This window comes from Streptosporangium sp. NPDC050284 (assembly GCF_044459525.1).
Classification (GTDB): domain Bacteria; phylum Actinomycetota; class Actinomycetes; order Streptosporangiales; family Streptosporangiaceae; genus Streptosporangium.
On record NZ_JBITIZ010000032.1, the window covers coordinates 1 to 43,237 of the forward strand.

Below are 43,237 nucleotides of genomic sequence, written 5' to 3' on the forward strand. Positions count from 1 at the left end.
GGGATCTCGTCGTTCCCGACGACGCGGGGCTGGGATCTGGCGGCGTTCTACAGCCCGGATCGCGAGAGGCCCGGCACCAGTTATGTGCGTGAGGGCGGGTTCCTGCACGAGGCCGGGGAGTTCGATCCCGGGTTCTTCGGCATCTCGCCGCGTGAGGCTCTCGCGATGGACCCGCAGCAGCGACTGCTGCTGGAGACGACCTGGGAGGCGATCGAGCGGGCCGGCATGGACCCGATCTCGCTGAAGGGCAGCCGCACCGGCGTGTTCGCAGGAGTGTCGTATCACGACTACGCGTCCAGCGTGGAGTTCCCGCCGGATGTGATGAGTTTCTTCGGTACCGGTAACGCCGGGAGCGTGTTGTCGGGGCGGATCTCGTACACGCTGGGGCTGGAAGGTCCCGCGATGACGGTGGACACGGCGTGCTCGTCGTCGCTGGTGGCGATGCATCTGGCGGCGCAGGCGCTGCGTTCGGGTGAGTGCTCGCTCGCACTGGCCGGTGGGGTGACGGTGATGGCGTCGCCGGGCGCGTTCATCGACTTCAGTGCGCAGGGCGGGCTGGCCGGCGACGCGCGGTGCAAGGCGTTCGCCGACGCGGCGGATGGCACGAGCTGGTCCGAGGGCATCGGGGTGCTGGTGCTGGAGCGGCTGTCGGACGCCCGGCGCAACGGTCACGAGGTGCTCGCGGTGATGCGCGGTTCCGCGGTGAACCAGGACGGCGCGTCCAACGGTCTGACCGCGCCGAACGGTCCGTCTCAGCAGCGGGTGATCCGCCAGGCGCTCGCAGGCGCCGGGCTGTCGTCGGCCGACGTGGACGTGGTGGAGGCGCACGGGACCGGCACGACGCTGGGTGACCCGATCGAGGCGCAGGCGCTGCTGGCGACCTACGGCCAGGACCGGCCGGAGGACCGGCCGCTGCTGCTGGGGTCGATCAAGTCGAACATCGGTCACACGCAGGCGGCTGCGGGTGTGGCCGGTGTGATGAAGATGGTGCTCGCGATGCGGCACGGGGTGCTGCCTCGGACGTTGCACGTGGATGCGCCGTCGTCGCATGTGGACTGGTCGGTCGGTGCGGTGAGGCTGCTGACCGAGCCGACGCAGTGGCCGCGGGTGGAGCGGCCGTGGCGGGCGGGGGTGTCGTCGTTCGGGATCAGCGGAACCAACGCGCACGTGATCCTCGAACAGGGGCCGGAGTCGCCGGAATCCGAAGAGGTTTCGCAGAGCGAGGCACCTGCGGGCGTGGTGCCGGTGCTGGTGTCGGGCAGGTCTGTGGGGGCATTGCAGGCGCAGGCCGGGCGGTTGGCGTCGTTCCTGGAGGGTGAGCCCGGTCTGGGGCTGGTCGATGCCGCGTTCTCGCTGGCGACGACGCGGTCGGCGTTCGAGCATCGGGCGGTGGTGGTCGGTGACCGTGAGGGTGTGCTGGCCGGGTTGGGTGCGGTGGCCGAGGGTCTGCCGGGTGCGGGTGTGGTGCGCGGGGTGGCAGCGGGCGAGCTGAAGCTGGCGGTGTTGTTCACCGGTCAGGGCAGTCAGCGGGCTGGGATGGGCCGGGAGTTGTATGCGCGGTTCCCGGTGTTCGCGGCGGCGTTGGACGAGGTGATCGCGGAGCTGGATCCGCTGCTGGAGAGGTTCGAGGGGGAGCCGGACGGCGAGGCGGCCGAGCGGGCGGGGTGTTATCGGGGTCGTTCGTTGCGTGAGGTGTTGTTCGCCGAGCCGGGGTCGGTGGAGGCGGGGTTGCTGGATCGGACGGGGTGGGCGCAGCCGGCGTTGTTCGCGGTGGAGACGGCGTTGTTCCGGTTGGTGTCGTCGTGGGGGGTGCGGCCGGATGTGCTGGCGGGTCATTCGGTTGGGGAGATCGCGGCGGCTCATGTGGCGGGGGTGTTGTCGCTGGCGGATGCGTGTGTGCTGGTGGCGGGTCGGGCGCGGTTGATGCAGGCGCTTCCTGTGGGTGGGGCGATGGTGGCGGTGGCGGCTTCTGAGGAGGAGGTCGTCGAGCTGCTGGCCGGGCGCGAGGGTGAGGTGTCGGTCGCGGCGGTGAACGGCCCGTCCTCGGTGGTGGTCTCCGGGGTGGAGGAGGCGGTGCTGGAGGTGGCCGCCGCTCTGGAGGGGCGGGGGGTGCGGGCGAAGCGGTTGCGGGTGTCGCATGCGTTCCATTCGCCGTTGATGGATCCGATGCTGGAGGACTTCCGGGCGGTGGCCGGGAGGCTGGCCTACGGTGCGCCGAGGATTCCGATCGTGTCGACGCTGACCGGGGAGCAGGCGACGGCCGAGCGGTTGTGCTCGCCGGAGTACTGGGTGGAGCAGGTGCGTGGCGCGGTTCGCTTCGCCGACGGCGTGCGCACCCTGCACGCCCAGGGGGTGCGGGCCTACCTGGAACTCGGCCCCGACGGTGTGCTCACCGCGATGGCCGACGACACCCTCACCGTGGAGGCCGAGACCGGTGCCGACGTGCCCGAGGATCCGGCGCGCGACGCCGAGGCGAGGTCGGCGGCCGCTCCGGATGTGCTGGTAGCGGCCCTGCGCAGGGGCCAGGACGAGCAAAAAACAATCATGGCGGCGCTCGCCGCCCTGCACGTACACGGGGTGCCGGTGGACTGGCGGGCGGCGTTCCCCGGCGCCCGTCGGGTGGAGCTGCCCACCTACGCCTTCCAGCGTCGGCGTTTCTGGCCGGGGCCCTCGCGCGTCCGCGTCGGCGATGTGACCGACGCCGGGCTCGGAGCGCCGGATCACCCCCTGCTGGGAGCCGCCGTCGAGCTGGCGGGTGGCGACGAGGTGCTCCTCACCGGCCGGTTGTCGGTGCGCTCCCAGCCGTGGCTGGCCGATCACGTGGTGTCGGGCCGGGTGGTGGTGCCGGCGACGGCGTTCCTGGAACTGGCGATCCGGGCGGGTGACGAGGTCGGCTGCGCTCGTGTGGACGAGCTGACCCTGGCCGCGCCGTTGACGCTGCCAGAACAGGGCGGCGTCCGGGTACAGGTACGGCTGGGCGGGCCCGACGAGAGGGGACAGCGGCCGTTGAGCGTGTACGCGCGGCCGGAAGGTGAGGAGGAGCGTCCCTGGACGCGGCACGCGAGCGGGCTCCTCGCGGTCGACGAGCCTCTCATCGCCCCCGACACCACACCGGCGTTCGACACGACCGTGTGGCCGCCGGCCGGTACGACGCCGGTCTCGTTGGAAGGCTTCTACGAGGGGCGGGCCGCGGACGGCTTCGACTACGGACCGGCGTTCCGCGGCCTCACCGCGGCCTGGCGAGGCGACTCGGAGATGTACGCCGAAGTCAGCCTGCCCGAGCAGGACGCGGCCGAGGCGGGGGCGTTCGGAGCGCATCCGGCGCTGCTGGACGCGGTACTGCACCTGTGCCTGCTCCTCGACCGGAGCGAGGAGGCCCGGCGTAAGGTGCCCTTCGCGTGGGAGGGTGTGTCGTTGCACGCGGCGGGGGCGTCGGCGGTCCGGGTGCGGATGTCCTGGGCCGGACCCGACGCGATGTCGATCGCGATCGCCGGCGTGGACGGCCCGGTGGCCTCGATCGGATCGCTGTCCCTGCGTCTCCTTTCCGAAGGGCAGGCCGCCGGTCCGCGAGCGATCGGAAGGGACTCCCTGTTCAGGCTGGACTGGGTTCCGCAGGTAGCCCCGGCGTCGCCGGTTTCCACGGTCTCGCCGGGCACTCTGGCGGTGGTGGGCACGGACGGCTGGGGGCTCACCGAGGCACTCGCCGCCACGGTGGGTGGTCCCGTCGGGGTCGGTGCCGATCTGCGGTCGCTGGGAGAGGCGTACGACGGTGACGCTTCCGTGCCGCGTACGGTGCTGGTCCCGGTGGAGGCGGGCCCGGGTGACGAGGTGCCGATGGCCGCTCACGGCCTGGCGTCGTCCGTGCTGGACCTGGTGCGTTCCTGGCTCGCGGACGAGCGGTTCGCCGATTCGCGGCTGGTGTTCCTCACCCGGGGCGCGGTGGACGGCGACGACGTGGCGGCGGCGGCGGTGTGGGGGCTCGTGCGTGCCGCCGAGGCCGAGCATCCGGGCCGGTTCGCGCTGATCGACCTCGACCTCCGGGACGGTGACGCCCACGACCCGAGGGGGGTGCCGGCGACGTCGATCGCGGCGCTGCCGTCGGCCCTGGCCGCCGCCGAGCCGCAACTGGTGATCAGGGACGGTGCCGTGCTGGCAGGTCGGCTGGCCCGCGTCTTCCCGCCCGCCGAGGCGGTCGGTCCGACCTGGGATCCGGAGGGCACGGTGCTGATCACCGGTGGCACCGGCGGCCTGGGTGGCATGCTGGCCCGCCACCTGGTGGCCGAGCACGGCGTCGGTCACCTGACGCTGGCGAGCCGTCGCGGTGACAGGGCGGAGGGCGTCGAGGAGCTGGTGGCGGAGCTCGCCGGACTCGGCGCCCGGACGAACGTCGTGGCATGCGACCTGGCGGACCGTGACGCCGTCGCCGCCCTGCTGGCCGGGATATCCGCCGAACATCCGCTGACCGCGGTGGTGCATGCCGCGGGCGTGCTGGACGACGGTGTGATCGGCACGTTGACGTCGCGGAGCCTGGAGAAGGTGTTCCGCCCCAAGGTGGACGCGGCCTGGCATCTCCACGAGCTGACCAGGGACGAGAATCTGGCGGGCTTCGTGCTGTTCTCGTCGGTGGCGGGAACGTTCGGAACGGCGGGGCAGGCCAACTACGCGGCGGCGAACGCCTTCCTGGACGCGCTCGCCCGGCACCGCCGGGCCGAGGGGCTACCGGCGGTCTCGCTGGGCTGGGGTCCGTGGGACCAGGTGAGCGGCATGACCGGCGCCCTGAGCGAGGCCGAGATGGGCAGGCTCGCCAGACGCGGGACGCTCCCGCTCTCCCCGGAGCAGGGGCTGGCGCTGTTCGACGCGACGGTCATGGGCGAAGAGTCGGCCCTGCTGCCCGTACGTCTGGATCTGTCGGCGTTCCGCACCGGCGGGGACGTCCCGTTCCCGCTGCGAGGGCTGGTCAGGGCACAGGTCCGCAGGAAGGCCACGACCGAGGCGGCGGCCACGCTCGTCGAACGCCTCGCGCCGCTCGGGGAGGGCGAGCGGATGGCCGTCCTGCTGGAGCTGGTGCGGGGCCAGGTGGCGCTGGCGCTGGGCCACGCGGACGGCGACTCGATCGAGCCGCTGGGCAGTTTCCAGAGCATGGGCTTCGACTCGCTGACGGCCGTCGAGGTGCGCAACCGGCTGGCCGCCGACACCGGGCTGAGGCTGCCCGCGACGCTCGTGTTCGACTACCCGAACGTCACGGCGCTGACGGAGTACCTCCTGGCGGAGCTGCCGGGTGACCTCGGCGCCCCGGTGAGCGGACGCGTGGTCGCGCGGCCGGTCACACCGGTCGGCGACGACCCCGTGGTGATCGTGTCGATGGCGTGCCGCTACCCGGGCGGGGTGACCTCTCCCGAGGAGCTGTGGCGGCTGGTCGAGGAGGGTACGGACGCGATCTCGGCGTTCCCGACCTCTCGTGGCTGGGATCTGGAGTCGCTGTACGACCCCGACCGCGAGCGCCGGGGCACCAGCTATGTCCGCGAGGGCGGTTTCCTGCACGACGCTGGGGAGTTCGACCCCGGTTTCTTCGGGATCTCGCCCCGTGAGGCGCTCGCGATGGACCCGCAGCAGCGGCTCCTTCTTGAGGTGGCGTGGGAGGCGGTCGAGCGGGCCGGGATCGACCCGCTCTCGCTGCGCGGCAGTCACACGGGTGTGTTCGCCGGGGTGATGTACCACGACTACGCGACGAGCGCGGAGTTCCCGCCGGACGTGGTGAGCTTCATGGGCACCGGTACGGCCGGCAGCGTGCTGTCCGGGCGGCTGTCCTACATCCTCGGCCTGGAGGGGCCGGCGATGACGGTGGACACCGCGTGCTCCTCCTCGCTGGTGGCGTTGCACCTCGCGGCGCAGGCGCTGCGCGGCGGTGAGTGCTCGCTCGCACTGGTCGGTGGGGTGACGGTGATGGCGACCCCGGGGGCGTTCATCGACTTCAGCGCTCAGGACGGGCTCGCCGCCGACGGCCGGTGCAAGTCCTTCTCCGAGGCCGCCGACGGTGTCGGCTGGTCCGAGGGCGTCGGGACGCTGGTGCTGGAGCGCCTGTCCGACGCGCGGCGCAACGGTCACCAGGTGCTGGCCGTCGTACGCGGTTCCGCGGTGAACCAGGACGGCGCCTCCAACGGGTTGACCGCGCCGAACGGCCCGTCTCAGCAGCGGGTGATCCGCCAGGCACTCGCCGGCGCCGGCCTGGCCACGGTGGACGTGGACGTGGTGGAAGGCCACGGGACGGGGACGAGCCTGGGCGACCCGATCGAGGCGCAGGCGCTGCTGGCCACCTACGGCCAGGACCGGCCGCAGGACCGGCCGCTGCTGCTGGGCTCGATCAAGTCGAACATCGGTCACACCCAGGCGGCGGCGGGCGTCGCCGGTGTGATCAAGATGGTGATGGCGATGCGCCACGGGGTACTGCCGGGCACGCTGCACGTGGACGCGCCCTCGTCGCACGTGGATTGGGAGCAGGGCGCGGTGGAGCTGCTGACCGAGCACCGCCCGTGGCCGGGGGGCGGATGGCCGCGCCGGGCCGGGGTGTCGTCGTTCGGCATCAGCGGGACCAACGCGCACGTGATCCTGGAGGAGGCGCCGCCGTCCGCGGACGCGACGGCCGGGCGCCGGTCGCCGAACGGCTCACCGGGCAGATCGCTGAACGGACCGCAGAACGGGCCGTCGGACGGGGCGCAGGACGGATCACTGAACGGATCGTCGTCAGGTGTCACGACCGGCTCGGCGCCGGACGTCGTGCCGGTGCCGGTGCCGGTGCCGGTGTCGGGGAAGACGGATGACGCGCTGCGGGCGCAGGCGGCACGCCTGCTGTCGCGGGTCCAGGACGATCCGGACGTCTCCTGTGCGGACATCGGCTTCTCACTGGCGACGGGCCGTTCCACGTTCGAGCACCGGGCGGTGGTGCTGGCCGGCGACCGGGACGGGTTGCTCGCGGGCCTGGCCGCGGTGGCCGACGGGCGCCCGGCGCCGGGAACGGTGAGGGGACGTGGCGCGCGGCCGGGCAGGCTCGCGCTGCTGTTCACCGGACAGGGCGCTCAGCGGGCCGGAATGGGCAGGGAGCTGTACGAGCGGTTCCCGGTGTTCGCCGATGCCCTCGACGCCGTGCTCGCACACCTGGACCCTGAGCTGGACCGCCCGCTGCGCGAGGTGATGTTCGGCGGCGACACCGAGTCGCTGAACCAGACCGGATACACCCAGCCCGCGCTGTTCGCCCTGGAGGTGGCGCTGTTCCGGCTGGTGGAGTCCTGGGGTGTCAAGCCGGACTTCCTGGTGGGGCACTCGATCGGGGAGATCGCGGCCGCGCACGTGGCGGGCGTGCTGTCGTCGGCGGACGCGTGCCGGCTGGTGGCGGCACGCGCCCGGCTGATGCAGGCGCTGCCGGAGGGCGGCGCGATGATCGCCGTACAGGCCCCTGAGCATGAGGTGCTGCCGCTCCTCGCCGGGTGCGAGGACGAGGTCTCCGTCGCCGCGGTGAACGGTCCCGCCTCGGTGGTGATCGCCGGTGCCGAGGACGCGGTCGTCCGAATCTCCGGCCTGCTGGAGGCGAGGGGACGCAGGACGAGGCGGCTGAGGGTGAGCCACGCGTTCCACTCGCCGCTGATGGAGCCGATGCTGGCGGAGTTCCGCAGGGTGGCCGAGGGCCTGGACTTCGCGGCGCCGCGGATCCCGGTGGTCTCGACCGTGACGGGCGAGCTCGCGTCGGCGGAGGAGCTGTGCTCACCGGACCACTGGGTGGAGCAGGTGCGGCGCGAGGTCAGGTTCGCCGACGGCGTGGGGACGCTGCGGCGGCGCGGGGTCAGCGCGTACCTCGAACTGGGACCCGACGGGGTGCTGACCGCGATGACCGAGGACACCGTCCAGGACGAGGCCGCGGTGCTGGTCCCGGCGCTGCGCGGTGACCGCGGCGAGCAGGACGCGATCATGACGGCGGTGGCGACGTTGTACACGCACGGTCTCACGGTGGACTGGCCGGCCGTGTTCGGGGCCGCGTTCGGCGACGCCCGCCGGGTCGACCTGCCGACGTACGCCTTCAGGCATCAGTGGTTCTGGCCGAGTGGGCGGCGGGTCGGGGACGTCGGGGATCTCGGGCTCGCGGCGGCGGCGCACCCGCTGCTGGGGGCCGCGGTGCGGCTCGCCGGGTCGGACGGGGTCGTGCTCACCGGCCGCCTCTCACCGCGATCGCACCCGTGGCTCGCCGACCACGCCGTCGGCGGGATGGTGATCCTGCCCGGCGCGGGACTGCTGGAACTCGCCATCCGGGCAGGGGACCAGGTCGGCTGCGACCGGGTGGAGGAACTCACCATGGCCGCCCCGCTCGTGTTCGGCGAGGGGGAGGCGATGGACCTGCAGGTGTCGGTGGGCGCGCCCGACGCGTCGGACCACCGCGAGCTCGGCGTCTACGCGCGGCCCGCGGGCGCCGCCGACGACGAGCCGTGGACACGGTACGCGACCGGTGTGCTCTCCGGCGGCGGACGCGAGGCCGCTGACCCGGCCGAGGTCTTCGACACCGAGGTGTGGCCACCGAGGGGAGCGTCCGCCGTCGAACTGGACGGCCTCTACGAGCGGTTCGCCGAGGGCGGGTTCGTCTACGGCCCCCTCTTCCAGGGATTGCGCGCGGCCTGGCGGCGTGACGACGAGGTGTTCGCGGAGATCGCCCTGCCCGAGCAGGCCGGCGACGCCGGCTCGTACGGCGTGCACCCGGCGCTGCTGGACGCTGCCCTGCACGCGGTGCCGTTCCTGGAGTCCGCCGAGCCCGAGGCGGGACGCCTGCCGTTCGCGTGGGGCGGCGTGCACCTGCACGCCGGTGGCGCGACGACGCTGCGCGTGCGCGTGACCAGAACCGGCGAGGACACGGTGTCGGTGAGCGCGGTGGACACGGCGGGAGCGCCCGTGCTCACCGCCGAGTCGCTGGTGTCGCGTCCGGCGTCGCCCGGCGGCCTGGTCGTCGGCGGGCGCCGGACATCGGGGGACGGACTGTTCCGGCTGGAGTGGACGCCCCTGCCCCAGACGCCCGCCGACGTCGAGGAAGAGGAAGCGGAGGCGGAGGTGGTGTCGCTGGACGTGGCGGCGGATCCCGGGGATCTCGTCACGCCGGGTGCCCCGCCGCGTGCCGCGGCCGCGTTCCTCGCCGCCGACCCCGCCGACCCCGCCGACCCCGCCGACGTCATCGCCGCGACCCGCGAGTCCACCGTCCGCGTGCTCGGCCTTCTGCAGCGCTGGCTCGCGGAGGAGCGGCTCGGTGACGCCACCCTCATCGTGATGACGCGTGGCGCGGTCGCCGTCCACGAGGACGACCGCGTGACCGACCTGCCGGGTGCCGCCGTGTGGGGACTGGTCCGCGCCGCGCAGGCGGAGAACCCGGGCCGGTTCGTGCTCGTCGATCTCGACGAGCCGCTGGAGCCTTCGGCGGCGCTTCTGCGGGCCGTCCTGGCCTGCGGCGAGCCGCAGGTGGCGGTGCGTGACGGAGTGCTGAGAGCGGCGCGCCTGGTGCCGGTCGCCATAGGCGGGGACGGTGTGCGGCGGTGGGATCCCGAGGGCACGGTTTTGATCACCGGCGGCACGGGCGGCCTCGGTGCCGAGGTGGCGCGGCACCTGGTGGGCGAGCACGGTGTGCGGCGGCTGCTGCTGGCCGGCCGCCGAGGGCTGGAGGCGCCCGGCGCCCCCGAGCTGCGGGCCGAGCTGGCCGCCCGCGGTGCCGAGGTCGTCGTCGCCGCGTGTGACGTCTCCGACCGGGGCGCGCTCGCGGGCCTGCTGGCAGGCGTACCCGCCGAGCATCCGCTGACGGCGGTCGTTCACGCGGCGGGGGTGCTGGACGACGCGACGATTCCCTCCCTGCGCCCCGAGCGGATGGACACCGCGCTGTGGCCCAAGGCGGGTGCCGCCTGGCATCTGCACGAGCTCACCCAGGGGGTGGATCTCGCCGCGTTCGTGCTCTTCTCGTCGGTGGCCGGCGTGGCCGGCGGTGCGGGGCAGGGCAACTACGCCGCGGCCAACGCCTTCCTCGACGGACTGGCCCACCACCGCCGGGCCGCCGGGCTCGCCGCGTTGTCGCTGGCCTGGGGTCCCTGGGTACGGGACGCCGGGGCGACCGGCGGAATGACCGGCGCCCTCGCCGACACCGACCGGCGGCGGATGGCGCGGGTGGGCATCCGTCCGCTGTCGGTGAAGCAGGGACTGGAACTGTTCGACGCCGCCGGGGGTGTGGACCGCCCGGTGCTGGTGCCGGTCAGGTTCGACCTGCCGGCGTTGCGGGCGCGTGAGGATGTTCCGCCGCTGCTGAGAGGGCTGGTGCCCGCCGGAAGGCGCCGGACGGCCGCGAGCGGGCGCCAGGAGCCGGACACCCTGGTGCACAGGCTGACCGCCCTCGGCGCCGCCGAGCGCGCCGAAGTGCTCCTGGATCTCGTACGAGGCCAGGTGGCGGCCGTACTCGGGCACAGCGGAACCGGCTCCGTCGAGCCGGACCGGGCGTTCAAGGAGCTGGGCTTCGACTCGCTCACCGCCGTCGAGCTGCGCAACCGGTTGACCGACGCCACCGGGCTGCGCCTGCCGGTCACCCTGGTGTTCGACCACCCCACCTCGCTCGCCCTCGTCGACCACCTGCTCGACCGGCTCGGCCTGACCGAGCAGACGGGGTCCGCGGCGCTCCTCGGCGAGCTCGCGAAGCTGGAGAGGGCGTTCACCGGGATGGCCGTCGACCCCGAGGCGCACAGGCAGGTCGCGGCGCGCCTGGACGTCCTGAAGACGAAATGGGCGGCGCTCTCGCGCGATTCCGGTGATCCCGGCGACACGGAGCTCGACCTCGACTCGGTCACGGACAGTGAGATGTTCGACATGCTCGACAACGAGCTCGGCCTGTCGTGACCCTGTCGCTGTCGTCGCTGTCGTCGCCGTTTCGGTTCGTGCGTGAGTCGGCCACCTCATGAGGACACGAGGTCCGCTCGCGGTGGGCACCCCGCACGCCGTCCACGCGAGGGGTGGAAACCTCGCCGAGGAGGTCCGGCCGAGTGCCGGGAGCTCTGGCCGGACCGGGCAGGTCCCGCCGATCTCCGAACGCGCCTCATGATCGAGGATCTACTGCCGGGAGAGGTCAGGTCGTCGGAGGTGTTCGACGACTCGCGGCCCTGCGCCCTGTTCCTCGAGGAGGAGGCCGTGATCAGCAGGGCGGTGGAGAAGCGCCGCCGCGAGTTCACCACGGGACGCTGGTGCGCTCGCGACGCCCTGGGCCGTCTGGGCTACCCTCCGGTGCCCGTGCCGCCCGGGGTGAAGGGCGCGCCGGTCTGGCCCCCGGGTGTCGTCGGCAGCATCACCCACTGCGCCGGATACCGTGCCGCCGCCGTCGCGCGGTCCGGTGACATCACGACCCTGGGGATCGACGCCGAGCCGAACAAGCCGCTGCCCTCCGGGGTGCTGGAGGTGATCACGGTCGGCGAGGAGCTGCGCCGTGTGACGTATCTCCTGCGGCGCGACCCGTCGGTGAGGTGGGACCGGCTGCTGTTCAGCGCGAAGGAGTCCGTCTACAAGGCGTGGTTCCCCTTGGCACCGATGCGGGAACCGCGTCTCGACTTCACGGAGGCGTCGATCACCTTCGATCCGGCCTGGGGCGGCTTCCACGCCCGGCTGCTGGCCGAGGGGCCGAGGCTGAGCGACGGTGTCGAGCTGAAGGAGTTCTTCGGCCGATGGCTGGTGGGCCGAGGGCTCATGATCACGGCCGTCGCGGTCGTGACGGCACTTTCGGCCACCCCGCACGTCGATGAGCACCGGCGGAGGCGGGGGAGTCCGCGGCCGGGCGGTGACGCCGATCGGCCGGATCCTGTCCGCCGCTCGGGCGAAGGGAGCGAAGGGGACGTTCACGATTCTCCGGGTCCGTGAGTCCGGAGTAGGGGGAGGGGGAGCCCCGTCGAACGCCGGTGTTTTCCTGTAGCCGGACCCGGCGACGGGTCCTTTGACCTCATCCGACAGGGTGCCACCCCTGTCGATCTCCGTGAAGGAACCGGGCACCACCCCTGTCGGCCTCGGCGAACGAACCGGGTGCCACCCCTGTCGGCCTCTGTGAATGAGGGGTTCCCAGGGTGAAGGGGCTCCTGAAGACTCCGCGGGAAGGGGCTCCCGCAGCCCGGGTCTTCCACGCTCAAGGAGATCTGATGAGCATGCGTCCGCTCGGTGTCGACGGTGCGTGGGTCTTCGAACCGAAGGTGTTCCCCGACAGCAGGGGCAGCTTCCACGAGTGGTTCCACGACGCGCCCTTCCGTGAGGCCACCGGCCAGAGCCTGGCCCTGGTCCAGGCGAACTACTCGGTCTCGCGCCGGGGGACGTTGCGCGGCGTGCACTTCGCCGACGTCCCGCCCAGCCAGGCCAAGTACGTCAAGTGCGTCCGAGGAGCGGTCTTCGACGTACTCGTCGACATCCGCGTCGGATCGCCCACTTTCGGGAGGTGGGAGGCGGTGGTCCTCGACGACCGGGATCACCGCGCCGTCTACGTCTCCGAGGGCCTCGGCCACGCCTTCATGGCGCTGACCGACGACGCGACGGTGGTCTACCTCTGTTCCGAGGGGTACGCGCCCGGCCGTGAGCACGGTATCAACCCGCTCGACGCGGAGTTGGGGATCGAGTGGCCCGCCGGACTTGAGCCCCTGCTGTCGGAGAAGGACGAGGCGGCCCCGACCCTCGCCGAGGCCCGGCGAAGGGGCATGCTCCCCACGTACGAGGAGTGCCGTGGCCTGTACGCCAAGCTTCGCACGTGAGTGGCGCCGCCCCCGTATCCGGGTGTCGGCGCTCGGCGTCGCCTCCGCCCCCGGGCCGGTCTCCGGGGGCCCGGGGGGCGGTGCGGGGCCCCGGTACGACCGTTGTGCGGGGACCCGCCCCGTACGGAGGCGAGAAGAGCGGGTCAGCCGGTCCGCAGCCCCGATTTGAGCGGCTCCCACCAGGCGCGGTTGTCGCGGTACCAAGCCACGGTCTCGGCCAGGCCCGTCGCGAAGTCCTTGCGCGGGCGGTAGCCCAGCTCTCGCTCGATCTTGGTCCAGTCGACGGAGTAGCGGCGGTCGTGGCCCTTACGGTCTTCCACGTAGGCGATGCTGCTCTCGTCCGCGCCCAGGGCCTCCAGGAGGAGGCCGGTGAGTTCCCTGTTGCTCAGCTCGGTGCCGCCGCCGATGTTGTAGACCTCACCGGGGCGGCCCGCCGTGCGGACCAGCTCGATGCCCCTGACGTGGTCGTCGACGTGCAGCCAGTCGCGGACGTTGAGGCCGTCGCCGTACAGCGGGACCTTCAGTCCGTCGAGCAGGTTGGTGATGAACAGCGGGATGACCTTCTCGGGGAAGTGGTGGTGCCCGTAGTTGTTGGAGCAGCGGGTCACCCGCACGTCCAGGCCGTGGGTGCGGTGGTAGGAGAGTGACAGCAGGTCGCCGGCCGCCTTGGAGGCCGCGTAGGGGGAGTTGGGGCTCAGCGGGTCGGTCTCCGGCCAGGCCCCCTCCTCGATCGAGCCGTAGACCTCGTCGGTGGAGACGTACACGAAGGTCGTCGGCCCGCCTCGGAGTGCCGCATCCAGGAGGGTCTGGGTGCCCACCACGTTGGTCCGCACGAACTCGCCGGCGCCGAGGATCGACCGGTCGACGTGGGACTCGGCGGCGAAGTGCACCACCTGGTCGTGCCGGGAGACGAGTTCGCCGACGAGTTCGGTGTCGCAGATGTCGCCCTGGACGAACGCGAAGCGGTCGCTGTCGCGGACCGGGTCGAGGTTGGCCGGGTTGCCCGCGTAGGTGAGCTTGTCCAGCACGGTGACAGTCGCCGGGCCGTCCGTGCCGAGAAGGGTGCGTACGTAGTGGGAACCGATGAATCCGGCACCCCCGGTGACGAGAATTCTCAACGGAGATCCACCTCGCTGTGATCGCTGGACGGGAGACCCGCCCTCATGGCTGTGGGCGTCGCGGGGGCGGTGCCCTTCCGTGAATGCGCGGATGTTCGGAATTTCGGCACGCATGGTTTTTTGGAGATGATTCGTCGGCGCGGAATTCCGGGGCCGCGGCTCCGACTGTAGGCGGTGAGATCCGGTGTGAGAAGCCCTGCCCGCGGGCGATGAATTCGACTGGAGGAAATAGGGGGATTAAGGGAGACGGTAGGGGGTTGATGCCCCCTATATCCCATGTGAGTCTTTTTGGTACCGGTCGGCTTCCTATCCGATTGACCACCGTTGGCCGACTTCGTCATGAAGGGCTTTTCCATGAAAGGCATCATTCTCGCGGGCGGCCATGGCACGAGGTTGTATCCGCTCACGCTTGCGGTCTCCAAGCAGCTTCTCCCCGTGAACGACAAGCCGATGATCTACTATCCGCTGTCGACGCTCATGCTCGCGGGCATCAGGGAGATCATGATCATCTCCACCCCCGCCGACCTGCCGCAGCTGACCCGCCTGTTGCGGGACGGGTCACATCTGGGGCTCGACATCAGCTACGCGCGGCAGGACGAGCCGAAGGGCCTGGCCGACGCCTTCGTCATCGGCGCCGACCACATCGGCGGTGACTCGGTCGCCCTCGTGCTCGGCGACAACATCTTCCACGGCAACTCCTTCTACGACATCCTCCAGGAGAACGTCGCGGACGTGGACGGCTGCGTGCTGTTCGGCTACCCGGTCAGCGACCCCGAGCGTTACGGCATCGGGGAGACCGACGCCGAAGGCCGGCTCGTCTCGATCGAGGAGAAACCGGCGAATCCCCGATCCAACAGGGCGATCGTCGGCCTCTACCTCTACGACAACGACGTGATCGACATCGCCAAGAACCTGCGGCCCTCCCCCCGGGGGGAGTTGGAGATCACCGATGTCAACCGCACCTATCTGCGAAGGGGCAAGGCGCGTCTGCGTGACCTGGGCAGGGGGTTCGCCTGGATCGACGCCGGCACGCCGGAGTCGATCCTGCAGGCCACCCAGTATGTGCAGGCGCTGGAGAGCCGGCAGGGCGTACGCATCGCCTGCATCGAGGAGGTCGCGCTGCGCATGGGCTTCATCGACGCCGCGGCCTGCGACCGGCTGGGAGCCGAACTCTCCGCCTCCAGCTACGGCCGGTACGTACGCGGCGTCGCGGCCGAATTCCGCTGAGCGCTCCAGGGCTCGGAGGCGTGGAAACGATCCGCGGCCACGGCGGCGGACCACATCGACCGAACACACAGACCGGAGGTATTCCAGATGAGCGTCTCCATCGACCGGGGCGGGCAGGAGCGCGGGGCGGAAGGGCAGGGCCATTCCGGATTCGCCGCGCCGCAGCTCGACCGGACATATGTCGACGTCGTACTCGAAGGGGGTCCCGCTGATATCTCACGGACCTTCCGTGTCGACGACGCGACGGCGGCCTACGGAAAGATAAAGATTCCCCGGCACAATGGCTACGAGCACTTCGAGCGGCAGGCGGAATCGATTTCCGATGATTCCGGAGCGGCTGTCTTTCGTTGGACGACCCGGACCAGAATCGCCGAGTAGCGCAGTCCTCCGATGTTTTTCATTTATACACGAACGACTTGCCGAAAAAAGGCTCTCCGGTGACAGGGAGTGATTCGCGTCCCGCGGGGGCCGTGGGGCGAATCCGGGTTCGCGCCCTACGCACCCTTGCTCCGGCCCTCCACCAGGACGGCGATACCGTCGAGAAGGTGCCGCAGGCTGAACTCGAACCACTCGTCGATGTCGATCGGCTCGTCCTGTTCCGCATACAGCCTGGACAGCATCGGGAACTGTCCGGACTCCAGGATCTCCAGGAGCATCGGCGTCTTCGACGCGCGCCACTGTCTCGTCGTGACGCCGGTGCGGCGTTCGGCCTCCAGTTCGTTCACCAGCAGCAGGGCCGCGCCCTGCACCTGGGCGCTCACCATCATGGCCACCCAGTGTGTCGTCATCGGGTCGAGGCCGAGGCCGTCCATGGCGCGCATCGCCCACTCGACATCGGCGAGCACGTTCGGCCCGAGCGGCGGCTGTGGAGTGGCGATAACCCGCAGCGCCCAGGGGTGCCTGGAGTACATCCCCCACTCCCTTCGTGCCGCGATCTCCAGCCTGGTGCGCCAGCCTCCCGGTATGGAGACCGGATAGGAGGTCTCACCGAAGACGACCTCGACCATCAACTCGACGAGCGCGTCCTTGCCCGACACGTAGCGGTACAGCGACATCGTGCCGGCGCCCAGCTCGGTCGCGACGCGGCGCATCGACAACGCGTCCAGGCCTTCTGTGTCGGCGATCCGGACCGCGGTGCGTACGATCCGCTCCGTGCTCAGGCCGCTCGGGGGTTCGTGGTGCATGGCCAAATCGTCGGCGCTCTGCCGGAGCGGGGCATGGTCCGCGGCGGGGGCGCATCCCGGCGCCACGGCAAGGGGAACGCCGGGGGGAGCGACTCGCAGCGCGGAGGCCGGGGTCCGTCCGGAGGACTGCGCGGACCGCTCGGCGGTTCGGGCACGGTAGGCCCGCGCCTGACAGGCGCGGGAGCAGTACCGGGGGCGTCGTCCCCGAGGTGCGGCGTTCAAAGGCTTTCCACATTGTGTGCACGTCAACATGTGGTCCCCGTCCGATTCCAGATGCACAGCCGTGTGACGAAACTCTAGCACATGCTTTTTGTGACGTAATTAGTGATCCGGATGTGATGAAATGGCTAGTGGGGGCGAGGTGTCGTTGGGCGCGAACTCGCTGCACTCTAGGGTTTATCTGGAACTTTTCAGAAGTCAAGGTCGATCTGAAGACGAGTCGTTGTACTCCCGGAAGAGTTGTGCGTACGATGTATGCGTCTATTTGATGTACGAAGTACCCAAGGAGTTGTAGTCATGACACAGGGCGTAGCCACAGCCGGGCGGAGGGAATGGCTCGGCCTCGCGGTGCTGGTCCTGCCTGTCCTGCTCATCTCCGTGACCGTGACGGTGCTGTACTTCGCGCTCCCCTTCCTGAGCGCGGACCTCGCGCCGACCGGTTCCCAGCTGCTGTGGATCGTCGACATCTACGCCTTCCTGCTGGCCGGTCTGCTGATTCCGATGGGCACCCTGGGTGACAGGATCGGCCGCAGGAAACTGTTGCTGATCGGTGCCACCGCGTTCTGTGTCACGTCGGCCGTCGCCGCCTACGCCCCCAGCGCCGAGCTGCTCGTCGTGGCCCGCGCCCTGCAGGGCGCGGCGGCGGCGAGCCTGATGCCTCCGACCCTCGCGCTGATCCGCAACATGTTCCACGACCCTGGGCAGCGCCGGATGGCCATCGCCGTGTGGGCCGCGGGCTTCGCCGGAGGCAGCGTGCTGGGACCGATCGTCGGAGGCTGGCTGCTGGAGCGTTTCTGGTGGGGATCGGTGTTCCTGATCAATGTGCCGGTCATGGTCCTGCTCCTGCTGCTGGGGCCGATCGTGCTGCCGGAGTACCGCGACCCCCGTCCCGGGAGGTTCGACCTGCTCAGCGCCTTGCTGTCACTGGCGGCCCTGCTGCCGATGGTCTACGGGATCAAGCAGTTCGCCGCCGACGGCTTCGAGCTCCAGGCCCTGACCGGCGTGGTCGTCGGGCTGGCGTTCGGTGTCGTGTTCCTGCGCAGGCAGCGGTTGCTGCCCGACCCGATGCTCGACCTGAGACTGTTCTCCAGCCGGGCCTTCAGCATGTCGCTGATCACGAGCACACTCGCGATCTTCGCTCTGGTGGGGCTGTTCTACTTCATCGCCCAGTATTTGCAGATGGTGCTCGGATTGCGGCCGTTCACCGCGGGGTTGCTCACCCTGCCCGCGGCCGGTGCGGCCCTCGCCGGTTCCGTACTGACCGCCGTGATCGCGAAGTGGACGCGTCCGGGATACATCATGGGCGGCGGCATGACGCTCGCCGCCGGAGGCTTCGTCGTGATGAGCCTGATCGATGTGGACTCCGAGCGGTGGTTTCTCATCAGCGGTCTGCTCCTGCTGGGATCCGGCATCGGAGCCGTGCAGGCGGTGGCATCCGACATGATCGTCGCTGCCGCCCCGCCGGAACGCGCCGGCTCGGCGTCCGCGGTCATGGAGGCCGCCACCGAACTCGGGGGCGCGCTCGGTATCGCGATCCTGGGCAGCGTCGGCCTTTCCATCTACAGCGAGAGGTTCGTCGCCTCGGCGCCCGCCCTGCCCCCCGAAGACGCCGAGGCGGCGCGCGAGACCCTCGGCGGTGCGCTCGGGGTGGCCGCGAGGATGCCGGAACAGACCGGGACGGCCCTGCTCGACGCCGCCCGCTCGGCCTTCACCGGCGGCATGCAGGTGGCCGCCGTCCTCGGAGCCGTCATCATGGCGTTGACGGCGGTTCTCGCCACGATCCTTCTCCGATCGGTACGAGTGGACACCCCGCAGGTGGACGGTCGCACCGAGTGACCCTCGCCGCCCGTGCCCCCGGAAGCCCCGGCCGGACGGGCACGGGCGGCGAGCCGGTCATTCACATTCACATCTGCGAGAACTGTGCCGGCAGATCCCTGCGGCCTTTCACGTTGAGCTTGCGGTAGATGCGGGTCAGATGCTGCTCCACGGTGCTGACGGTGATGTAGATCTTTCTGGAGATCTCGCGGTTGGTGTAGCCGAGCGCGGCGAGCGAGGCGACGCGCTGCTCGGCGTCGCTGAGCACGTTCATGCTCTCCGCGCCGTCGCCGCCGTCGCCGCTGTCGTAACCGTCGCTGTTGTGCCGTACGGCCTGCCGCAGCGGCTCGGCCCGGCACTCGCCGGCCACACTGTCGGCACGGTAACCGATCATCCGTGCCTTGTTGGGCTCGCCGAGCTCGTTGAGGGTGTGGGTGAGGTCGACCAGCGCGTAGGCCATTTCCAGGCGGTCGCCCGCGCTCTGGAGCGTGTCGATCGCCTCCCGGAGCATGGATGGACGCTGCCTGAGGTCGCTGGTGGCGGCGAGGAGACGCTGTGAGATCCCCCGTGTCCTGAGCGAGTCGCCGCCGGGTAGGTCGTAGGGCTGCTCCAGCAGGGTCCGTGCCTGTTCCCGCTGTTCCAGCTGGAGCAGGGCGGCCGCGGCGCCGTGACGCCACGGCACCAGCGCCGGGGTGTCCAGATTCCAGGCACGCATCAACCGCCCGCAGGTGGAGAAGTCGTTGAACGCGGCATGCGAGTGGTTCGTCGCCAGATAGTAATGGGCACGGGCCTGCAGATAGTGGAGCCCGAAGTGGGTCTGGAAGATCGCGTTGGGCACCGGCCATCTGAGATGGCGCTCGGCGACGTCGTACTTGCCCATCTCGGTGGTGGCGCGGATCAGTACGGCGAGTGGCAACCCGACGAGGACGCCCAGGCTCCGGGGCGGCAGGATGTCCAGTGCGGCACGCGCGTACTCCTCGGCGGTCAACAGGTCCCCCTGGCGGATGGCGATGCTCGCCCGCAGGGAGGCGAGTAGCGCCCGCCAGGTGGGTGAGCGGCGCCGCACGGCCTCCGAGTAAAGGAGGTCGCACCAGAGCGCGGCCTTGTCGGGGCGGTCGGAGTAGACCAGGGCGAGGAGCGCCACCCCCACGGTCTCCAGGTTCACGTCGTCCAGCGAGGTGGAGTGCAGCACGCGCTCGGCGGTCCTGAGCGTGCTCTCGTCCGGGCCGTCCCGCAGAACGCCCGCCAGCAGAGCCGCCGCCTGCGAGTGCGGACCGCCCTCGACCGTCGTCCACGTCGTCCACGTCGTTCTGGTCACGGAGTCGGCGCTCGCGACGACGCGGGCACGGGCGAGGACCGTGGGGTGGATGCACGACAGCCGGTGGCGGAGGACGTCGAGCCAGGCCGCCTCCTCGTCGGCGCCGGGTTCGCCTGCCAGCTCGGTCAGCCGTTCGAGCACCTCGACAGCCTCGTCGTGCTGCCCGTGCCAGAGCAGGAACCCCAGCAGGGTGTCCAGCTCGTCGAAGCCCAGCCTGTTCTCGCGGGCGTCCGTGATGAGCCGGTCGACGTACCGGTTGGCGGCGGCGGGGTTGAGGCGCCACTCCGCCCGGGCGAGCATCGCCGTGGTCGTCGTGCGCTGCCGGTCGTCGTCGCACAACTGCAGGGCGAGCTTCAGGCACTGGACCGCGAACTCGTGCCGGTCGTTCGTGAGCGCCTGCTCGGCGGCCTCGCGGAGCTCGGCCAGTGCCCAGGACTCCCGGAAGTGGGGAGAGCCGATGAGATGTTCGGCGACCACGGCGGCCGCGGCTCCCTCAGCGTGGAGAAGCCGCGCGGCGAGCCGATGCATTTCCTGACGTCGATGTGGGTCCAGGTCGTCGAGCACGGCGGACCTGGCGGCGGGGTGCCGAAAACGTAGCGAGTCAACAATGCCGATGACACCGAGACGGTTCAGCGCCTGATTCACCATTGTCGTCGTGATGCCGAGTAACTCCGAGAGAAGAGTCGGCAGGGCGAGGTCCCCAAGTATCGCGAGCCCGTGGGCGACCAGCAACATGGTGGGATCGCTGCGGTGCAGGAGGGCCCGGACCGATCGGGAGAATGCGTCGGAGACGATGAGGTTATCCGGTTCGCCGGCACTCCTGTAGTCTTCCGTTAATGCCTTGACCAGCAGTGGGTTGCCTCCACTGGCGCTGTGGGCCGCTGGGCCGAACTTAACCGCCGCAGTGGTGCCGACAAAAGCGGACAATGTCTTGATGACGCCTCGCAGGGAAAGCGGTGCCAGTGTTATGCGCTCGTAGTGAGGATGGCGCATAAGGTTTATCTCAAGGTGCGGATCCATTCCCTGAAGGCCCTCTGTCGCCGTCAGGAGAATGAGCACGTTGGCACTCTTCTGCCGATGGAGGAAGTTGAGCAGAAGCTGCCAGGAAAGGGAGTCCGCATATTCGATGTCGTCCACGGTGATGAGCACGGTATTCGACTTGGAGAGTTCGAGGACAATGGCCCACAGGCCCTGGGTGATACGGAGCCAGTCGGACTCCTCGGGGCGCTCACCGGACGACTTCGCCCCGAGCACGGCGTCCTCGATGAGCTGTGCCGCCCGAAAGGCGTGGTCGATGGGGAGTGCCGCGTTGTGGAAGATCTGGCTCACCACGCCGAGGGGCACCTTCTGGTCCGCCCGTGAGCAGGTGGCGCTCAGCCAGGTGACCTTCGACTCGACGGCGCTGCGACCGAAGGCGTACACCAGCTCGGTCTTGCCGGTCGCGGTAGGGCTCGTGATCGTCGCCACCCGGCCACGGCCGCGCGCACAATCCGAAAGCAGGTTTGTGAGAAAAGTGGTTTCGCTATCCCGCTCGATAAGTATCATAGGGCTCCCCGCCCACCCTAGATGAAAGCAGATGATGGAACGATAACACCCGGCTCACAAGAGAAGGAAACCTGTATCTGCCGGTAGGTGACGTCAAGCTTTCCTCTTTTCCGATGGAACTGCCGACGACGATAAGGTACCGTTCTGGAATTTCATCACGGTGCTGTCCATGATTTCGTCATTCTCTTGCACCTAATTTCATCACGGCATCCAGAACGCTTAACTCGGCGGTAACCCCGTATCCGCCCCAGCGGGATCATCTATGGCTCTCGGCGAAAATGCAAACCCCCTATTAACCCTTATCGGGGGGTTTGATTTAGGGGGGCGCGAAGGGCTGCCTCCCTGGATCGTCGCAGGCTACTTTGGATATCCTTCCGCATGCCGACGGCTAGATGTTGCCGTAATGTGATTGGCGTATGACGGTGGGTGACGAATGCTTCCGGGAGTGCAGGGCGAGATGGATTATATTCCTTCCGAGGTATTGATGTGAAAGAGGTCGATGATTTTGGATCTATCGGAGACCTGATTCCGGATGTCGGAAAGGCCGCCGATGACCGGTCGTCCTGGATGGCGGGATCGAGACGCGCCGGCCGGAACGCGATGGTCGAGACGGGGCGGGAGTCATGAGCGCGGTCAAGGACGGCGACGACATGTGGGTCCGGCGCCTTCTTTTCGGGCAGGCGGGGGAAAGGGCCGTGCGGGCACCGGCCACGCTGGTCTGCTTCCCGCACGCCGGAGGCTCCGCGAGTTTCTACCTTCCGGTCGCGCGCCTCGCCCCGCCCACGGTCGAGGTGCTCGCGGTGCAGTATCCGGGAAGGCAGGATCGGCGCGCCGAGAGGTGTGTCGAGGACATCGACGAGCTGGCCGACCTGATCGTCTCGGCGCTACCGGCCAGGGCCGTCACACGCCCCCTGGCGCTCTTCGGGCACAGCATGGGGGCTCTCGTCGCCTTCGAGGTGGCCCGCAGGCTGGAGAGGCGCGGTACGGCGCCGCTGGAACTGTTCGTCTCGGGGCGGCGCGCCCCGTCGATCCACCGGGACGACCGGACGCACCTGCGGCCGGACGACGGGCTCCTGGCCGAACTGCGCGCACTGGGCGGAACCGCCACGACGGTGCTCGGCGACGACGACTTCATGCGGGCGATGCTGCCCGTGGTGAGGAGCGACTACCGGGCCGTCGAGACCTACCGCCACCGGCCGGGGCCGGGGTTGTCGTGCCCGGTCACCGCCCTGTCCGGCATCGACGACCCGAAGGCCCGCCCGGACGACGTGCGGGCGTGGCGCGACCATACGCGGGCGCGGTTCGAGGCGCGGTTCTTTCCCGGCGGTCATTTCTACCTCACCGAACACGCCGAGGAGATCGTCGCCCTCGTCGCCGGCCGCGTCTCGTCGGCCCTGCTCGCCGCGGACTCGCGCCGCTGAGGCCCTGCCCCGGGGGCCGTCACGCGCCCTCTCCGTGTTGAAATGATGCCTTTCGCTTTTCGCGTATCGCCCGCCCTGTGTTGAAATGACCGCCCGCCGCGCGGAAACGACCGCGCCCTCGCGTCGAAACGCTTCGCCGCGCCCTCGTCCCGCGCACCCTTTCCGCGTCCCCGTCCCGCGCCCCCACGCGTGCTCGCGCACGGACACGCGTGGCGTAGACGAGCGACGCGCCCCGACCACACGCCCCGGCCCCGCCCCCGCGTACAGACGCGAGAACGGCGCCGGACCGTGTCCAGGCGCCGTTCCAGAGAGGAGAGGGATCAGGGATAGACGTGGAATCCTCGGCCGGTCTTCTTGCCGAGGAGGCCGCCCTCGACCATGCGCAGCAGTATCGGCGGAGGCGCGTACTGCTGCTCCCTGAACTCCCCGTACAGCGCGTCGGCGATCGAGGCCACCGTGTCCAGCCCGATCAGGTCGGCGAGCCTCAGCGGACCCATCGGGTGCGAGCAGCCCAGCACCATCCCCTTGTCGATCACGTCGGCGGTGGCGAACCCCGTTTCCACCATCCGGATGGCCGACAGCAGGTACGGGATGAGCAGGGCGTTGACCACGAAGCCTCCCCGGTCGGAGGAGCGGATCACCTGCTTGCCGAGCGTCCCGGTGACGAACGCCTCCGCCCGCGCCAGGGGTTCGTCCTCGGTGAGCAGCGAGCCGATCAGCTCCACCAACGGCATGACGGGTACGGGATTGAAGAAGTGCACGCCGACCACCTGGCCGGGCCGTTCGGTGGCCCTCGCCATCCTGATGATCGGGATGGACGACGTGTTCGACGCCAGGATCGCGTCCGGATCCTCCACGATCTTGTCCAGGGTGCGGAACAGGTCGAGCTTGGTCGGCTCGTGCTCGGGGACGGCCTCGAAGACGATCTGCCGGTCGCCCAGATCGTAGAGGTCGCAGGTGAAGGAGACCCGCTCCAGCGCCTCGCTTCGCTCCGTCTCGGTGATCGTCGCCTTGCGCAGCCCGCCGTCGAGGGATCTCAGCAGCCGCTGCCGTCCCCGGTTCATCGAGGCGCCGCTGGTGACCGCGACCCGCACGTCCAGCCCCGCGCGGGCGCACACGTCGGCGATACCCGAGCCCATCAGCCCGCATCCGACGATACCGACCCTGTGGATGTCGCTCATCTCGTCTCCAGACGTGTGGTCGCCGACCAGCGAAGCAGGCTCGTTCCCATCGACATGCCGCCGCCGAAACCGGCGAGCAGCACCAGGTCGCCGTCGCCGAGCATGCCCGCCCTGTTGGCCTCGTCGAGCGCCACCGGCACCGAGGCACTCCCCATGTTCCCGTAACGCTCCACGGTGCGCGGGGTGTGCGCGCCGGTGAGCCCGCAGCGTTCCACCAGTTCGTCGAGCAGCGCCCCGTTGGCCTGGTGCGGCACGAAGGCGTCGACCTGGTCGAGGCTGTACCCGGCACCGACCACCAGCCTTTTCAGCGCGGGCGGGACGTTCTCCATCACGAAGTCCCGTACCCCGCGGCCGTCCATCCTGAAGTAGTGCTCGCCGGCCGCGACGGTTTCGTGCGAGGTCGGGAACCTGCTGCCCCCGGCTTTGACGCTGATGAGCCCGCTCGCCTCGCCCCGGCTGGACAGGTCGCAGGCGATCATCCCGTACGGCTCGGGCACCATGCCGACCAGGGCGGCGCCGGCGCCGTCCCCGAAGAGCACCGAGGTGCGGCGGTCGGTGAAGTCGACACAGCGCGTGTAGAGGTCCGCGCCCACCACGAGCGCGTACGTGTCGGGCTGGAGCGAGAGCAGGGCCTTCGCCAGGGCGAGGCCGTACACGAACCCGCTGCACACGACGTTGATGTCGAAGCAGGCGGCGCCGTAGGCGCCGAGCGCGTTCTGCACGAGGTAGGAGGTGGGCGGTTGCGGGTGGTCACCCGTCGAGGTGGAGACGATGACGTAGCCGATGCGGTCCACATCGATGCCTGCCTGCTCGATCGCGCTCATCGCGGCCCGCGCCGCGAGGTCCGAGGTCGCCTCGTCCCGCGCGGCGTACCGCCGGAAGGAGATCCGGGTCTTGCGCAGTATCCATTCCGGGGTGACACCGACTCGTTCCGCGACCTGCGCGTTGCCGACCTCTTCCTTCGGAAGATACGAGCCGGTCGCCAGGATTCCGGCGGTTCGCCCGGCCACGGTCGCCTACACCTTTCCGGCGAGGAGGGGCGCGCCGCGCCGGGCCGACGGGTCTCGCAGCGGGTTCAGCCTCTCCTCGCCGATCCTGGCCCGCAGTTCGGGATCGGTCACGCCGAGACCGGGCTCGGGGGCCATGCACAGCACGCCCACCTTGCCCAGGTGGGTGTTGGTCTGCACCAGCCGGGCGGCCTCGGCGACCTCCGTGAGCGGGTACGACGACGACAGGGTCGGCATCAGCTTGCCGAGTTCGAACAGCCGCAGGCACTCCCACATCTCCTGCATGTTGGCCGCGTGGCTGCCGACGATGCGCTTGAGGTTCATCCAGAGGTAGCGGTTGTCGAACTGGTGCTGGTAGCCCGTGCTGGAGCCGCAGGTGACGACCGTGCCGCCGCGGCGGGCCACGAACACCGAGATCCCGAACGTGGCCCGTCCGATGTAGTCGAAGACGATGTGCGGGTCCCCGCCCGCCCGCTCCCGGATGATCTTCCCCAGGCGCTTGCCCAGTTCGACCGTCCGCTCCGGGCTGCTGGGGGCGTCGCCGCCCATTCCGATCTCGCCGCGGTTGATGACGATGTCGCAGCCGAGCCGTTCCAGGGCCGCGGCCTTCGACGCGGAGCCGACCACCCCGACCGGGATGCCGCCGCCGTTCTTCACCATCTGCACGGCGTATCCGCCGAGCCCGCCGGTCGCGCCCCAGATGAGGACGATGTCGCCCTGCTTCATGTCCGCCCCCTGGCGGCTGACCAGCATGCGGTAGGCCGTACCCGCGCACAGCGTGATGCTGGCGGCCTCCTCCCAGGTGAGATGGGCGGGTTTGGGGATCAACTGGCTGGCACGCGCCACCGCGTAGTGGGCGAGCGCGCCGAAGTTCGTCTCGTAGCCCCAGGCGCGCTGCTCGGCGCCGAGCATGCCGTCGCCGTGCGTCGCCGGCTCCTGGTCGTCGGTCTGGATCGGGCTCACCACGACGCGGTCGCCTACCCGCCAGCGGCGCACCCCGACCCCGGTCCGCACGACCACCCCGGCGCAGTCGGAGCCCACGACGTGATACGGAAGGTCGTGCCTGGTCGCGAACCCGCCGGTGGCGCCGAACCGCTTCAGGAAATTGAACGTCGGCAGCGGCTCGAAGATCGACGACCAGACCGTGTTGAAGTTGATGGAGCTCGCCATCACCGCGATCAGGACCTCGTCGGGTGCGAGCTCGGGCATCGGCACCCGCCCGACGCGCATCGATTTGCGCACGTCCTTGTCCTCGATGCCGGTGAACATGTCGACGTCCTCGATCCGCAGGTGGGCGGCGAGGTAGTCCTCCGGTACCGGGGTCCGCGCCAGTTGGTCGGGGGACGCCCCACCGAGCACGGCCTCGGCCACCGGATCCGCGGTGAGGGCCGCCGGGGTCGTCCGGCGTGGGAAGGGCAGGTCGGGGGAAACGGCGTTCATCGGAATCCACCGGCTCCTTTCGGTGTGGTGGGTCTGCCTGCGGTGACGGCCCTCTGCGGGCGAGCCCGTCTTTGGCCCTGAAGTGGTCTTGCCGCGACGGTCACGGGACTCGGGGGAGAGATCGGAGGAGAGTTTCAGAGGGGGATGTTCCCGTGTCGGCCACGTTGGGCCGGGGCGGCGGCGAGGGCCTCGGCGATCCTGCGCCGGGTCTCCACCGGGTTGATCACCTCGTCGACGACGCCGAGGGAGAGCGCGCGGTTCACCCCTCCCGCCGTACGGACGTGCTCGTCGACGAGCCGCAGCCGCAGCGCCTCGCGTTCGTCGTCAGGGGCGGCGGCGAGCCGCTTGCGGTGCAACACGCCGACCGCGGCCTCCGCGCTCATCACCGCGACCTTCGCGTCCGGCCAGGCGAACACCGCGGTGGCGCCCAAGGACCGGGAGTTCATCGCGATGTACGCCCCGCCGTAGGACTGGCGGGTGACGAGCGTGACCCGCGGGACGACCGCCTCGGCGAAGGCGTGCAGGAGCTTGGCCCCGCGCCGGATCACCCCGCCCCACTCCTGCCCGACACCCGGCAGGTAGCCCGGCACGTCCACGACGACCACCAAGGGCACCCCGAACGCGTCACACATGCGAACGAACCTGGACGCCTTCTCCGCGCTCAGCGAGTCGAGGCAGCCGCCCTTGCGCAGCGGGTTGTTGGCGACCACGCCGACCGACCCCCCGGCCAGCCGGCCCAGGCCGACGACCACGTTCGCCGCCCAGCGGGGCTGCATCTCCACGAAGGGCACGCCGGGGTCGAGGATCTCGCGCAGCAGAGGGTGCACGTCGTAGGCCCGGCGAGGGTTGTCCGGCAGCAGTGCCCGAGGGTCCGCTCCCTCGTGCACCGCGGTGACGTCGAAGCCGGAACGGCGGGCGAGGAGGTCGACGGTCCGGCGCGCCTGCTCGTAGGCCTCGGCCTCGGAGGCGACCACCACGTGCGCCACACCGGACTTGCTGCCGTGCGCGACGGTTCCGCCCAGGGACTCCATGTCGATCTGCTCACCGGTGACGGCGCGCACCACGTCGGGTCCGGTCACGAACATCCGGCCGGCCTCCGCCATGATCACCACATCGGTGAGCGCGGGCCCGTACGCGGCGGCGCCCGCCGCCGGGCCGAGGACCACCGACACCTGGGGCACCCGGCCGGAAGCTCTGGTCATCGCGGCGAACATCCGGCCCACGCCGTCCATCGACTCGACGCCGTCGGCCAGCCTGGCGCCACCGGAGTGCCACAGGCCGATCACCGGTGCCCCCTCCAGCAGGGCCGTGTCGATGGCGTTCACGACCCTGGCGCTGCCCGCGGCGCCCATCGCGCCGCCCATGTCGGTGGCGTCGGTGCAGTAGGCGATCACGTCGATGCCCGAGACGCGGCCCCGCACGGCGGACACACCGCTCCCGTCCGCCTCGTGCAGCGGGATCAGGGAGTCCGGGTCGAGCAGCCGTGCCAGGCGGACGGCCGGTGCGCGCTGGTCGAGCTCGGGCTCTCGCTGGACGAGTTCCGGTCCCCGCTGAGTGCTCGGATAGCCGGCGGTCAGTGCCATAATCCATTCCCAAGAAAAGTCGACACGGTGAAGGGCGTTTTTCCTTGCACGTGGGGCACCCCCATCGAAATCAGGTACGGGCGCGATCGGCGGCCGGCGGCCAGGAGGTTTCGCAGTCACCGCCACAGGGGTTCGCAGTTTTTACCCGGCATGTGGAGGAAACGTTATATGTCGTCCAGGTGAGCACCAACCCTTATCGCACCCCTAACGGATTGTCCATCCGAATGGCCGTGCCGCGCCGGTCGCGCGGTGCCGGATCCTTCCGCGGGACCGGTCGGGGAGACCGAGCCCTCCGCGAGTGCACGTCAGCAGCCCCGGGTGGAGATGTCGGCACCTGTTCGCAGATCAGGAGCGTGCGGAGTTTTCGCCGATGACCGGTCCGGCGCGGACGCCGTGATCTGAACGGTCCCGCGCACCTCGTTAAGGGGCAGGTAGGGGTTGTCCCGCGCGGTGCCGCTGACAACCATGAACGGTGTCAACAAGAAACGGCGCCGGACGTGTGGTCCAGTTCGCCGAGCCTCTGTGAAACACGTCCATCCCCTTCCGAAGGCAGGCGGCGGAAAGGCAGGGCGCGGGAGGGGCCGGCGCGGAACACGTTTCCGGGAATGCGGGTTCACGGTGAATTCGCATTCAACCGGGCGTGATTTCACGATGCGCGTTCCGATGGTGCGAGGAAAATCTTCGGTGACATCCGGAGAGACCGAGTGCGGTTTTTCTGCGTGTGGTCAGAGGCTTCGCGGGCCCGCGCGTGTTCCCCGGCAGATGGCAGGCTCCCAGAAAGGTTCCGGACATGGAGATCCACCAGCTTGAGGTGGACGGCTCGTTCCTGATCAGCCCCCAGATCTTCACGGATGACCGAGGGCTGTTCCTGGAGGTCTTCAACCAGCCCGCGTTCCACAAGGCCATCGGTCACCCGCTCTCGGTCGCCCAGGTCAACTGCTCGCTGTCCCGGCGCGGGACGATCCGCGGGTTGCACGCGACGGCCCTTCCCGGCCAGGCCCGCTACGTGACCTGCGCGCAGGGGGCCATTGTCGACATCCTCGTCGACATCCGGGTCGGCTCGCCCACGTACGGCAACCACGTCGCGGTCACGCTGAGCGCCGAGAACCGCCAGGCCCTCTACCTGGCGGAGGGCCTGGCGCACGGATTCGCCCCGCTGACCGAGCACGCCACGGTCGTCTACCTGTGCTCCAGCACCTGGTCACCCGAAGGCCAGATCCAGATCGACCCGCTGGACGAGGAACTGGCCCTGCCCTGGCCGCGGGGGCAGCGGCTGCTGCTGTCGGACAAGGACCGCGTGGCCCCCTCGCTGCGGGAGGCCGCCGAGTGCGGCATGTTGCCGACGTACGCCGACTGCAAGGCCAGGTACGCGGAACTCGACGGCCTCGGTGACCTCGACGAATACGCCTTCACCGGATGAAACCCCGCAAAGCCTGGAGCCAGCGATGATCCCACTGTTCAGCGTGTCGATGTCCGCCGACGCCCCGGCCGCGGTCGCCCAGATCCTGGGCAGCGGCAGGATCGGCCAGGGGGCCAAGGTCGAGGAGTTCGAGAGAGCCCTGGGTGCGGCCATCGGCAACCCCAGGGTGGCCACCCTCAACAGCGCCACGGCCGGCCTGCACCTGGCGCTGCGCCTGGTCGCCGGCGACGGCGGGCCCGGCGGCGACCCCGAGGGCGAGGTGCTGTCCACGCCGCTGACCATGGAGGCCACCAACTGGGCGATCCTGGCCAACCGGTTGCGCATCCGCTGGGTCGACGTCGATCCGGCCACCCTCAACGTCGACCTGGACGACCTCGCCCGCAAGATCTCGCCCAGGACGCGCGCCATCATGGTCGTGCACTTCGCCGGCTACCCGGTCGACCTCGACAGGCTGGAGGAGATCCTCGACGAGGCCGAGGCCAGGTTCGGGTTCCGGCCGGCGGTGATCGAGGACTCCGCGCACGCCTGGGGCGCCACCTACCGGGGCAGGCCGCTCGGCAACCACGGCAACATCTCCGTCTTCAGCTTCCAGGCCATCAAACACCTCACCTCGGGCGACGGCGGCGCGATCGTGCTGCCCACCGACGAGGCGCACGAGCGCGCCCGGCTGCTGCGCTGGTTCGGCATCGACCGCACCGCCGACCGGCTCCGCAACCCGCCCGACGTCCTGGAGTGGGGCTTCAAGTTCCACATGAACGACATCAACGCCTCGATCGGCCTGGCCAATCTCGCGGGCGTCGACCGGGTCCTGGCCAGGCACCGGGAGAACGCCGCCTTCTACGACAGTGAGCTCGCCGGGATCCCGGGACTGGAGCTGACCGAACGGGCGGGCGACCGGGAGTCCTCCTTCTGGATCTACCCGATGAAGGTCGAGGACCGCGAGTCGTTCATGAAGCGCATGGACGATGCCGGGATCATGGTCAGCAACGTGCACGAGCGCAACGACCTGCACACCTGCGTGCGTGAGTACTCGGCGCTGCTGCCCAACCTCGAACGCGTCGCCCCGCGCGTCGTGTGCGTCCCCGTCGGCTCGTGGGTCACCGACGAGCAGCGCGGCCACATCGTCGACACGATCAGGAAGGGGTGGTGACGCCCCCGTCACCCGGGCGGCCGGGTGCCCGTCCGCCCGGAGAGCCGGACGCGCGAGGGCACCGGACCCCCGGAAACCACCGGGAGCGGGAAGGCGCCCGTCGCGCCTCGGGCCCGGAGTCCGTTCCCGGCACGCCGATCCGGTGAGGGAGGTTCACATGTCCACAGCCCCCAGCGCCAAGGGAACCGTGCCGTTCGGTGAGCACCGGACCTGGTACCGGGTGACCGGCACGCCCAACTCGGGGCGGCCGACCGTGGTCGCCCTGCACGGAGGCCCCGGCAGCACCCACGACTACCTGGTCGGCATGGCGGTGCTCGCCGAGTCGGGATGGCCCGTCGTCCACTACGACCAGCTGGGCAACGGCGGCTCCACCCACCTGCCCGACGCGGGCACTGACTTCTGGACGCCGCAGCTCTTCCTCGACGAGCTGGACAACCTGCTGCGACGGCTGGGCGTGGACGGTGACTACGTGCTGTTCGGCCAGTCGTGGGGCGGCCTGCTCGCGGCGAAGCACGCCTCCGCCCGGCCGGCGGGCCTGCGCGGTCTGGTGGTCGCCAACGCCCCCGCCTCGTATCCGCTGTGGCTGAGCGAGATGCGGGTCCTGCGCGACAGGCTGCCGCCCGGCGTCGACGACACGCTGCGCGAGCACGAGGCCGCGGGCACGACGGACTCCAAGGAGTACTTCGACGCCATGATGGTCTTCTACAACAGGCATGTCTGCACGCTCCGGCCATGGCCGCGCGAGTTCGTCGCCACGTTCATGGAGATCTACAACGATCCCACCGTCTACTACGCGATGAACGGGCCCAGCGAGTTCCACGTGATCGGCTCGCTGCGGGACTGGGGGGTCGTCGACTGCCTGCCCGACATCGAGGTGCCCACGCTGGTGATCTCCGGGCGGCACGACGAGGCCACTCCCGCCACGGTCCGGCCGTACGCCGAGCTCGTCCCCGGCGCGCGCTGGGAGATCTTCGAGGACTCCAGCCACACTCCGCACCTGGAGGAGCCGGAGCGCTTCATCGCGGTCATGATCGAGTTTCTCAAGAGTTTGGAATAGCGATATGGAGACCGGCGCCAAGGCCGTCACGGCGATCGTCTTTCCCGGTATGGGCCCCACCAGGTTCGCCGACGTCGCCGGGTTCATGCTCGACAACCCCTCGGCGCGGCGGCTGGTCGCCCTCGCCGACGACGCGCTCGGCTACTCGCTGGTCGACCGCTTCCGCGACTCGGGAGACGACTACACGGAGGCGGCCCAGGTCGCGTTCATGGTGAACTGCCTCGCCCTGGCCGACTGGGCGGAGCGGGAGCTCGGCGTCGAGCCCGAGGTGTGCGCGGGACCCAGCTTCGGAGGCAAGGCCGCCGCAGCCTACTCGGGCGCGCTGTCCTTCGAGGACGCCGTGCGCGTGACCGCGGGGCTGGCCCGCGTCACCGAGGACTACTTCGGCCGCGAGCACACCGACGTCGTCACCCACTCCTTCGTCCGCGTCCCCGAGCCCGCGCTGAAGGAGGTGCTGGCGGAGCTGGACGCGGGGAACGAGTGGTACGACCTCTCCTGCCGCATCGACCACGACTTCCACATGCTGTCCCTGCGCGAGCGGCGGGTCGAGTGGCTGCAGGGGCGGGTGCGCTCCCTCGGGGGTCTCTCCCTCTACACCATGCGCCCCCCGATGCACTCGGCCGCGTTCGAGCCGCTGCGACGCAGGGCCGCGGAGGAGGTTCTCGACGGCCTGCGTTTCGCCGATCCGCGCCTGCCGGTCGTCGACGACCACGACGGGACCGTGCTGAGGACGGGGGAGGCGGTGCGGACGATGCTGCTGGACGGCTTCGTCCGAGCGCTGCGCTGGCCAGAGGTGGTGGCCACCCTTCGGGAGCTCGGCGTGGCCAGAGTCTGCGTCGCCGGGCAGGACAGCCTGTTCGGGCGGGTGCCCGTCACGACGAGGAACTTCACGGTGGTCCCGGTGAATCCCCGGGTGGCGACGATGCCGCAGCCGGTGCGGCGCTCAGGTGCGTGAGGGGGCCCGCGGATCCGCGGGGAGGTGTCCCGCGGGCACCCTCGGTCAGGTCACCGGTCAGGCGACGGGTCTGAACATCCCCGACAGCGCCTTCCAGAGCGTCCCCGGCGTCTCGAAGGTCTCCATGGTCAGCGCCTCGTCCCTGAACCTCACCCCGTACTCCTCCTCCAGCGTGGCCAGCAACTCGACGATGCCGAGCGAGTCCAGCCCGAAGTCGGACAGGCCGGTGTCCTCCCGGATCCTCTCGTCGGCGGGCAGAAAGGGGAGCTGCCTGCGCAGGGTTTCCTCGAAACGATCGTCCCACATGGCAATCGATTTCCCTTCTCAAGGAGAGTCGCGATGAGCGGGCGTGCGAAAAGGAGGGGCGGGGCCGTGGTTCGCGGAATTCGCCGTCGAAGTCGGTGCCCGCACCGGGCGACGCTGTGGAATCAGCCCTTCCGTTGTTGAATCTAGCGCGCGTGCGCTTCGATGTCCATCGAGCCGGCCGGAATTAATTTAATTGTCCCCGCGCTTTCCGTGAAGCGTATCCGAATAACTACGGATACTCGTCGAGATCTTAGGATGGAAATGAACGGAGAAAGCTCGCACGCCCTCTACGCGCGTTTCCTGCGCGGCCTGGAGGTGTCTCCGGGACGGGCGGCCTTCCGTGTCGACGGTGCCGTCGCCACCTACGCCGAGGTCCACCGTTCGGCGCTGCTGTGGGCCGGGGCGCTGCCACTCCTCACCCCCTCCCCGCTCGGGGCCGTCGGGGTGCTCGCCGCCAAGGGGGCCACCTCCTACACCGGCATCCTCGCCGGACTGTTCGCCGGGGCGACCGTCGTGCCGCTGCAGCCGGACTTCCCCGCGGCCCGCACCCGGCAGATGATCGAGGCCGCGGGGGTCTCCACGCTGATCGTCGACGGCCGTGGCAGGGCGCGAGCCGCCGAGCTGCGCGAGGCGGGGCTGGACGTCGAGGTTCTCGAACCGGCGATCACCTCCTTCGATCCGGAGTGCGCGCTCGCGCGTCCGCGTCCCGTCGCCCCCTCCGACGTCGCGTACGTGCTGTTCACCTCCGGCTCCACCGGACGCCCCAAGGGGGTGCCGATCACCCACGGCAACACCGCTCACTACTTCGACCTCCTCGACGCGCGCTACGACTTCACCCCGGACGACGTCTTCTCGCAGACCTTCGACCTGACCTTCGACTGCGCGATGTTCGACCTGTTCTGCGCCTGGGGCGCCGGGGCCACGGCGGTCGCCGTACCGCCGCACGCCTACCGGGACCTGCCGGCCTTTTTGCGGCAGCAGGGCGTCACGGTGTGGTTCTCCACGCCGAGCGCCATCTCCATGGTCCGCAGGACGGGCCGCCTGGAGCCGGGCACGATGCCCGACCTGCGCTGGAGCTTCTTCGCCGGCGAGGCGCTGAAGTGCGCCGACGCCGCCGACTGGCAACGGGCGGCGGGCGCCTGCGCGCTGGAGAACCTCTACGGGCCGACCGAGCTCACCATCACCATCGCCGGTCATCGCTGGGACCAGGAGACCTCCCCGGCTCTGGGCGTGAACGGCATGTCGCCGATCGGAACCGTCAACGACGGGCACGACCACGTGCTCCTGGACGACGAGGGCCGGCCCGCCGAGGTCGAGGGCGAACTGTGGATCACCGGGCCGCAGACCACCCCCGGCTACCTCGACCCCGCCGACGACGACGGCCGGTTCGTCGAGCGCGACGGGCGCACCTGGTACAACACCGGCGACCGGATCCGCCGGGCGGCCAACGGCGAACTGGTCTACCTGGGCAGGGCCGACGCGCAGGTGCAGGTGCAGGGCTGGCGGGTGGAGCTCGCCGAGATCGACCACGCCGTGTGCGGCTGCGAAGGGGTCGACGACGCGGTGACCGTGAGCAGCACCATCAACGGCGTCACCGAGCTCGTCGTGTTCTACACCGGGACGCCCTCGCGCCCGGCGGACCTCGCCGCCGGGCTCCGCCGGGTCCTGCCGCCGGGCATCGTCCCCCGCCACTACCGGCACATGGACGAGCTGCCGCTGAACCCCAATCGCAAGGTCGACCGTGCGGGCCTGCGCGACCGGGCCACCACCGTGCTCGCCGGTGCCGGCCGGTCTGTGTGACGGTTGCCGGAAACGGCGCGACCCATGGATACGGAATTTCACCCGTCAGGTCCTGCAGCGCCACACCCAATGGCGCCCAGGACAGCGAATGTGTTCTCCTGGAAGCCGCCTCGGAAAAGGGTGCCGAGCATGCGTGGATGATCTCGGAATCCTTTAGGGGGGCGTAGGGGTGTGGGGTCCGGGGAGTGCCGGGGTAACGTTTCCATGTATTTGTTCGGCTCCCACTTATTGAGTAAGTGGTATGAGAGCCGGAGTGAATTCTTTTTTCATTCAGGAACGGGAGAGTCGCGTTGGAAGGCTTGGTACCCGGGACACCGCCACTGCGGTCGGATCTCCTGCACCACCTGCTGGACGACGCCGCGGCCGCGGGCCCGGCCGAACCCGCGGTCCGCGACTCGCGGGGCGCGTGGAGCTACCAGCGGGTCGTCGAACTCAGCCACGCCTTCGACGGCTGGCTGGCGGACCGGGGGGTGATCCCCGGCGACCGGGTGATCGTCCAACTCCCCAACCGGCGTGAGGTGGCCCCCATCGTCTACGGCGTCTCCAGACGCGGCGCCGTCCTCGTGCCGCTGAACCCCGGCATGAAGTCCTTCCACCTGGGATCGGTCCTGAAGGACTCCGAACCCGCGCTGGTCATCGGGACCGGGAGCTCCGGGGAGACCGTGCGGGAGACCGGCACCGAGGTGCCCGTACACGACATCGACGAGATCTGGGCCGAGGTGGAGGAGCGGGCCGGCCGGCCCGCCGAGCGCGAGCCCGTCAAGATCTTCCCGGAGGACGTGGCGATCCTCATCTACACCTCGGGCAGCACCGCCGCGCCCAAGGCCGTGGTCTGCCCGCACGCCCGGGTCACCTACGCCGCCTCCGCCATCAACGCGGTGCTCGGCTACCGGCGAGGCGACGTGGTCTTCTGCCGCCCGCCGATGTCCTTCGACTACGGCCTGTACCAGATCTTCCTGTCCGCCCTCGGTCACGCGGAGCTGGTGCTGGCCGGTGACGAGCCGGACCTGGTGCTGCTGCGGCAGATCCGCGAGTGCGGAGCCACGATCGTCCCGGTCGTCCCCTCCCTGGGCGGGATGATCGCGACCCTGGCCAGGCGCGCCCCCGGCTCCGCGCCCACCGTGCGGATGTTCACCAACACCGGGGCGGCGCTGCCGACCGCGACCATCGACAGCCTGCACGAGTCGTTTCCCGGCGCGCGGGTGGTCCGGATGTACGGCATCACCGAGTGCAAGCGCGTCACCATCATGGAACCGGAGCTCGACACCGAGCGTCCCGGCGCGTCCGGCAGGCCGCTACCGGGCACCCGGGTGCTCATCCTGGACGGCGAGGGCCGCCCGGTGCCCCCGGGGGAGGTCGGGGAGATCGTCGTGGCCGGGCCGAACGTGATGGCCGGCTACTGGCGCGACCCCGTCCTGACCGCGCGCGCCTACCGCCCCGACCCCGACACCGGCGAGGTGCGCCTGCACACCGGCGACTACGGACGGCTCGACGAGGACGGCTACCTCTACTTCCAGGGGCGGCGAGACGACATGTTCAAACGCAAGGGCACCCGGATGAGCACGGTGGAGATCGAGGCCGCCGCGATGGACATCCCCGGCGTCACGGCGGCGGTCGCGCTGCCCCCCGACGAGCACCGCGACCTCGTCGTGTTCGTGGAGGGCGACCTGCCCTCCCACGTGGTGTTGCGCGAGCTGGCCAGGCGGCTGGAACCGCCGAAGGTGCCCGCCGCCTGCCACGTGCTCGACAGGTTCCCCCTCACCCTCAACGGCAAGAACGAGCGCAAGCGGCTGGCGTCGCTGCTGGAGGAGAGTGCGCGATGACGCGGAACGCGGACCTCGTCGCCAGGTACGGCTCCCCGCTGTACGTCTACGACCTCGACCGTGTCACGGCCGCCCGTGACTCCCTGCTGTCCTCGCTTCCCGAGGGCTTCGAACTCTTCTTCTCCTTCAAGGCCAACCCGCACCCGCAGATCGCGCGGGCGCTGCGCGGGGACGGTGAGCGCGGCTGCCTGGCCGAGATCAGCTCGACCGGAGAGCTGACCGCCGCGCTGGAGGCCGGTTTCACCGGCCCCGAGATGCTCTACACCGGGCCGGGCAAGACCCACGAGGAGCTGGAGGTCGCGATCGGCGCCGGGGTCACCTCGTTCTCCGTGGAGTCGCCGAGCGACCTGCGGCACGTGGGAGAGGTCGCGACCGGGCACGGCGTGGTCGCCGACTGCCTGCTGCGCGTCAACAGCGCCACCTCAAGCGCCGCCACCAGCATCAGGATGACCGGCACGCCGTCGCAGTTCGGCATCGACAGCGAGACGCTGCCGGAGCTGATGCCCGAGCTGCGCGCGGTGCCCGGCACCCGGCTGTTCGGGGCCCACCTGTTCTCACTGAGCAACGCCAAGGACGAGGAGAGCCTCGTCGGCGAGTTTCGCCACACCATCTCCGTCGCCGCGCGACTCCGGCGGGAGGTGGGCCTGCCCGTCCACCTCCTGGACATCGGCGGGGGATTCGCCGCCCCGTACCTCTCGCCGGGAGAGCGGCCCGCCTACCCCAACCTCCGCGCGGAGCTGGAAGGAATCCTCGACGAGGAGTTCCCCGACTGGCGCCGCGGCGTCCCTCGGATCGCCTGCGAGTCAGGCCGTCACCTGGTCGGCGACTGCGGGGAGCTGCTGTGCACCGTGGTCAACATCAAGGAGAGCCGGGGCCGCAAGTTCGTCATCCTCGACGCGGGCATCAACACCCTCGGCGGCATGTCAGGACTGGGCCGGCTGTTGCCGGTGTCGGTGCGGCTGGAGGAGACCGACCCCGCCGAGCGGGAGGTCGCGACCCTGGCGGGGCCGTTGTGCACGCCGGGCGACGTGCTCGGCAAGAACGTGCCGCTACCGGTGCTCAAGGTCGGCGACGTGGTAAGCATCCCCAACGCCGGCGCGTACGGGATGACCGCGAGCCTGCTGATGTTCCTCGGGCGCCCCGCGCCCACCGAGGTCGTCGTACGCGGCGGCGAGGTCGTGTCCGCCTCGCGCGTCGAGTTCACCAGGAAATACGACTGAGATCCCACCGGCCCCGACCTCAGTGGCCCGAGCCCCTGCCGAGCCCTCGCCGGGCCCTGACCTCGGCGGCACGAGCCCCGGCAGGGCGGAGCGGCGGGGCCGTCCGGCGCGGACCCGCGGTGGTCTCCGCCGACTTCGAAGACCTATACGGCTTTTCACACGACGTGGAGTGGACCGATGAGCGAGTCCGAGCAGTTCGTTTCCAGCACCTCCGACGTGGCGGGCGGCAGGCAGGGAGAACCTTCGGCGTTCGCGTCATCCCTCGCGGACCTGCCCGTCGAGCGGCGGCTCGGCTTCCTGGTCGGGCTCGTGCACGACCTGACCGTCGAGATCCTGGGGAACATGCTCCCGTACGCGCCGGAGGAGGTGAACCCCGACCAGGCGTTCAGGGAGATGGGCTTCGACTCGCTCGCCGCCGTCGAACTGCACGACCGGCTGGCCGAGAGGATCGGCGCGGAGCTGCCGATGACGATCGCCTTCGACCACCCCACCCCGGCGGCCGTCGCCGCCTACCTGTTCACCGAGGTCCTCGACCTGGCAGGGGAGAGGGTCTCCGAGGTCCGCGCGGCCGCCGGTTCCGACGAGCCGATCGCGATCGTCGGCATCGGCTGCCGCTACCCGGGCGGCGTCGCCACTCCCGAGGAGCTGTGGCGGCTCGTCGCCGAGGGGCGCGAGACGGTCACCGGGTTTCCCACGGACCGTGGGTGGGATCTGGGCCGGCTGTTCGACGACGATCCGGCGAAGTCCAACACCAGCTACGCCCGCGTGGGGCACTTCCTGCACGACGCCGCGGAGTTCGACCCCGACTTCTTCGGGATCAACCCGCGCGAGGCCGAGGCGATGGACCCGCAGCAGCGCCTCCTCCTGGAGACCGCCTGGGAGGCCTTCGAACGAGCCGGTATCGACCCGCGTTCGCTGAAGGGCAGCCAGACCGGCGTGTTCATCGGCGCGGAGCCGCAGGACTACGGACCCCGCCTGGACAAGGCGCCCAGGGAGATCGAGGGATACCTCGTCACCGGCAACGCCACCAGCGTGGTGTCCGGCCGGATCGCCTACGCCCTCGGCCTGGAGGGTCCGACCCTCACCGTCGACACCGCCTGTTCCGCCTCCCTGGTCGCGATCCACCTCGCCTGCCAGTCGCTGCGGACCGGCGAGACCTCGCTCGCCCTCGCCGGCGGCGTGACCGTGATGTCCACCCCCGGCACCTACACCGCGTTCAGCCGGCAGGGCGTGATCGCCGCCGACGGCCGCTGCAAGGCGTTCTCCGCCTCCGCCAACGGCACCGGCTTCTCCGAGGGTGTCGGCGTCATCGTGGTCGAACGGCTCTCGGACGCGGTGCGCGCCGGGCACCCGGTGCTGGCGGTCATCCGTGGCTCGGCGATCAACCAGGACGGTGCCAGCAGCGGGCTGACCGCGCCGAACGGCCCCTCGCAGGAGCGGGTCATCCGCCAGGCGATGGCGAACGCCGGACTGTCCAGCGGGGACGTCGACGTGGTCGAGGCGCACGGCACCGGCACCAAGCTGGGTGACCCGATCGAGGCGCACGCCCTGCTGGCGACGTACGGGCGCGACCGTGGCGACGCCCAGCCGCTCAAACTGGGCTCGATCAAGTCGAACATCGGCCACACCCAGGCGGCCGCCGGCTCGGCCGGTGTGATCAAGATGGTGATGGCGATGCGGCACCGCGTGCTGCCCCGCACCCTGCACGTCGACGAGCCCTCCCCGTACGTCAACTGGTCCGTCGGCGCCGTCGAACTGCTGACCGAGGACCTGCCCTGGGACAAGTCCGGCGCCCCGCGCCGGGCCGCGGTGTCCTCCTTCGGCGTCAGCGGCACCAACGCCCACGTGATCCTGGAGGAGTCCCCGGCCGCCGAGCGCGTCCCGGACGACGTGGGCGGCGAGGGCGGCGAGGGCGGCGAGGGCGCAGCGCCGGCCGCCGTCGCGAAGGAGCGGACCGAGCCCGCCGCGGTGCCGGTGGCGCTGTCGGCCAGGGGAGAGAAGGCGCTGCGCGACCAGGCCGCGCGCCTCGCCGCCCACGTGGAGGCCCACGAGGACCTGGGACTGGTCGATCTCGGACACTCCCTGCTGACCACACGGTCGGCGTGGGACCACCGCGCCGTGGTCGTCGCCGGGGACAGGCAGGAACTGCTCGCCGCCCTCGCCGCCCTCGCCGAGGGCGAGTCGGCCCCCGGCGTGGTCGAGGGCGTCGCCTCCGCCGGGGAAGGCCCGATCTTCGTCTTCCCCGGTCAGGGGTCCCAGTGGGCGGGAATGGCCGTCGAGTTGCTCGACTCCTTCCCCGTCTTCGCGCGGAGCATGGAGGAATGCGCGGCGGAGATCGAGACCCACGTGGACTGGAGACTGCTCGACGTGCTGCGCGGCGCACCGGACGCGCCCTCCCTGGACCGGCTGGACGTGGTCCAGCCGGTGCTGTTCGCGGTGATGGTCTCGCTCGCCGCGCTCTGGGAGTCCTACGGGGTCAGGCCGGCCGCCGTCGTCGGTCACTCGCAGGGCGAGGTGGCCGCCGCGTATGTGGCCGGAGGATTGTCGCTGGCCGACGCGGTACGCGTGATCGTGCTGCGCAGCCGGCTGTTCACCGAGACCCTGCTGGGCAAGGGCGGGGTCGCCGCGGTCGCGCTGCCCGCCGACGAGGTCGAGCGGCGGCTCGCCCGCTGGCACGGCAAGCTGTCCGTCGGCGGCAAGAACGGCCCCCGCTCCTCGACCGTGGTCGGCGACGCCGGCGCCCTGGCCGAGCTGGTCGCCGGATGCGAGGCCGAGGGCGTGCGCGCCCGCCGCGTGCCTGCCTCCTCGGTCGCCTCGCACTGCGCCCAGGTCGATCCGCTGCGCGAGCGGCTGCTGGAACTGCTCGCCCCGGTCTCCCCGAAGACCGGCCACACCCCGTTCTACTCGACGGTGACCGGCGGCCTGCTCGACACCGCCGAGCTGACCGCCGAATACTGGTTCGGCAACGCCCGCTACCCGGTGGAGTTCCACCAGGTGGTCCGGATGCTGCTGGCCGAGGGACACCGCGTGTTCCTGGAGTCGAGCCCGCACCCGGTGCTCGTGATGAGCGTCCAGGACACGATCGACGAGGCCGGCGTCGACGCCTCCGCCTTCGGCTCCCTGCGCCGCGACGAGGGCGGCCCGCGCCGTTTCCTCGCCTCGGCGGCCGAGGCCCACGTCCGCGGCCTGAGCGTCGACTGGGAGCAGGCGTTCGCCCCGTACGGCCCGCGGCGGGTCGACCTGCCCACCTACGCCTTCCAGCACCGAAGCTTCTGGCTGGACGCCGACGTGTCCGGAGGCGACGTCACCTCGGCGGGGCTGGTCGCCGCCGAGCACCCGCTGCTGGGCGCGGCCGTGATGCTCGCCGACTCCGACGGGGTGCTGTTCGCCGGCCGCCTCTCGCTGCAGACCCACCCCTGGCTCGCCGACCACGCGGCCTCGGGCACCGTGCTGCTGCCGGGTACGGCGTTCGTGGAGCTGGCGGTGCGTGCCGGTGACCAGGTGGGATGCGGGGTGGTGGACGAGTTGGCCCTGGAGGCGCCGCTGCCGCTGGGGGACGACGGCGTGCAGGTACAGGTGTCGGTAGGTGCGCCCGACGGGTCCGGTCGCCGTCCGGTCGCCGTCCACTCGCGCTCGGAGAGCGCCCCGCTCGACGCCCCGTGGACCCGTCACGCGACCGGTTTCGTGACCCCTGCCGGATCTCCGGAGGTGTTCGATCTCGTCGAGTGGCCTCCGGCGAATGCGACGCCGGTGGAGGTGGACGGCCTGTACGAGCGGCTGGCGGGCCAGGGTTACGGCTACGGCCCGGTGTTCCAGGGGGTGCGGGCGGCCTGGCGGCGCGGTGAGGAGATCTTCGCGGAGGTGGACCTGCCCCAGGGCGTGGCCGCCGACGCCGGGAGGTTCGGCCTGCACCCGGCGCTGCTGGACGCCGCCCTGCACGCCGAATCGCTGCTGGAGGGCGAGCAGGAGACCGCAGGGCGCGGCGTGAGCCTGCCGTTCGCCTGGAGCGGGGTCTCCCTTTATGCCACCGGCGCCTCCGCCGTGCGGGTGCGGCTGTGGTCGGAGGGTCCGGACACCGTGTCACTGCGGCTGGCCGACACCTCAGGGGCCGCCGTCGCGTCCGTACGCTCGCTGGTCTCGCGCCCCGTCTCCGCAGAGTCGCTCTCCGCGGCCACCACCTCGCGTCACGACTCCCTGTTCCGCCTCGACTGGGCGGTGCTGCCGGTGGTGGAGACGCCGGGGGCGAGCGGGGCCGCCCTGCTCGGCCCCGACACGCACGGCCTGCGGTCGGCGGGCGTGGTGGGCGGGGAGTTCGCCGACCTGGGGTCGCTCGCGGGTGCGGACGCGGTTCCCGACCTGGTGTTCACCTCCTTCCCGGGAGCCGGGGCCGACGCGGATGTGGCGGGCGAGGCACGACAGGCCACGCGCCGGGCTCTGGGGCTGGTGCGGGAGTGGCTGGCCGAGGAGCGGTTCGGGTCGGCGCTGCTGGTGGTGGTGACCCGGGGCGCCGTCGCGACCGGGCCCGGTGAGGATGTGCGCGACCTGGCGAACGCGCCGGTGTGGGGCCTGCTGCGGTCGGCGCAGTCGGAGAACCCGGATCGCATCGTGCTGGTGGACCTCGACGAGCACGACGTGCCGGGCGCGGCCCTGCTCGCGGCCGCGGGCTCCGGCGAGCCGCAGCTGGCCGTACGGTCCGGCACGGTGCTCGTCCCCCGCCTGGCGCGGGCGGCGGGCGGGGACGGGCTCGCGGTGCCGGCGGGGGTGGCCGAGTGGCGGCTGGACGCGCCGGTCAAGGGGAGCCTGTCGGACCTGGCGCTGGTCCCGGCACCCGAGGCGGCGAGGGCACTGGAGGCCGGTGAGGTGCGGGTCTCCATCCGCGCGGCCGGGCTCAACTTCCGGGACCTGGTCGTCACCCTGGGCATGGTGCCCGAGAACGACGAGCCCATCGGCGGAGAGATCGCCGGCGTGGTGCTGGAGGTCGGTGCCGGGGTGGACGACCTGGCGCCCGGTGACCGGGTCTTCGGTCTGCTGGACGGCGCGTTCGGCCCGGTGGGGGTGACCGACCGGCGGCTGCTCGCGCCGATTCCCCAGGGCTGGACCTTCGAGCGGGCCGCGTCCGTCCCGGTGGTCTACCTCACCGCCTACTACGGGCTCGTCCAGCTCGGTGGCCTGAGCTCAGGGGAGTCGGTGCTGGTGCACGCGGGTGCCGGTGGGGTGGGTATGGCGGCGGTGCAGCTGGCGCGGTATCTGGGGGCGGAGGTGTTCGCGACGGCGAGTCCTGCCAAGTGGGGGGTGTTGCGGTCGTTGGGGCTGGATGAGGAGCACATCTCCTCGTCGCGGGATCTGGACTTCGAGGAGCGTTTCCTGGGGGTGACGGGTGGTCGCGGGGTGGATGTGGTGCTGAACTCGCTGGCGCGTGAGTTCGTGGACGCCTCCTTGCGTCTGCTGCCCCGAGGCGGCCGGTTCCTGGAGATCGGCAAGACCGACCTGCGCGCCCCCGAGGAGATCGCCACCACGTGTCCCGGAGTCGACTACATCCCGTACTCGCTGATGGAGGCGGGGTTCGACCGCCTGCGCGACATGTTGGCGGAGGTGCTTGGGCTGTTCGGGCGGGGGGTGTTGCGGCCGTTGCCGGTGCGGTCGTGGGATGTGCGGCGGGCGCCGGAGGC

At 70.7% G+C, this 43,237-nt stretch carries 23 protein-coding genes; 15 read left to right on the forward strand and 8 right to left on the reverse strand.

The features are described from left to right. The 3 genes from ACIBH4_RS38015 to rfbC (ACIBH4_RS38025) form a co-directional block, all read left to right on the forward strand. Window positions 1-10,899: type I polyketide synthase (locus tag ACIBH4_RS38015; RefSeq protein ID WP_399173782.1), on the forward strand; the 10,899-nt coding region annotated here is incomplete at its 5' end. A gap of 198 nt (window positions 10,900-11,097) precedes the next feature. Continuing rightward, the gene (locus tag ACIBH4_RS38020) at window positions 11,098-11,907 is read left to right on the forward strand and encodes a 4'-phosphopantetheinyl transferase superfamily protein (RefSeq protein WP_362769779.1); all 810 of its coding nucleotides are present in this window, start codon (window positions 11,098-11,100) and stop codon (window positions 11,905-11,907) included. Window positions 11,908-12,179: 272 nt separating this feature from the next. Then, window positions 12,180-12,779 carry a dTDP-4-dehydrorhamnose 3,5-epimerase gene (gene rfbC / locus ACIBH4_RS38025; RefSeq protein WP_362521968.1) on the forward strand — a complete coding sequence of 200 codons (600 nt, stop codon included), beginning with the start codon at window positions 12,180-12,182 and terminating at the stop codon, window positions 12,777-12,779. A 143-nt stretch (window positions 12,780-12,922) separates the two neighbouring features. Here rfbC (ACIBH4_RS38025) and rfbB read toward each other — a convergent pair whose 3' ends face one another. Further along, window positions 12,923-13,897 carry a dTDP-glucose 4,6-dehydratase gene (gene rfbB, locus ACIBH4_RS38030; protein ID WP_362521970.1) on the reverse strand — a complete coding sequence of 325 codons (975 nt, stop codon included), beginning with the start codon at window positions 13,895-13,897 and terminating at the stop codon, window positions 12,923-12,925. Window positions 13,898-14,251: 354 nt separating this feature from the next. Here rfbB and rfbA point away from each other — a divergent pair, with 354 nt between their 5' ends. Both rfbA and ACIBH4_RS38040 read left to right on the forward strand, forming a co-directional pair. Continuing rightward, a complete protein-coding gene (rfbA, locus tag ACIBH4_RS38035; protein ID WP_362521972.1) occupies window positions 14,252-15,124 on the forward strand; it encodes a glucose-1-phosphate thymidylyltransferase RfbA in 873 nt (290 codons plus the stop codon). Window positions 15,125-15,211: 87 nt separating this feature from the next. Then, on the forward strand, window positions 15,212-15,502 hold the full coding sequence (locus tag ACIBH4_RS38040; RefSeq protein ID WP_362769781.1) for a DUF5988 family protein: 291 nt from the start codon (window positions 15,212-15,214) through the stop codon (window positions 15,500-15,502). Between the two features lie 116 nt (window positions 15,503-15,618). Here ACIBH4_RS38040 and ACIBH4_RS38045 read toward each other — a convergent pair whose 3' ends face one another. Beyond that, a complete protein-coding gene (locus ACIBH4_RS38045) occupies window positions 15,619-16,308 on the reverse strand; it encodes a TetR/AcrR family transcriptional regulator (RefSeq protein ID WP_362521978.1) in 690 nt (229 codons plus the stop codon). 516 nt (window positions 16,309-16,824) lie between these two features. Between ACIBH4_RS38045 and ACIBH4_RS38050 the strand changes: the two genes are divergently transcribed. Next, window positions 16,825-18,363, forward strand: a complete 1,539-nt coding sequence (locus tag ACIBH4_RS38050; protein ID WP_362521981.1) for an MFS transporter — start codon at window positions 16,825-16,827, stop codon at window positions 18,361-18,363. 67 nt (window positions 18,364-18,430) lie between these two features. Here the strand turns inward: ACIBH4_RS38050 and ACIBH4_RS38055 are convergent, their stop codons facing one another. Then, on the reverse strand, window positions 18,431-21,205 hold the full coding sequence (locus ACIBH4_RS38055; protein ID WP_362521984.1) for an AAA family ATPase: 2,775 nt from the start codon (window positions 21,203-21,205) through the stop codon (window positions 18,431-18,433). A gap of 623 nt (window positions 21,206-21,828) precedes the next feature. On the opposite strand from ACIBH4_RS38055, the gene ACIBH4_RS38060 reads away from it, so the two are divergent. Continuing rightward, window positions 21,829-22,626, forward strand: a complete 798-nt coding sequence (locus ACIBH4_RS38060) for an alpha/beta fold hydrolase (protein WP_362521987.1) — start codon at window positions 21,829-21,831, stop codon at window positions 22,624-22,626. Between the two features lie 320 nt (window positions 22,627-22,946). Here the strand turns inward: ACIBH4_RS38060 and ACIBH4_RS38065 are convergent, their stop codons facing one another. The 4 genes from ACIBH4_RS38065 to ACIBH4_RS38080 form a co-directional block, all read right to left on the reverse strand. Further along, window positions 22,947-23,807 (reverse strand): 3-hydroxybutyryl-CoA dehydrogenase, encoded by an 861-nt coding sequence (locus tag ACIBH4_RS38065; protein ID WP_362521989.1) that lies wholly within the window; start codon window positions 23,805-23,807, stop codon window positions 22,947-22,949. Further along, window positions 23,804-24,817, reverse strand: coding sequence for a ketoacyl-ACP synthase III (locus tag ACIBH4_RS38070; protein ID WP_362521991.1), 1,014 nt, complete (start codon window positions 24,815-24,817; stop codon window positions 23,804-23,806). The genes ACIBH4_RS38065 and ACIBH4_RS38070 overlap by 4 nt, the downstream gene beginning before the upstream one ends. A 6-nt stretch (window positions 24,818-24,823) precedes the next feature. Continuing rightward, on the reverse strand, window positions 24,824-26,254 hold the full coding sequence (ccrA, locus tag ACIBH4_RS38075; RefSeq protein WP_362769783.1) for a crotonyl-CoA carboxylase/reductase: 1,431 nt from the start codon (window positions 26,252-26,254) through the stop codon (window positions 24,824-24,826). 134 nt (window positions 26,255-26,388) lie between these two features. After that, entirely contained in the window at window positions 26,389-27,837 is a 1,449-nt protein-coding gene (locus ACIBH4_RS38080) for a carboxyl transferase domain-containing protein (RefSeq protein ID WP_362521997.1), read from the reverse strand. 790 nt (window positions 27,838-28,627) lie between these two features. Here ACIBH4_RS38080 and rfbC (ACIBH4_RS38085) point away from each other — a divergent pair. The 4 genes from rfbC (ACIBH4_RS38085) to ACIBH4_RS38100 all read left to right on the forward strand — a co-directional run bounded on the left by rfbC (ACIBH4_RS38085) (window position 28,628) and on the right by ACIBH4_RS38100 (window position 32,419). After that, a complete protein-coding gene (rfbC, locus tag ACIBH4_RS38085; protein ID WP_362522000.1) occupies window positions 28,628-29,257 on the forward strand; it encodes a dTDP-4-dehydrorhamnose 3,5-epimerase in 630 nt (209 codons plus the stop codon). 25 nt (window positions 29,258-29,282) lie between these two features. Further along, window positions 29,283-30,407, forward strand: coding sequence for a DegT/DnrJ/EryC1/StrS family aminotransferase (locus ACIBH4_RS38090; RefSeq protein ID WP_362522002.1), 1,125 nt, complete (start codon window positions 29,283-29,285; stop codon window positions 30,405-30,407). A 157-nt stretch (window positions 30,408-30,564) separates the two neighbouring features. After that, window positions 30,565-31,464, forward strand: a complete 900-nt coding sequence (locus ACIBH4_RS38095; RefSeq protein WP_362522004.1) for a proline iminopeptidase-family hydrolase — start codon at window positions 30,565-30,567, stop codon at window positions 31,462-31,464. 4 nt (window positions 31,465-31,468) lie between these two features. After that, window positions 31,469-32,419, forward strand: coding sequence for an ACP S-malonyltransferase (locus ACIBH4_RS38100; RefSeq protein WP_362522006.1), 951 nt, complete (start codon window positions 31,469-31,471; stop codon window positions 32,417-32,419). 57 nt (window positions 32,420-32,476) lie between these two features. Here the strand turns inward: ACIBH4_RS38100 and ACIBH4_RS38105 are convergent, their stop codons facing one another. Beyond that, window positions 32,477-32,725 (reverse strand): acyl carrier protein, encoded by a 249-nt coding sequence (locus ACIBH4_RS38105; protein ID WP_362522008.1) that lies wholly within the window; start codon window positions 32,723-32,725, stop codon window positions 32,477-32,479. Between the two features lie 261 nt (window positions 32,726-32,986). Between ACIBH4_RS38105 and ACIBH4_RS38110 the strand changes: the two genes are divergently transcribed. The 4 genes from ACIBH4_RS38110 to ACIBH4_RS38125 all read left to right on the forward strand — a co-directional run. After that, window positions 32,987-34,525 (forward strand): AMP-binding protein, encoded by a 1,539-nt coding sequence (locus tag ACIBH4_RS38110; RefSeq protein WP_362522011.1) that lies wholly within the window; start codon window positions 32,987-32,989, stop codon window positions 34,523-34,525. Between the two features lie 290 nt (window positions 34,526-34,815). After that, complete coding sequence (locus ACIBH4_RS38115) at window positions 34,816-36,348, forward strand: AMP-binding protein (RefSeq protein ID WP_362522013.1); 1,533 nt, start codon at window positions 34,816-34,818, stop codon at window positions 36,346-36,348. Then, window positions 36,345-37,568 (forward strand): type III PLP-dependent enzyme, encoded by a 1,224-nt coding sequence (locus tag ACIBH4_RS38120; RefSeq protein WP_362522015.1) that lies wholly within the window; start codon window positions 36,345-36,347, stop codon window positions 37,566-37,568. The genes ACIBH4_RS38115 and ACIBH4_RS38120 overlap by 4 nt, the downstream gene beginning before the upstream one ends. A 177-nt stretch (window positions 37,569-37,745) precedes the next feature. Beyond that, the coding region (locus ACIBH4_RS38125) for a beta-ketoacyl synthase N-terminal-like domain-containing protein (protein WP_399173793.1) at window positions 37,746-43,237 on the forward strand (5,492 nt) is incomplete at its 3' end.

Bases quoted from the DNA above. Each gene is read 5' to 3' on its own strand.
- ACIBH4_RS38050 (WP_362521981.1), top strand. From the start codon at position 16,825: ATGACACAGGGCGTAGCCACAGCCGGGCGGAGGGAATGGCTCGGCCTC.
- ACIBH4_RS38105 (WP_362522008.1), bottom strand. From the start codon at position 32,725: ATGTGGGACGATCGTTTCGAGGAAACCCTGCGCAGGCAGCTCCCCTTT.
- ACIBH4_RS38100 (WP_362522006.1), top strand. From the start codon at position 31,469: ATGGAGACCGGCGCCAAGGCCGTCACGGCGATCGTCTTTCCCGGTATG.
- ACIBH4_RS38055 (WP_362521984.1), bottom strand. From the start codon at position 21,205: ATGATACTTATCGAGCGGGATAGCGAAACCACTTTTCTCACAAACCTG.
- ACIBH4_RS38090 (WP_362522002.1), top strand. From the start codon at position 29,283: ATGATCCCACTGTTCAGCGTGTCGATGTCCGCCGACGCCCCGGCCGCG.
- ACIBH4_RS38095 (WP_362522004.1), top strand. From the start codon at position 30,565: ATGTCCACAGCCCCCAGCGCCAAGGGAACCGTGCCGTTCGGTGAGCAC.
- ACIBH4_RS38120 (WP_362522015.1), top strand. From the start codon at position 36,345: ATGACGCGGAACGCGGACCTCGTCGCCAGGTACGGCTCCCCGCTGTAC.
- ACIBH4_RS38110 (WP_362522011.1), top strand. From the start codon at position 32,987: ATGAACGGAGAAAGCTCGCACGCCCTCTACGCGCGTTTCCTGCGCGGC.
- ACIBH4_RS38045 (WP_362521978.1), bottom strand. From the start codon at position 16,308: ATGCACCACGAACCCCCGAGCGGCCTGAGCACGGAGCGGATCGTACGC.
- rfbC (WP_362521968.1), top strand. From the start codon at position 12,180: ATGAGCATGCGTCCGCTCGGTGTCGACGGTGCGTGGGTCTTCGAACCG.
- ACIBH4_RS38040 (WP_362769781.1), top strand. From the start codon at position 15,212: ATGAGCGTCTCCATCGACCGGGGCGGGCAGGAGCGCGGGGCGGAAGGG.
- ACIBH4_RS38065 (WP_362521989.1), bottom strand. From the start codon at position 23,807: ATGAGCGACATCCACAGGGTCGGTATCGTCGGATGCGGGCTGATGGGC.
- ccrA (WP_362769783.1), bottom strand. From the start codon at position 26,254: ATGAACGCCGTTTCCCCCGACCTGCCCTTCCCACGCCGGACGACCCCG.
- ACIBH4_RS38020 (WP_362769779.1), top strand. From the start codon at position 11,098: ATGATCGAGGATCTACTGCCGGGAGAGGTCAGGTCGTCGGAGGTGTTC.
- ACIBH4_RS38080 (WP_362521997.1), bottom strand. From the start codon at position 27,837: ATGGCACTGACCGCCGGCTATCCGAGCACTCAGCGGGGACCGGAACTC.
- ACIBH4_RS38060 (WP_362521987.1), top strand. From the start codon at position 21,829: ATGAGCGCGGTCAAGGACGGCGACGACATGTGGGTCCGGCGCCTTCTT.
- rfbA (WP_362521972.1), top strand. From the start codon at position 14,252: ATGAAAGGCATCATTCTCGCGGGCGGCCATGGCACGAGGTTGTATCCG.
- rfbC (WP_362522000.1), top strand. From the start codon at position 28,628: ATGGAGATCCACCAGCTTGAGGTGGACGGCTCGTTCCTGATCAGCCCC.